The organism is Bacillus sp. EE-W1 (genome assembly GCF_009760835.1).
GTDB classification, from domain to species: Bacteria; Bacillota; Bacilli; order Bacillales; family Bacillaceae_G; genus Bacillus_A; species Bacillus_A wiedmannii.
In genome coordinates this window covers 405640-462738 of sequence record NZ_WIPE01000056.1, presented here as the reverse complement: position 1 = coordinate 462738, position 57099 = coordinate 405640, and the positions used below count along the sequence as shown (strand labels likewise).

Genomic DNA, 57099 nt, shown 5'->3' with positions numbered 1-57099 from the left:
TCGTTTTATATGACCGTTTATTAAACCCTTTCTTTCTTAGTTATACAAAAGAAACATGTGAACTTATTTATTGCGGAAAAATACCAAAGAATCATACTATGCGACAAGAAATGATTAACGCCCACCTCCTTCAATTTGCGAAAGAAGGAAAAATCGTTGTCCGCTTAAAGGGCGGAGATCCATCTATTTTCGGCCGTGTTGGTGAAGAAGCAGAAACTTTAGCAGCAGCGAACGTTCCATATGAAATCGTACCAGGTATTACATCTAGCATCGCCGCTAGTAGCTATGCAGGTATCCCCCTCACCCACCGTAACTACAGTAATAGCGTCACTTTACTAACTGGGCATGCGAAAGGCCCTTTAACCGATCATGGAAAATATAATTCATCCCACAATAGCGACACAATTGCCTACTACATGGGTATAAAAAACTTACCTACAATTTGTGAAAACTTACTACAAGCAGGAAAGAAAAAAGATACGCCAGTAGCCGTCATTGAATGGGGTACAACCGGAAAGCAGCGCGTTGTCACAGGAACACTTTCAACCATTGTTCCTATCGTCAAAAACGAGAATATTTCAAATCCATCCATGACAATTGTTGGTGATGTCGTTTCCTTACGTAATCAAATCGCTTGGAAAGAACGTAAACCATTACATGGTAAAAAAGTTTTATTTGCATCCGCAACGAATAAAACAAGTTCAATGAAGCAAAAGTTACAAGAAGCCGGTGCAGAAATATATCAAATTCCTACTTTCAAAAAAGCAGAATACACATTAAAACTTGAACAAATCAATGAAATTTTTAACGTTGATCGCCTTGTATTTTGTTCAGCTGAAAGTGTAGAAATATTGATGCGATCATGTAGTAAACACCAAAAAGATATTCGTTCTTTACAGGCGCAACTACAACATATGAACGTTGCCACTCAAGAAAAACTTATACAATATGGACTACTAAGTAAACAAGCAGAGTTCTCTTCCGATACAACTGTTTATTTAGGACGAAATATTAACCGAATTGCTTTTATTCAAGAGACAATTGGTGCTGGGTCATATATGATGACTCATGAATATACAATTGATCATCGCTTCGATGAAGTCCATTCTCGTATGCTTTCTGAATTCTCATGGGATAGTATTGTATTTGAAGGGCGTGCCTCAATTGATACATTTCTATCAGAAATAAAACGCCTTGGCTTTAGCGATATTCTTACTCTTCCCTTCTCATATACCGACGTTCCAACTTTACACTATGCGAATAAAGTCGGACTTCATCATGTAGATGAGCAATTACAAGACATGGTTATGAAGAAAGATTTGGTGGTACGATGAAAGGAATTGTATATGTTGGACACGGGAGTCGCCTGCAAGAAGGTAATGAGCAATTCATTCACTTTATTCAATCTGTTATGAAAGAACGTAACGAAAGAATTCAAAAAATGGCTTTTCTAGAACTAACAACACCTACCATTTCGGATGCAGTTACAGAAACGATACTAGAGGGCGCAACTGAAATAATGATTGTACCTGTTTTATTATTTGCAGCAGCTCACTATAAACTTGATATTCCTTTTGAAATAGAGCAACTACAAAAGAAATATCCACAAATAACATTTTCAGTTGTACCACCCTTTAGTACGCATCCACATATGGTGGAACTTGTAGTGAAAAGAATACGTGAAACTATGCCAATGCAAGATAGTAGTATTTTACTCGTAGGAAGAGGTAGCAGTGATCCACAGCCGATACATGAGTTACAACAAATCGGAGCAGCTGTCGAACGAAAACTCGGTATGCCAGTATCGTGCTCCTTTTTAACGAAAGGAGCACCCTCTTTTACTGCTGAGCTCAAGGCTATAACATCGACTGCCTCCCATGTATATGTCATGCCCTATCTTCTCTTTACCGGACTGTTGCTTCAAAAAATTAAGTTGCATACAAAAAAACATGCTCACATCACGACTTGTAACTGTCTTCAGTTTGATACATATATGAAATTGACATTATTAGAACGAATGGAGGAATGTGTGTATGTATAACATGTACCCTCTTATGCTTAATCTAAATAAAAAAGTAGTTGTTATAGTTGGTGGAGGTAAAATTGCATATCGAAAAGCGTCTGGATTAAAAGATACAGGCGCTTTTGTCACCATTATCAGCCCAGAAATTTGCGAGGAAATGAAGGAACTACCTTATATTACTTGGAAGCAAAAAACTTTTAGTAATGATGATATTAAAGATGCTCATCTTATTTATGCAGCTACAAATCAACATGCTGTAAATATGATGGTCAAACAGGCCGCCCATGATTTCCAGTGGGTTAATGTTGTAAGTGATGGTACAAAATCATCGTTTCACACACCTGGTGTCATCCGACATGATGAATATGTTGTCACTATTTCAACTTCAGGTAAAAATCCATCATATACAAAGCGTTTGAAGCAGGCACTAACATCTATATTTCCTAAACTTATAAAAAAGCTTTCTCGTACTCACAAATAATAATCTATTTCTTAGCTAAAATAGTAATTACCTTTGGACAAACGTTTTTTAGAAGCGTTTGTTCTTTTTGTTTTGGTTCCTTTTTTGAATTAAGCCGCTTGATTATTAGGCATGGTACAATTGTAAACGACACCTAATATATCAAAGACTGTTTTCTTCTCATATTGATGGGATTTCTGTCCATCATTTACCGCCTCAAATCTAATCGTTTTTGCATGTATATTCAAAACAAAATATATGACAAATAAATAACGACAGTTACTGTAATAATGCTGAAAAGTGTTGAAAATAGAACGATTTGCGCATGTAATTCAGGCTCTATTTGATACTCCATAGCAATCGTTGATGTATTTCTTGAAGTAGGAAAAGAACTTGCAATAAATAATGATTGTGCAACAATACCATCAATGTTTAGTAGGTAGATCATGGCAATGGTCCCATCAATAATCTTCCAATTAAAGCCCATGTTATGACTCGATGGAAAAAATTAAGCTTAATGTTGGATATTTGCGCTCCTAGCAATATGAGTGCTATTGCAACAAAACTATTCGCAAGCTGATTAAGAGGTAGAAAGATAGAATTAGGTATTTGAATTGTAAAAGATTGAAAGAGAACCCCTAATATGAGTGCATGAAATACAGGCAATCTTAGAAATGATTGAATAATACTTCCGATTGTTTTTGTTGCTGATAGTAAGTTATATATCCCATATGAATAAGTTAAAATATTCTGAAAAAATAACAATGAAAATCTGAATGGAAACCCCCACTGGATTGTGACTGAAAATCAATTGACTTACTGGTAATCCATAATTACCGGAATTCATTAACGAAATGCTATTTTTTAGAGCTGCACTTTCTCCTTTTTCTAACTTTAATGTTTTTGAAATGAAATGACTTACTATCATCACACTCAGACTGTAAAGCATTAAATAGTATATTATCTGGAGCAACAAACCTGTTTCTATACTAATATCATATATATTCACAAATACAGCCGCTGGCATCAAGCAATAATTAATAAGTGTTGATAGCTGCTTTAAGTTAAATTGGAACTTCCTTTGTAAGGTTGCACCAATTAGCATCAATATTAATATTGGTAATATTACGTCTAATATAATAAAAACAAACATTTAAAACCTCATTCTACATATATTTTAGTTTGATTAAACGCTTTACTAAATTTGGACACATTTAATTCAAATGTAGACCATGACGCTACCCAAAATACCATTTAAAAGCATTCGTATACAGGATGTTATCGGTAGCTTGTTCATCAAATAGCTGTTGAATCAATTTGATATCTCCATACTCAAAAGGTCTTTTTGCTCTTGTAGATGGTAAATCTGTTCCAAACATAAGTGCATATGGGTTAACTTCATAAATCGACTTTAAGGCATTCTCAACATCTAATTCGACACGACCAAAACCAGTAGCTTTCACATGTACCCCTTTATCAACTAGTTTTAATAAATGTGGTAAACCTTCTTCTGATAACCCTAAATGGTCAATTGATATAGCTGGTAATTTTTCTATAGTGGATGCAATTTCGGGCAACTCTTTTGCATCCATATAAAGCTCACTATGCCATCCTACTAAATCATGAACTCTTCTAGCAAAGTAATCCAGCTTCGATAAATCTTCTGAACCACCTCTTTTAATATTAAAGCGTAATGCTTTTACCCCATTTTCATTTAAATTTAGTATTTCTTCATCCGTCACTGTAAAAGGTAATTGTGTTACGCCACAAAATGTTGAACCCAACTGTTTTAGTGCCTTTAATAAATATTCTTGATCAAACCCTTGGAAAGAACCAGATACGATCGCTCCACCAATTACATTCAAATTAGGAGATTCATTCTGATAATCTTCTACAACAAAGTTGGGTGGAAAATACCCTTGGTTCTCAATAATCGGAAAATTAAAATCAATAATATGAAAATGTGCATCAAAAATTCTCATTTCATTTCCCTCCCCTCTCTTTTCTTTAACATATCAAATATGACTCATAAAGAAAATTATGGATTATTTATACAAATTCATAATTTTATCTTATCGACCTAAACTTTATTTTAAGTGTACTTTTTCATAATATCCATTAGCCTTACCAAAAAATCTGGCCCTAAAAAATATGAAGTTTTTTCTTGTTATAAATACCGTCATATATTTTTAAATTTTCGGGATATTCCTATACATTTATATTAATATATAGTTTTTAGAAAGGAGCGACTATTTATCGATTCGTTAGCGATCAATAGTCATCGTTTCATTCAAAAGTTATTATTTTCGTTCTCGATATATTCCGAATGTTTTATGAGGATTTTTCGTTTGTTCATTTCAGTCTTATAACAATCGTACTGTAGCTTTTACTTTGGAAACTTTCAATAGACAAAAAACAGCGTTCTCGATTGTAGAATTAGATTTAAGTTCATACATTTATCTCTTAATATCTTTATCTGTAGGCAAAACAATTGCAGCTATTATATAAAGTAACACTGTAAATCCGCTAGAAAAAAAAGCGGATAATGCAGTTACTATGCGAAGGATACTTACATCAATTCCATACTTATCACTTAAGCCACCTAGTACACCTGAAACTTGTTTATCTTGAGTAGACTTATATAATTTTTTCATCTAAACACCCCGATCCGATTAAATATTTGTATTCTAAAAATTAGCTCAATCTTTGGAATAGATTTAACATCCCTTTAACTAACTTGCCCTTTAATTGAATAACATCTGATATCTATATTTTAACATAAAATTCCATAAAACTTCTGTTTTTCATTTTTAAACCACATTATTTTAGAATACAAGTGTTTGTTAAGCTAGCAATAAAAAACATATCGAAGCCTATTACTAAAAGAACCATCCTAGATTACTTTAGGATGGTTCTTTTTCTTTATTAATGATTTTTTAACATCACTAACAGCTTTTCTTGACTATACATCCACACTGTAATGATTAAACAAGCAAGTGCGACTTCTGATAATGCCATAAATCCAATTGCATAATGGCCTGTTAGTTGGAATAGTAAAGTTAAAATTAGGGGCGGGAAGAACCCTCCTAGTCCGCCTAAAGCTGAAACGAGTCCATTTACAATACCAGCTTGTTCTGAGAAGTACATGGGAACAAGTTTGAAGATTGTACCATTACCAATCCCTGCACAAAATGCGACTAGTAGGCAACCAAATGTATACACGTTCATACTAGGCATAAATGATAAAATAATACCTGAAAGTGTTAAACCGATAAATACGAAGATTAATATTTTAAACGGGTTAAACTTATCACCAAGCCAACCACCAATCGGACGCATAATTGTTGCTAATACGATGAATCCAGCTGTCCGCATACCTGCATCCACTTTCTCTAATCCGAAGTGAGATACTAAGAAGTTTGGTAAGTATACGGTAAATGCAACAAACGATCCGAATGTTAAAAAATAAAAGATACATAGAAACCAAAGTTTTTCATTTTTATATACACCTTTTATTTGTTCCATTAGTGGCGTATTCACCTTTTTCTCCTTACGATCGCCTAATAAAAAGTTCATAAGTGCAAACGCTGCAAGTAAAACTAAATAACACTGTACTGTCGTTCGCCAGCCAACTGAAGTTGCAATGACAGGTGCTAAAAACGAAGTAATTGCTGTTCCGGCGTTACCGACACCGTAAATACCATTTACAAAACCGTGACTCTCTTTCGGAAAGTATTTCGGTAAAGAAGTTACGCCTACGGAGAATACAGCTCCACCGATCCCTACAAATAATCCACCAATAATTAAATCCATCATTGAATTGGCAACACTAATATAAAAGACAGGAAATAATAATAGAATAAAACTAATAAAGAATAATTTTCTTGCGCCGAAACGATTTGTCCAATAACCAATCGGAATGCGAAGAACAGAACCTAAAATAACCGGTACTGCCGTTACCATAGAAATTTGTCCCGCAGTTAATGGAATATCCGCTTTAATATAAGGCATTAATGATGATAAAATGACCCATACCATAAAACCGATAACTAGATTAGAAGTTTGTAAACTTAATTGAAAATTAGGACTTTTCATCCTGTTCCCTCCTATGTATGCATAGTTATATTCATTCCCTCCAGCCTAATCACGTCCTTACATGATTAGGCTGAAAAGAATCAACCACCACTTACTGGCGGAATTATCGCTATGACATCGCCAGTTTGAATGATGTCATCCTCATTTGCATACTCTTCATTTATAGCGACCATTATCTCATTTGAAATTGCTACGTTGTATTTCGTGATAAGGACTTCCTTTAGTTCAGCAACTGTAATATTTTCATAATCTATGTGTAATGCTGGCTTGCTTACTTCTTCTTGTAAATGTGCAAATAATAGTACTTCAATCATATTCTCATCCCCTTTCCAGGCTCATCATTCTCATATGCTACCTTTTCTAACTGATCACCTATCCATGATTCACCATCTTCCCAAAATTCTTTCTTCCAAATTGGAACGATTTGTTTTATACGCTCCATAATATATTCGTTCGCCTCATAGGCTGCTTTCCGGTGTGGTGTAGAAACAGAGACGACAACAGCAAGATCAGAAATTTGTAATGTACCAATGCGATGTGTAATGGCGACATTTGTCCCAGGCCACTTCTCTCCTACTTCGGTGCCAATTTTCTTAAGCTGTTTCTCCGCCATTGACTTATATGCTACATACTCTAAATATAGCGTACGACGGCCTTTCGTAAATTCTCTAACAGTACCAATGAAAGTTGCAACTGCGCCACATTCACGAAGAATTACTTTGTTTGTAACTTCTTCAATTGAAATAGGTGTATCAATTACTTCATAATACGTATGTGTCATCTCGCACCTCTTATCTTTGTATAAGTTAGCAATCTATTTTTCTATTATTTGTATGATCGAAGTGGTTCTTCCCACGGCCACTCACTTCCGGCGCTTGATTCTAATAACAGTACCGAAACAGTTATTCCTGCTTCAAATCCTCTCGTTCCTCCCGGCAGGACGATAAATGCGTTGGCCTCTGCAAGTGAAGAAATTGCACTAGATTTGTCTAAACCAACTGGTGTAGCTTGCAATGTTCCATCTACAATTTCCACTTTCCCTCGTACAAAACGAGTAAATGGGTTTGCTTTCAGAAAGTCTTTCTGTAATATTGCCTCTGCACGATATATGTGCGAATCTTTTCTATGCAAATATGTTCCAATGACTGGCCGAACATATAATTCACAACCGACATAACAAGCAGAAGGATTACCAGATAGACCAAATAATAGTTTCCCCTCTAGCTCAGCTACAGTTGTCACACTTCCTGGTCGCATCGCTATTTTGTTAAAAAGTACATTAGCTCGTAATCTCTCATAAATAGCAGGTAAATAGTCATAGTCTCCTACCGAAACACCACCAGTTGTAATTAAAATATTGACTTCTTTTATCGCTTTTTTCACAGTGTTATAACATGTCTCAAAATCGTCAGCAAATTGTCCATAATACTGTACAACTCCGCCCGCTCGTTCAACTTGAGCAGCTATCATATAGGAGTTACTATTTCGAATCTTCCCTGACTTTAATTGTTCATGTACTTCAAGCAGTTCACTTCCTGTCGTTACAATTCCAATAACCGGCTGTTTTACAACGTGAACGGTACTATAACCAAACGTTGAAAGAAGCACCACTACTCCAGGGTTAATAACAGTCCCTTTTTTCACAAGGATGGTATTTTGTTTTACATCTTCACCTTTAAAAGAAATGTTATCACCAGCGGCGAAGGAGCGTTTTAATTTCATATACGTCTTTTCTTTTTCTTCAAATCCTTCCGTTAGCTCTAACATAACAACCGCATTACACCCTTTCGGAATTGCGGCTCCTGTCATAATACGGACAGCTTGAAATGCTTTCACTTCTTCTGTAAAAACAAAACCGGCTCCAATTTCACCAATCACTTCAAACAGAATGGGATTACTGCTACTTGCTTCTTTTGTATCTTCTGCTCGAATCGCAAACCCGTCATATGGAGAGCGATCAAAATGAGGGACATCATGATCTGCAATAACAGCTTCTCCAAGCGTTCTACCGTAGCTTTCTATAAGAGAAACCTTTTCTATTTCACCTTGGTAGGCATATTCCATTACACGCGCAACTGCTTCTACCACTGGAATTGGTATACGTTTTTCTAACATTCTTTTTTCACCTCTTTCCAATAAGGTGCCACTCACTTTTCTGTTCACCCTATATATGTTGCGTATAATCGTTTTGCTATTTTCACATCATTTGTCCCATGAATAAATGCCCTACCGTCTGTAAATAAAACGAAACGATATTCATCAATTAGAAATGATAGTAAGTATGGCGTTTTTTTGACATGTACACTCTTTTGTAATCGTTTTTGAATTTCGTTTAAATTAAGATTTTTCTTTATTCCTGAACGGATTTGAACTGTATTCCGTCCGCATAACACTTCCGTTTTCATTTGCGTTTCAAATGTTAAACTTGGATACGTTCGTGATTTTCCGCAAGATGGACATGTACTTTTTTTCTGTCTATTTACTTTTAATGAGAGATATTGATTGTTCCAAATATCAAATGATAACATCGTCCCTCTTAACGACTCATAATCATCCACCAATATTTTCATCGCCTCTGTTACTTGGTGAGCAACAACCATTTGTACAGCTGGCTGAATGATTCCGGCTGTATCGCATGTTGCACCGCTCATAGGATGGTCCATTAGGCAGCGAAAACATGGTGTTTTCCCAGGAAGAATTGTATACGTTACACCGTAACTCCCGATGCATCCGCCGTATATCCAAGGTATATTCTCTTTTTGTGAAATGTCATTTATAAGTAAACGCGTATCGAAATTGTCAGTCGCATCTATGATAAGGTCCACATCTTTTGTTAACTCTTCTATTTCTTGCATTGTGACATCTGTTACAACTGGTACAATTTCCACTTCAGAATTAATCTTTCTTACATGTTCTGCCGCTGCAATTGCTTTCGGTTTACAATGCTTTGCATCTTCTTCTGTATATAACTGTTGCCGCTGTAAATTACTCCATTCGACGTAGTCACGATCGGCAATTGTCAATTTCCCAATTCCCATCCTAACGAGCGCTTCCGCATTTGCAGCTCCTAGTGCACCCGCACCGATTAGGAGCACTTGCTTTTCTCTTATTTTTCTTTGACCCATTTCACCAATTCCAGAAAACAATACTTGCCTTGAATATCGCTCTTGCATAGAGAATCCTCCTTTCGCTATCCGCCAATGTATGACATTTCAACTTTTGGACGTTTATTTGTACTTTCCACCGTTCTTTCATCTGAATATCGATCTGTTCTATATCTCCATGTATGTTGTAAAATTTTTAATAGTGAGGCATCCGAAATATTTTCTCGAAGAAGCGTTCGCAAATCCGTTCCTTTTTCTCCAAATAAGCACGTAAAAAACTTACCGTCTGCCGAAATACGAGCTCTCGTACAAGAAGAACAAAATGACTCTGATACTGAAGTAATAAACCCAACTTCTGCATTGCTCCCTACATATCGATACAATTTCGCAACTTCTCCAAAGTAACGAGGTGTAACAGGCTCAACTGGATATACGCGATTAATCTTCTCTATTAATTGTTCCTTCGTAATCACTTGTTCAAAGTTCCATCCGTTCGTACTGCCCACATCCATAAACTCAATAAAACGAAGCTGAATTTCTTGTTCTTTAAAATAACGAGCCATATGTAGGATTTGGCTATCATTCATTCCTTTTTTTACGACCATATTTACCTTTACTTCTAATCCTGCAGCCTTTGCTGCTTCAATTCCTTTTAATACAGGTTTTGTGCTTACATTTCGGCCATTTATATTTTTGAAGACGTGATCCTCTATCGCATCTAAACTAATATTTACACGTTTTAATCCCACGTCTTTTAACGCCTGAGCTTGTTTTGCTAAATGAATACCGTTTGTTGTGAGCCCAATATCTTTTAAGCCTTCTAGCTTTGCAAGTCTTTCAATTAATTTCGGTAAGTCTTTACGCAATAACGGTTCGCCACCAGTAAGCCTAATTTTTTCAACTCCCATACTTATAAATAACCTAGCTAGTCTCTCTATTTCATCAAAAGATAATAAAAACTCTTCCTGTAAAAAAGCGTAATGAGGTCCGAACACTTCAGCAGGCATACAATATGTGCACCTAAAATTACAACGATCAATAACTGAAATACGTAAATCTTGAAGTGGACGTTCTAAAGAATCTTTCATTTTCTCGTACATCTATATCCCTTCTTTTCTGCTGCAATCCTTAGTAAGTTTTCAATTTTTCATTTGCCTTTATTATAAAAAAGAAGCTACATATTCAATGTGACTTTTCTCACATCACTTTCCCCATTCAAAAATTCTTCACAAATCCGTTCGAATTTTGTTCACATCTTCAGTGCCTACTCCTTACGGTCATTGAAATTTCACTTATATTTTTAAAATAGCTCTTGCATTTCCAGCATACTTACACTCAAAATAGGAAATGGATTGCTTATAAGAAGAAAGGTGATTGCTGTGACAAACAGTATGAAATTATCTCAAGATTTAAAGGAATTACTTGCATCTGTTGAATATAAAATGCAGATAAAAAAAGGTAGTTTTATTTTTCAAGAAGGTATGGAGGCAACCGAACTCTATATTATCCACTCAGGAAAAGTACAAATTAGTAAACTTAGTGCTGACGGACAAGAATTAACACTTCGAATTTGTTCGGCATATGACATTATTGGAGAATTAACATTGTTCACGGACGATGCGAAGTATTTATTAAATTCAAAATGCCTTGAAGATGTTGAAGTAGGCGTTATCAAGCGTGAAGCGTTAGAAAGAGAATTACTCCAAAAGCCCGCACTTGTATTTGAATTTATGAAATGGATTAGTGAACATTTAAGAAGAATGCAAACGAAGTTCCGAGATTTAGTATTACACGGCAAAAAAGGTGCCCTTTATTCTACTCTCATTCGAATGACAAATAGTTACGGTGTATTAAAAGAAAATGGTATTCTCATCGATTTACCGTTAACGAATCAAGAACTCGCTAATTTCTGTGCAACTTCACGCGAAAGTGTAAATCGAATGTTAAATGAATTAAAAAAGCAAGGTACAATTTCTATTCATAAAGGAAAGATTACAATCCACGATTTACAATTTTTAAAACGTGAAATTGCTTGTGAAGATTGCTCTGCTTCTGTTTGTAGTATTGATTAGCGTCTTATTTAGATACTTATACCTATAAAGAAAGCCGAGGTCTCCAATTAGATCTCGGCTTTCTTTATAAGTTACTAAACATATAAAACAACATTATTTTTTCAATTCATTTGGAATACGTCTTCTGTAAATTACATAACTACGGCTTATATATTTAATTGGGGCACTAAATACATGTACTAGTCTTGTAAATGGCCATACTGCGAAAAGCCCCATTCCTGCAAGAATATGAATTTTAAACCATACAGGTACTTCCATCATATATTCAACTTTCGGTTGGAAAATGAAGAGGCTTCGGAACCACGGACCGATCGTTGTACGATAATCAAACCCTTTTGAGTCGATGTTTAAAAATGTTGAGGAAAGCCCTGCTAGCATTACGATAAGTAATAAAATAAGCGCAATATAATCTCCCTTTGTGCTCGTTGCAATGATACGTTTTACTGTTACGCGGCGGTACGTTAATATAATTAAACCGATGATAGAAGCAACACCTGCCGGAAGTCCGAAACTAATTGCTACTACATGATACATATGCTCCGAAATACCTATTGAACGGTATACAGCCTCTGGAATTAAAATCCCCATAACATGACCGCCAATTACGAACATGATCCCAAAGTGGAATAATAGACTTCCGATTCGGAGCATTTTCTTTTCTAATAGTTCACTAGATTTTGATGTCCATCCAAATTGATCATAGTTGTATCTGAAAATATGCCCACCAATAAAGATCGCAAAAATGATATAGGGAAACAATACCCATAGAAATTGATCCATCATTTTGACAACTCTCCTTTCTAATTTGTCTGTACACCCCATGTATCGATAGCGAGTAGAACAGCCGCAAGAATTGGTTCATACATACTATCTGCATCTTTTAACTGAACGTGTAATGCTTGTATGTTTTCTTTGTATTTACTCATAATTTCTTCACTGTCTTGCTCATTTGCATTGGCAAAAAACTCGAGTAATAACGGTAAATAATCAGGTAGTTCTTTATCTGTTACTTCAAAACCAGATTTTTTATAATGCTGTTTTAACTCTAATAACTCAATACCTCTTTCTCTTTGTTCACCTGTGTTCATATAAGTAAGATACATATTTGTCTTTTTACCAAAATCGAATGTATATACGTAAACATCAATTAATTGATCGTTCGTTTTATCTAGCGCTTGTTTTATAAATACTGTAAGTGCTACTTTAACGTCTTCCTGTTCAATCGCTTCAATCTCTTCTTGCAATTCAGCTAAAGCTTCTCTCCACCCTAGTTCCGGGTAGGAGAGAAGGAATGAAGAACATGAAAAAGCAGTTTGTAAACTTTGTTTCATATTTTTCCGCCCCCATTATTTAAGAAATTGTCGTGCAAGAGCCTGGGCCACCTGCGAAGGATAAACCACAGCTTCCTTGTTCGTTATATAAATCTGCAACTTGCTCGCGGTGAGTGGCCGGAACGACGAAGCGATCTTTATATTTCGCGATAGCAAGAAGACGATACATATCTTCTACATCCAGTTTCGTTAAGCCGAGTTCTTTTAATACCGATTCATTTGGTTCTTTATTAATTTGCAATGCTCTCATATGCGTTCGCATAACAGCCATTTTTTTCAACGTAAGACGAATATGTGATTCATCTCCTGCAGTGAGTAAATTCGCTAAATATTGAATTGGAATACGCATATTATCAATAGCAGGGAAAATCTCTTCTGCTTGCCAGTTACTACCTTTCCCCTCCACCATGTTCATAATTGGGCTAAGCGGTGGGATATACCAAACCATTGGCATTGTACGATACTCTGGATGAAGAGGTAGAGCGATTTTCCAATCGATAATCATTTTATAGATTGGCGACTGTTGTGCCGCTTTAATCCATTCTTCAGGAATCCCTTGTTTTTTCGCTTCAGCTGCTACTTCTGGATCATTTGGATCTAGGAAAACAGTAAGCTGAGATTCATATAAATCTTTTTCATCTTCAACAGACGCCGCTTCTTTTACTTTGTCAGCGTCATATAGCATTACCCCAATATATCGAATACGTCCTACACATGTTTCCGAACAAATCGTTGGCATACCCGCTTCAATACGCGGGAAGCACATTGTGCATTTTTCAGCTTTATTCGTTTGCCAGTTAAAATACACTTTTTTATACGGACAAGAAGATACGCAGAATCTCCAAGCACGACATGCATTTTGATCTACAAGGACAATCCCATCTTCTTCACGTTTATACATCGCACCCGATGGACACGAAGATACACAAGATGGATTCATACAGTGTTCGCATATGCGCGGTAAATACATCATAAAGACATTTTCAAAATCCGTTTTAATTTCTTCTTCCATTTTCTTTACGTTCGGGTCTTGCAATCCTGTTATATGTCCGCCTGCTAAATCATCTTCCCAGTTTGGACCCCATTCAATTTTGTCAATAAATTCACCCGTAATTGCTGATTTCGGACGAGCAACTGGTTGATGCTTACGCTGCGGACTATTTGTTAACGTTTCATAATCATAGTTCCAAGGTTCAAAGTAATCATCAATTGTTGGTTGATCTGGATTGTGGAAAATATTCATAAGGCGCTTCATTTTTGAACCGGATTTCAGCTGAATTTCACCATTTTTCAATTCCCAGCCACCTTTATATTTATCCTGATCTTCCCATTGCTTTGGATAACCAATACCAGGTTTCGTTTCTACGTTATTGAAATACATATATTCAGCACCTGGACGATTTGTCCAGGTGTTTTTGCACGTTACACTACAAGTATGGCAGCCGATGCATTTATCTAGATTCATTACCATTCCGACTTGTGCTTTAATCTTCAAGCCAATCTACCTCCTTCAGTTTACGAATTACTACGTTTAAGTCACGCTGGTTACCAGTCGGACCATAGTAGTTAAATCCATAGCTTAATTGACCATATCCGCCAATCATATGTGTTGGTTTGACATGAATACGGGTTGGACTATTATGCGTTCCCCCGCGGGTGCTTGTTAATTTCGTACCAGGCACGTTAATGTGACGATCTTGCGCATGATGCATAAATGCCATTCCTCTCGGTATACGGTGCGTTACAACAGCACGCGCTACAACAACTCCGTTACGGTTAAAGCACTCAATCCAATCATTATCTGCAACGCCAGCTTCTGCAGCGTCCTCTTTATTCATCCAAACAGTTGGACCACCTCTAAATAGCGTTAACATCGGTAATGAATCGAAATACATACTATGAATTGACCACTTATTATGTGGTGTTAAATAGTTTAAAGTAATTTCTTTCCCTTCTACTTCAGGCCGTGATTTACGGAACGGCTTATGTTGCAGAATTGGTTTAAATGTTGCCATCGTTTCACCAAATTCTTTCATCATGTCATGATCTAAATAGAAAGATTGTCGACCAGTGATTGTTCTCCAAGGAATGAGACGTTCTACATTTGTAGTAAATGGTGAATAACGGCGTCCACCTTTTTCTGAACCTGTAAATGCTGGAGAAGTAATTACTGTTTTCGGCTGCGCTGTAATTTGTTCGAATGTGAAGCATTCTTCTTCACGTTCTTCTGCTAAATCACGTAGTTTTAAATCCGTTTGTTTTTCAAGTGCTTCCCATGCTTTTACAGCCATATGACCGTTTGTTGTAGAAGAAAGTGTTAATACCGCTTCAGCAGCATTAATTGCTTCTTTTATGTCTGGGCAACCTTTCGCAATAGAATCCGTTCGAACGACTCCTAATCGGCTCTTTAATTGCTCATATTCTTTTTCCGCAGACCAAGAAATCCCTTTCGTACCAATTGGCTGTTTTCCGGTATTTGGTCCTAGCGCAGTCATTTTGTCATAAATCGTTTTATAATCCCTTTCGACAACATGAATTTGTGGCATCGTTTTACCTGGGATTGGTTCACACTCACCTTTGCTCCAATCTTTAATCTTGCCAAGTGGTTGCGCTAATTCTTGTGGTGTATCGTGAAGAAGTGGTGTTGCAACAACTTCTTTCATTGGTTCAAGATCGATTTTCTTCGCTAAATCTGACACAGCTTTAGAAAGAGAAGTGAAAATGTCCCAGTCAGAGCGCGCTTCCCACGGCGAACCGACTGCTGGATTAAATGGATGTACAAATGGATGCATATCTGTACTACTTAAATCATGCTTTTCATACCAAGTTGAAGCAGGTAAGACGATATCAGAATAAAGTGCTGTTCCAGCCATACGGAAATCTAAATTAATGAGTAAATCTAACTTCCCTTCTGGTGCTTCTTCATGCCACTTAATTTCTTCTGGTCGTAACGAATCACTATCGTCATTCATTAATCCGTTTGTCGTACCTAACAAATGTTTTAAGAAATATTCATGTCCTTTACCAGAACTTGAAATTAAGTTTGCACGCCATACGAATAAGTTGCGCGGGTAGTTTTTTTTATTATCTGGATCTTCAATCGCAAATTTCAGTTCTTTTTCTTTTAATTTTTGTGCAACGTATTTCCCGATTTCTTCTTGCGTTGTTGCACCAGCAGCAACAGCTTCTTTATATAATTCAATCCCATTTTTCTCGAATGTCGGATACGAAGGCAACCAGCCAAGTCGTGCCGCTAATACGTTGTAATCACCGTGATGTTGATAACGAGAGTTGCCTTCCACTGGTGATGCTAAATGTCCCACTGGTGTATCTTCATAGCGCCATTGATCTGTTACGAAATAGAAGAAAGATGTACCGTTTTGTAATTTTGGTGGCCCTTGCCAATCTTTTGCCATCGCGATTGTTTGCCATCCTTCCGCTGGTCGTAATTTTTCTTGACCAACGTAATGCGCCCAACCACCGCCGTTTACACCTTGCGCTCCGACGAGAAGTACAAGATTTAAAACTGCGCGATAAATCATATCAGAGTTAAACCAATGGTTAATACCAGCTCCGACAATAATCATTGAGCGACCGTTCGTATCAACAGCATTTTGTGCGAACTCACGAGCGATTTGAATAATAAGCTCACGTTTTACTCCTGTCATTTTCTCTTGCCATGCAGGTGTAAACGGTACGTCATCATTGAAGTCTTTCGGCTCTTGTCCGCCAAGTCCTCGGTTCACACCGTAATTTGCTAACGTTAAGTCGTATACAGTTGTAACGAACACTTCACCTTCTTCTGTCATAACCTTTTTCACTGGAATTGTTCGTTCTAATACTTTGTTTCCATCATCAGAGAAGTACGGAATTTGTACAGTTTGAACACTATCCTCCATTCCAAGTAAAGAAAGACGTGGATCAATCTTTTCACCTGTTTCTTCATCTTCTAAACGTAAGTTCCATTTCTTTTCATTATCCCAACGTGACCCCATTGTGCCGTGAGGTGTTGCAAAATCATTCGTATTCTCGTTCCAAAGTACAGGTTTCCATTCCCCTAACTTCGTTTCGCGTCCAATATCAGAAGCATTTAAGAAACGATCAGCAACGAATTGATCCCCTTTTTGTTTCAATGTGACGAAGAAAGGAAAATCAGTATATTGTTTCGCATACTTTGTGAAGTATTCCACTTGATTATCTACGTAAAATTCTTGTAAGATTACGTGCCCCATTGCCATCGCAAGCGCACCATCTGTACCTTGTTTCACACTAATCCAATCATCCGCAAACTTTGTAGATTCAGCGAAGTCAGGACTGACAGAAACGACTTTCGTTCCTTTATATCGAACCTCTGCTAAAAAGTGTGCATCTGGTGTTCTCGTCATCGGTACATTTGAACCCCATGTCATAATGTAACCAGAGTTATACCAGTCACTACTTTCTGGTACATCTGTTTGATCGCCCCAAATTTGGGGAGAAGCTGGTGGTAAATCTGCATACCAATCATAGAAGCTAAGCATCGGTCCACCCATAAGTTGCATAAAGCGACTACCAGCTGCATGACTTAACATCGACATAGCTGGAATTGGTGAAAAACCAACATTTCGGTCTGGACCGTATTTCATTACTGTGTATAGTAATGAAGCAGAAACGAGTTGTAACACTTCATCCCAATTCGCACGAATGAATCCCCCTTTACCACGCGCCTGCTTATACGTACGTGCCTTCTCAGCGTTTTCCACAATGCTTTTCCAAGCGTCTAGTGGTGACTCGTTATTTTGTAATTCTTCTTGCCACATATTCCAAAGAACACCACGTACATACGGATATTTCACACGAAGTGGACTGTAAATATACCAAGAAAAACTTGCTCCACGCGGACATCCTCGCGGTTCAAAATCAGGCATATCAGGACCTGTAGTCGGATAGTTAAGCTCCTGCCCTTCCCAAGTTACAATTCCATCTTTCACATAAATATTCCAACTACATGAGCCAGTACAGTTCACGCCGTGTGTAGAACGAATTACTTTATCATGCTGCCAACGCTTTCTGTACACATTCTCCCATTCACGATCTTCATATGTTTCTTGTGTATGATTATCGTTATAACGATCTATTGGTGAAAAATATTTTAAACGTCTCATTAGTGCTGAAGGTTTCTTCTTCATACTGTTCACTCCTTTAATACGTCTCTCTTCCATACCCTTACTATAAGAGAGGTTGTAAAATACAGATGTGACATTTCGCACAGTTCAAGAGATTGTCAAAAATTCCGGAGCAAATATAAAAAAGTGAAAATCTAATCGTTGTGGAGGGTTCACATCCTTCACTGACTGTTAAATTACTTCCTTGCTTCTAGCAAAGTTTAAGATGTAGTACAGATTAAAATGAGCGAGCAAAAAATTTCTTATATAATAGCGGAAGTAATTTGGGAATAGTTAAATTTGATTTGCCTAAATCGTAAGATAAGTTTATAAATGAAAATACAATACTTTCAATCCACCATACTAAGGGTAAATATCCTGAAAATAGTTGAACCAAAAACGCCAGGAAATCCATATGATTTGCCAGCAACTTGGATTGAATGAAGAGAAGAATACACCAGAATGGCAGGATATTAAGATAATAATAAAAGGAGTAGATTATGATATTAGAACCGCTTTATGCAGAAAACATTATAGTAGCCGTCATATATAAAAATGAGTTTAGGTGGTATGTAACAGATAAAGAACTATGGTTTTTAGATTATAATAAATTAGATAATGCATATAAAAATTTAGGTATAAGCATTGAAGATGATGATGAAACGGAAGAAAGAAATGGAATAAAAGTATTAGATCATGAAAATGTAGAAGTATTTTTAGTAAGGATTAATCAATATAAAACAACTAAAGAAGAATTAAATTATTTACTACTTGAAAATATTAAAAGGAAGAATGCAGGAGAAGATCTATTAGATTATAGTCCAGTCTTATTAATTAACTTTGATAATAAAATACTATATTCAATGTTTCCAGAACCGGCATCATACGAAAACTATGTACCAAAAGATTGGATAGGTACATATGAAGATTTCACTGAACTCATACCTACATCAGAGAGATATTGGATAAATAAGTTTAATAACAATCTACTTTTACTATAAATGTAAGTAAGACAAGAGTAATGATAGTATAAGAATTTATTACCTTAATAGAGAAGTAAATATAGTCACTAAAGCCAGAAATAAAGGAGTAAAATAGTCATGAAATATCCATATAGTTTTGAAGTACTTAACAGTAGTGATTTAGTTATGAGACTTCCTCAAAAAATAAAACTTGTTGAAACTTTTTTAGGAATTGAAGTTTCAGCTTTTGGAGATTGGATTTTAGAAGAAATACATAGTGTTTTAAACGGAGAAGAAAATTATGTAGTAGTAAATGGCAACATTTGCGGTTTAGAAATCTGGAACGACACAACTACTGTGTTAGACAATTTAGCCGAAGATGGTAAAGGAGAATATTGTGAGATTGAAACAATGGAATTGGTAGAATTGATTCATATTTGGTTAAATAAACGAAAAGAATATAAAAAAGATAAAAAATAAAGGAGTGTAATAATTTAAATAGATGGCCTCTTCATGTGAAGCCGACTTTATTTTATTCATATACATTTTAATCACAAGGCGTATTAATATATGTTCCAAACTTTACGCGTAGGGTTTCCTACGCTATTTATTTTGCTCATTGAGGTTAATCTTTCCTTTCCTTCCCCTCTTCTACTTTTACCGACGATACTATTCTATATCAAAACGTATTTCCTATAAAACTAGAAATCATTATTTACCATATTGCCCTTAGTTACGGAAACAATTATACTAGATGTAATCAGAATAAATAATCTGAATATTCTCAGAATTAAAGATGGAATCTTTATTGCCCGCAATTAGATGGATACATTCTAGTTTTCACTAAATAGATTAGACAACGATAATAACACATTAGGAGGATTATGATGCACCAGCTTGACTCATTACATCCCATTATAGAAAAAATAATTAACAATATTGAAAAGTTAATGGTCGGAAAGCGAAAAGAAACGATCTTAGCTTTGACAGCTCTCTTAGCTGAAGGTCATGTACTATTAGAAGATGTGCCTGGCGTTGGGAAAACAATGTTAGTACGTGCACTTTCTAAATCAATTGATGCTGATTACAAGCGCATTCAATTCACACCTGATTTACTGCCGTCAGATGTTACAGGTGTTTCTATTTATAATCCGAAAGAGCTCCAATTTGAGTTCAAGCCTGGACCAATCATGGGGAATTTTATACTTGCTGATGAAATTAATCGTACATCTCCAAAAACACAATCTGCCTTACTTGAAAGTATGGAAGAAGGCAATATTACAATAGATGGCATAACAAGACCGTTACCAAAACCGTTCTTTGTAATGGCTACGCAAAATCCGGTCGAATATGAGGGAACATATCCTTTACCAGAAGCACAGCTCGATCGTTTCTTATTGAAACTAAAAATGGGATATCCTACACAAGAAGAAGAATTTGAAATTTTAAACAGGATGGAAAAAACAAATCCCCTCTCCCATTTACAAGCTATTACAACAATAGAAGAATTACTTTATTTACAACAAAGCATACGGGAAGTAAGCATGGAAAAAGCAATCAAGCATTACATTGTAAAGCTTGTTAGTCAGACTCGTTCTTATAGTTCTATTCAACTAGGTGCAAGTCCACGTGGCTCGATTGCTTTAATGAAAGCTTCACAAGCTTATGCATTCATCCATGGTAGAAATTATGTTATTCCAGACGATGTTAAATTTTTAGCTCCCTACGTGTTAGCTCACAGACTCATTCTAAAAATGGAGGCAAAATTTGAAGGAATAACAGGAGAACAAATTATCGCAAAAATCGTTGCGCGAACTACCGTACCTACTCAAAGGAAGATGAACCTTTGATGAAACGGATACTACGAGCACTCTATCATTTTACTAAGTTATCACTCATTCCGTTATGCCTAGTCTTAACATTTGTATACGCTATGCTTCAAGGAGGATTTGTAAGTTGGTTTTTGTTTTACAGTGCGATTCCTATTGGCCTTTATTCACTATTGCTTCCCTTCTTTGCTTTACGGAACGCCGAGGTAAAACGAATAACAAATCAAGACGAATATGTAGCAGGAGAACCATTTTTAAGTACGATTACAATAAAAAGAAGTTTCCCTTTTCCCTTACTTTATTTAATTATAGAAGATGAACTGCCATCACAATTTACAAATTGTAAACAAACGAAGATGAATAAAGTAATACTCTTTCCAGGATTGAAACGAAATATTTCGTTTCAATATGCAATTGACACAATCCCTAGAGGAGAGCACTCTTTTTCAAGCGTACGTGTCAAAACTGGCGATCTATTCGGTATGATGGAGAAAGAAGTAACTTTTTCAGTTCCAGATACATTTTTAGTCTACCCTCAGTATGTAGATATAACATATCGACAAATGGAAAATCATTTCGAACAAGGAGCACTTTCAGCAAATATAAAATTAGTAAAAGACTCTACCATTTCTGTCGGTGTCAGGGAATATAAACCTGGTGATCGTTTTTCGTGGATTGATTGGAAAGCAACTGCACGAACAAACAACATTATGACGAAAGAGTTTGAACAACAGCGCAGCCATAATATTATGATATTCATGGACAGAACCCCATCCCCTCTATTCGAATCAGTCGTCACATTTACTGCCTCTATTGTCAGGTCTGTCTTGAAGCAAAATTCACCGGCGTCATTCGTATCTGTCGGAAAAGAACGAACTTTTTTCCCTTTAGACAATGGAGATAGTCAGTTACATCAAATCTTTTGTCATTTAGCGAAAGTACAAGCAGATAGTGTATTCCCGCTCTCCCGGAGTGTAGAAATGGAATTAAGAAAAATTTATGAGCCCGTCACGATTATACTCGTGATAAGCGATCTTTCTCCCGATATTCAAAAGGCGGCTGACTTTGCTGCTATAAAAAACAGAAAATTAATGGTGTTTGTCGTAAAAGAAAAAGCAAATCAACTCTCACACCGAGAACTCAGTATTCTAGAAACTCTACAAAAACGACAAATATTTGTAAATGTGGTTTATGGAAACCAGTATACAAACGTTTTTTTTGAGGTGAGCAAATGATAACATTACAGGCAAAAAAACAATGGGATATGACTAGATTTTTCATGCATGCATGCGCATTTCTACTTTTACTAGAATGGCTAAGGCCCCTCGTAGGTATTACAAACGTAGGTAGATTAGATGTTTTCGTAATATTTATAGGGATTTGCTTCACTCTCTCTTTTTTTCAAATAAAATGGCAGATTCCAATAAAGATCGTCACGATTTTATTCATCATTCATTTCTTATATTATAAAAACGCTTTTATAAATCCATCTTGGCTAATGAAATTTTTTACTGATATTTCTCGAAATGCCTCCTTGTTATTTCAGGGGAATTTGCTAGAGGTTTCTCCAGTTTTTCCAACACTTTTATTTTTTTTATCCTTTTGGTTTTTGAGTGCTTTCATCTCTTTTTGGATGATTCATAAAAAACGTGGGCTGTTATTTCTTATATTGACTATTATTTATATCACCGTTTTTCATAACTTACATTTATATCATGCAAACTACGCTATTATTCGTACTGTTGTCATCGGCTTTTTTATGCTTAGTCTTCTCCGCATAGAACGAATAAAAGAGATGGAACACTTACAAAATTATGCTAGAGAAATCTCAAAATTACTTAAACCTCTTACAATATTTATTGTATTGTCAGCAACTATCGCATACTTTGCTCCAAAATTTGGCCCTCAATGGCCAAACCCAATGGATTTTTTAAAATTCAACACATCCGAAGCAAGTAAAAAACAAGAAGTTTCTAAAATTGGGTATGGTTTAGATGATTCGCGATTAGGCGGTCCTTTTAAGGCGGATCCTACAATTGTTTTCACAGCACAAACGCAAAACAAACAATATTGGAGAGTCGAAACGAAAGATTTTTATACAGGAAAAGGCTGGGAAGTTTCTGAAAATCAAAAAAAGGTTTCTTTTAAAAATAAAAACGACGTCGTGAGCTGGTACGAACAAAATACAAAAACGGAGGCCACTGAGGCAACAATCACCATGAAAAAAAGTTATCCACACCTTACCTATCCAGCAGGATTAGTATCAGTTGAGGCTTCTTCAGATATATCATACAGCGTTGACCCCTTTTCAGAAAAAATCTATACGATGCACGGAGACTCCTCTACTACTTTAAATTCATATAAAGTAACGTATGAGATCCCGGAGTTTTCCATAGAAAAATTGAAAGCTGTAAACACGAATGAAGGCCAAGAAACAAATCCTTATTTCATGACAAAGTACACGCAACTTCCCGAATCATTACCGCAGCGAGTAAGAGACTTAGCTGTTAATCTAACAAATGATAAAGACAACCGATATGATAAAGTATTAGCTATTGAAAATTACTTCACCGACCATTCTTTCGTATATGAAACAATGAATGTGTTGTTCCCTGCCAAAAATCAAGATTATGTTGATCAATTCCTTTTTGATACAAAAAGCGGCTACTGTAATAATTTTTCGACATCTATGATTGTGTTACTTCGTTCTGCTGGGATTCCTGCTCGATGGGTAAAAGGTTATACAGAAGGAACTCTTGATAACACACTAGTTGGTGCAGAAGGTGAGGATGTATATAAAATCGCGAACGATAACGCACACTCTTGGGTCGAAGTATATTTCCCAGGATACGGATGGATTCCATTCGAACCAACAAAAGGATTTACCAATCCCTATAATTTCACAAATAATACTCCTGCTCCTACTTTACAAAATAGTGAAGAAACTAATGCTCAAAACGCGGAAATGTACAAAAAAAACAATGAAGCAAAGCTTAAAAGTTTAATAGAAGATACAGAAGAAACTCCTACTAAAAAGCTTACAAATTCTAAAAATAGATTTTCTTGGTGGTACGTATTCCTCTCTACGATACCAATTAGTATCATCGGATACATTCTCTTCGCTACTAGAATGAAATGGATTACATTTTTTATTATTCTTTTCTACAAATACCGAAAAGATGATGCTGTTTATAGCAAAGCTTACGGTGCACTTTTAAAACAATTTGGCAGAATTGGTATACCACGAGGGGACAGTCAAACATTCCGAGAATATGCTCTCCACATTGATACACTTTACAACTCGGCTCATATGCAACAACTTACTTTCAGTTATGAGAACGCTATGTATCAAAAGGGACAGGCCGTAGCAGAATGGAAGAAATCCGTACACTTATGGGAAATTCTTATGAAAAAAGCAGCCTCTCCGCCTAAATCAAATGACTTCCATTCAGCGATTTAATCTTGTTAATGTGAGTTCACAGAAAAAGCCTTAAAGAACTACCCTGTTCTTTGAGGCTTTTTTAATAAAGTGAAACTTCTAGTTATTCTCCTAGTACCTTCTCAATCTCAACCTCTAAATCAACCGGCTTCGTTTGCGGCGCAAAACGCCCTACTACTTTCCCGTCTTTTCCAATTAAAAACTTAGTAAAATTCCATTTCACTGCTTTCATACCGAGTAAACCTGGAGCTTGTTCTGTCATGTATGTATAAAGCGGATGTGCCTTATCACCTTTCACATCAACCTTTGCAAACATCGGAAAATTCACACCGTAGTTTAATTCACAAAAACTAGTAATATCTGCTTCTGTACCTGGTTCTTGTCCTCCAAATTGGTTACAAGGGAAACCGAGTACTTCTAGTCCTTGGTCTTTATATTTATCATATACTTCTTGTAATCCTTTATATTGTGGTGTAAAACCACATTTGCTAGCTACATTTACAATAAGAAGTGCTTTTCCTTCGTAATCTTTTAACGATTTATCTTCTCCTGTTATCGTTTTAGCTAAAAAATCATAAACTGTCATTTTCCTTACCCCTCTCTTCACTATCATTCTATGTTTATACTATACTACATTCATGAATATACAGCTCTTATTACGTACTTACACCCCAATATGATAGCGCTTTATTTCTGTTCAAAAATTCGACACAAACTACTAGACTTTTATGATGGAAAGTTTTACAATTAAATTGTGAACAAAATGTGACAGTTTATATTCCATTATAAAAGAAAAGGATGGTGTTCATTATGAAAACTGCACAACATGAAACGATTTCAAATCGCGAGTTTTATTTCGTACTATATATGATGTTATTGTATGTGATTGGCTGGGTAATCGATGTAAATGGTTTATTTTTAAGCTCCTACTTTAATTTAGCAGGAGAAATTATGCTTCCAATCGTTGGTGGCATAGTTGGACTGTTTCTTATGTCTATCAATAAAGGACAAACGAAATAATAACACTTTAAAAAGGCAGAAGACGAGCTTTCGTTTTCTGCCTTTTTTCTATTTTAGCGTATAATAGAAACATATAGTAAATAAGGAGTGGTAATGATGAAAAAAGTAGAGCAATTATCTTCTCACCTATATCTTATTGATGATTTTGATTTACAACATAATGAACGAACAGGTACGTACGTTTTAGTAGGTGACGATATTACTTTAATTGAAACTTGTGCAGCCCCTTCTATTCCGTATATTTTAGACGGCTTACAACAATTACATATTGATTTAAACGAAGTTAAAAACATTATCGTTACACATGTTCATTTAGATCACGCCGGTGCTGCTGGTTTAATGATGGAAAAATGCCCAAACGCTACTTTATATGTGCATTCTCGCGGTGCTCGTCATATGATTGATCCAACAAAACTCATTTTAGGCGCAAAAGCTGTATACAAAGAAGATTTCGATAAACTATTTGATCCAATTCTTCCTATAGAAGAAGAACGTGTTCGTATTGTACAAAATGGTGATACGTTAAAAATTGCCGAAGACCGTACACTTACATTTTACGATACACCGGGACATGCTAAACACCATATTAGCATTCACGATTCATTAACAAACGGCATTTTTACTGGCGATACAATTGGAATTTATTATAGAGAACTCGCAGACCTTGGTGTCGAACTATATTTACCATCAACGTCCCCTTCACAATTCCAACCAGATGCGATGATTGCTTCTAAAAATCACATTCAAAGTATGAATGTAGATACTATTTATTTCGGTCATTACGGTGCATCCTCTAATGTTACAGAAGTATATAACCAACTAGAACATTGGCTAACTATTTTCGTTCATACTGGAAAAGAGATCTTTAAACAGTACACGGATTTCGATGAAGCGACTAAAGCTTTACAAACTGTATTAATGGATAAGATCTCTTCTCATCTTACAAAGTTAAACGTTCCATCAGATCATTCTGTTTACAACATTTTACATCTAGATATAGAAATTAGTGCGATGGGCATTATAGATTATTTCACGAAGCAAGAAAAAGCAAACTCCACTATTAAATAACCGTAAAAGAAGAGATATACAACAGTAGTTATTGTATATCTCTTCTTTTTTTGAATATATTTTGAGTAAAGGATGGTGGAATGTAATGCAAAAAGTGATGCTATATCTCTGCTTCACCTTATTTATCGTCTTATTATTATTTGTCGGAGTGAAAATTCAATTTTATTTAGATACAGACGCACAGGTGAACTTTAACGTTTATCCAAGATTATTCTACTTTACACTCTTCCCTCTTATAGTTGGCATTTTATTACGATTCCTTCAATCCATTAATCGCGAAACGAGTAAACAAAACTGGCGCTTTCAACCGGATAAATTTATCGCTATTACTGTGCCTACGCTATTCATTTCCTTTTCTCCAGCTCTACTCTTTTCACCAGTTGGTGCATACCTGCCTTATTTAACTAATATTATTCTTATAAATACTACTTTTGTTACGATAATAAGTTTAATAGCTGGCTATTCTCTTTTAGATTGTTTTATACAAAAAGATACTGCAAATATGAAAAAATATAATTGATAACCATTTTTTAAGTGTTGCTAATTAGGTCAGTTTGTTTATAAATCTAATATTACTTGTAAAAGCCGATATAAACCAAAAGGGGAATTATGTTAAAATTAAATTGGTTGTATTTAGATCACAATGCATTTTATCCAGAGGAGACTTATTATGTATAAATTAGGGACTTTCTCGTTTCTAACGTTTATCGCAAGTATATGTTCTTTCTTTATTTTAAGAGGACCTAATGCAAATTTAACTCTAATTATTGCGATTCTAGTTATACTTTCATTACTCGGTATTATTTTTGCGATCGCATCAAAGAATTGGTTATTCGGAATAGGTGGTACAGCATTAAATGCAGTAATACTAGTATTTGTATATTTCTTATCGCTAGCAAAAGGAATAGGTGGTTAATAATTTTACGTTTCAATAAAAAAGCTCAGAGCTTAGGCTTTGAGCTTTTTACTTATCTAACCTTTTCATCTACATACTCCATAAACTGCTCTGCTTTCATAAATCTTTCTTTGTATGCCTCAGGTATATCTTCTGCTTTTATTCCACCAGTTGATTTAGTCTTCACTCGTACTATTTCATGTGTCATTAAAGCTTCCATATAGCGATCAAACTCTTCTTGCGTTAATATTTCTTTACTAGATTTATGACCATTTAATCTATCAAAGTATGGTTGAAGGCCCATACTTACCTTTTTCATTTCTTCTCTTTTTTCTGGTGATAATTGATCATAATCAATATTACCGTTCGAATCCCCGTACTCAAGCTTTGCATTTGTTAATTTCTTTAGTTCTTTTGTAAACTCTTCATATTCCTTCGCACCCATTTCGTCTTTCGCTTCTGATAACTTTGCATTAAAACGCATATACGCTTCTAATGTCATCGCTCCGGCATGTTTTTTTAAGTTCTCAAACGACCCGTATATACCATCCGCCATAATAGATTGGTAAGCAAAACCAGTCGTTGGGATTAAAAATGCTGTTGTAAGCACTCCTGCAATAAGGCGTCTCTTCATCTTACTCCCGCCGTGATTCATTTTTATTTGAACGATTACTTTTTCTTTTAACTCCGGCGGGGCAATAATCCCATTCGCTTCTTCTTGTATAGATTCTCTAACTCTACAATCTAAACTCATTTCACATTCCCTACCTCTCCTAAAAAGATTTCTTCTACTTGCTCTTTTTGACGTAGTTTTTTTAATGCCGCGTGAATTCTAGATTTCACAGTACCAATTGGAATATGTAATATTTGTGCTACTTCTTCTTGTGAATAATCGTGTAAATATCTTAAGATAATAACTTGTTTCAATTTATACGGTAATTTATGAATGAGTTCGATTAGTTTTTTGTTTGATATTTTACTTACAACATCGTTCGAAAAATCAATTTGTTCCGGTTTTCTTTGCTCTTCTGCTTTTTTTATAATTCGTAATCGCATCCACCTCTTTCTTCTATAAGAGTGAATTTGTTTAATCGCAAGTCCAATTAGCCAAGGTCTAAATGGCTTCTCGCTATCATACTTACGAAGCGATTCATATAACTGTATGTATATTTCTTGAACGACATCATCTACATCCATTTTATCTTCAATTAAAAAATGTGCTGTTTTATATACTTCTTGAATCGTTTTATCATACAACTTGCTATATGCTTCTTTATTGCCTGATAAAGTTAATTGGATCAAATCTGTATACACTGTTTCACCCTTCACATACCATCCCTCCTTTGTCTTACACTATATATTGGCAAGTAATTGACATTTCGTTCGATTTTTTCAAAAGTTTTTTTATATAGATTAATATAATGATTCAATATGTTCATAAGCTTCACTTATAATCACACATAACTATTATATAATTTTCCAATTTCTAATGAACATTTAAAATGATTTATATAGTCAAATTTAGGAGGATATATAATGAAAGCTATCATTGTAACGTCGTTCGGTGGTCCTGAAGTGATGAAATATACAGATGTGGATATGCCGGCTATTTCAGAAGATCAAGTTTTGATTCGCGTTGTTGCTACTAGTATAAATTTCGCCGATATTAAATCCCGTTATGGTAAAAAAGGAAATAAAGCACTACCTTTTATACCAGGGATAGATGCCGCTGGTGTTGTAGAACGAGTCGGTTCTCATGTGAAAAATATTTATCCTGGACAACGTGTCATTGCTTTTCCTCAAGATGGCTCTTACGCAGAATACGTTGTCGCAAACGAAAACCTTACTTTTGCTTTACCTGATGAAGTCGATTTTCAAACTGCAGCTGCTTGTCCGATTGTATCTTTTACAAGCTATAATTTACTCGCAAATGTAGCAAGGCTTCAACAAGGTGAGTCTGTACTCATTCATGCAGCGGCTGGTGGAATTGGTACGACAGCAATTCAACTTGCAAAACGATTAGGGGCTGGAACCGTTATTGGTACTGTTGGGAGTGAAGTAAAAAGAAAAATAGCTTTAGATGCTGGAGCTGATTATGTTATTTGTCATCAGGATGAGGATTTTGTAGAGAAAGTCAATGAGCTGACCAACGGTGAAGGGGTTGATGTAATTTTAGATTCTATTTCTGGAACGGTTTCGGAAAGAAGTTTAAAATGTCTTGCTTATTACGGTCGCCTCGTTCATTTCGGAAATGCAAGCGGTGAAATTGGTAACTTTCAAACGAAAGATTTACACGCAAGTTGCCGCTCTATACTCGGTTTTAGCTTTGGTACTACACGAAAAAAACGTCCTGAACTACTCCAAGAAACTGCAAATGAAGTTTTCCGTTATTTACGTGACGGAAGTTTGCAAATTAAGGCTACGAAATCTTTTCCACTTCAAGATGCAGGGAAAGCACATGAATGGGTCGAAAGTAGAAAAAGTACAGGGAAAGTCATACTAACTGTTCAGTCCTCTTCCTGAAATGAATACTTGAAACCGAGGTGTCGTTCATGGGATCACGAATTATGCATGCTATTATCGCTAACCGGATTGCCGAGAAATTATCGATTCAAGATAAAACTTCTTTTATACTTGGAGGTGTGGCCCCTGATGCTGTGCATTCAAAGATAGAAAAAGTCACCTCACATTTTTACGCCGGCTCAACAAAAGACTATACGAGACGAATTGATTATGGATCACTTATTCATAAATATAAAGATTATATGGAGTCCCCTTTTCTCCTAGGCTATTGCACCCACCTCATTGCCGATGATAATTGGCTAAGCGGCTTTTTTCTACCTTGGCTTAAAAACAGAATCGAAAATGACGAAACTATCGCGCCTATGTACTACAACGACTTTAAATTATTGAACGCAAAATTACTTTATCATTACGATAAAGAACAACGGCTCTTCTCTCTTCTCAATCAAGAGGCTCACATTATAGATATTGAAGAGGTTTCTAAAGAAAACGTTTTAGCTTTTCGAAAGTATCTTTTTGAAGATATGTTGTATCCAGAGCAACATTTACATGAAAACTTACAAGTATTTACGTTCGATCAAATCGTTGGTTATATTGAAACAGCTATTGAAAAAGGGGCATTTTTTATTAATCAACTCTCTAATGAAAAATCCACTTCAAACATGTAATCCCCCTCAATATATTTGAGGGGGATTTTCACATAGCAATATTATTATTTGTTCTTTTCCATAACCGCAAAATAATTCTCTTCACTATCAGCAAAGTTAAATACTTTACCAGAAGGCATTGTTACCATTTCACCAACAGTAACATTTTTATTTTTTAAATCTGTATATAATTGATCAAGATTTTCTGAGAAGAACATTAAAGATGGTGTACCAAGATTTAATTCTGGGCTCATCTTAGAAATCACTTCTTTATTATGTAATATAATGCTCGTTTCTGCACCGCTAGTCGGAGCAATCTCAACCCATCTCATTCCTTGCTTATTATCTTCCTCTGCAACTACATGAAACCCTACCTTTTCCGTCCAAAAATTTACTGCCTCTTCTTGATTGTTTACATATAACATAATTTGTCCAACTTTATGAATCATTTCATTTCCCCCTAATGGTTTTTATATTCTATGTAGGTTTCTACAGGTACTATTATTATTCCTCTTTCATTCAATTACAAACAAAAAAGACGTAACTACAAATAGTTACGTCTTTCTCTTTATTTATCTAGGCTTTTTCTTCCCAGTAAATGCTGGTTTCTTTTTCTTTGGTGCTTTCGGTTTCGTTTCTACAAATGATCCGTTGAACATTTCTTGCTTCGTAAATACGATGCCTAGTTTTTTTGCAAATTGAAGTAATTTACGCTCTTCTTGTTGTGTTACAAGAGAAACGACTGTTCCTTCTTTACCCATACGTCCTGTACGTCCTGAGCGGTGAATATATTGGTCTACTGTGTCTGGTAACTCCAAGTGGATTACATGTGTTAAATCATCGATATCAATACCGCGTGCTGCAATATCAGTAGCAAGTAGAATTTCTAATTTCCCGCCGCGGAAAGCACGCATCGTTGCTTCACGCTCTTGCTTACTTGCCTCTGCATGAAGAGCCGCTGCTTTCATTTTACGGAATTGCAATTTCTGAGTAATTTCATCTAAACGGAATGGGTCATTTAAGAAAGCAACTGCTTTTACATCGCCCATATGCATAATTCTTCTTACGTAATCATTTTTTTCGCGTCGCTCACAAATGATATACGTATGCTCAACTAAGCTTTTTGACTCTGCACGTGTTATACGTACTAATTGTGGTTCAACTGCTAAATCACGTGCAGCATCTTCTGCCGCTTTTGTAATTGTCGCCGAGAAGAATACTAATTGACGATCTCGCATTGTAGATTTAATTACATCTTGTACTGCGCCCATCATCTTTTGTTTTACAATTTGATCAAACTCATCAAATACAATCGTTTTTACTTCATGCATCTTTAGCTTTTTCATTCGAATTAATTCTAAAATACGTCCTGGTGAACCGACAATTACTCTCGGGTGTTTCTTTAATTTTTCAACTTGGCGCTTAATATCTGCACCACCAATTAAAGATGCCCCTGAAATTTCAGTCCCTGCTGTAAACTTTTGAACCTCTTCGTGAATTTGCATTACAAGCTCACGTGTTGGCGCTAAAACAACAACTTGTGGTTGTTTTACTTCAGGATTAATTTTATGTAAAAGGGGTAATAAGTACGCTAATGTTTTTCCTGTTCCAGTTGGAGATTCAGCTATAACGTCTTGTCCTTCTAAAATAGTTGGAATCGCTTGTTTTTGAATTTCAGTTAATTCTTTAAAACCAGCCTTCTCCCAAGCTTGTTGTAAAAATGGTTGCATATCTTTTATCATTTGTTTTTCTCCTTTATCTCTATTTTTGAAGAAAATGTTGTATTGTTCGCACCGTTTCTATCATGTGTGAAATAACAGCTATTAAATCATCAACATGGTCTTCTGTAATCGCTTTTTGAAATATAACCTCTACCTTATTATGATATGAAATCGCTTGCTTATTATATTCGTATGAAATTTTCTGCGTAATCATTCTTTCTTTTCCCCATATAGAATGCATGAAATTTTCAATTTCTTCACACACTACCTCTGGCTTTTCTATCGGGAATGAAAATGCTAACTTCATTTCACAACCTGGTGTAAATTGTGGTACTTCCAATATTTCACCAGACAAGTTCTTTGCATCTACAGATAGTGAAAATGTTGCTTTTACTACCGGTTCGAACGGTTCTGTTAATTGAAATGAAATATGGTATATACGACTTAATGAGGCAAGGTCCATCATATCTTTTCGATCTGTTACAAGAATATCTCCATGTAAATCAAAATCATAAACAGCACCTTCTACGATTACTTTTAAATTATCAAAAGCAGTTGGATCAAACATAATTTCCTCCAAAAAACAGGCGCCTTTCGATGGAAAGGCGCCACTTGATGTATATATAGTTTACAGATAAACGAGATGAATTACAACCTTTTAGAATAAACCTACTGCTTTTCCATCTTCATTTACATCCATTTGTAGTGCTGCTGGCTGTTTTGGAAGGCCTGGCATTGTTAACATTGTTCCTGTTAACGCAACGATAAACCCTGCACCAATAGATGGTTTTAGCTCACGAATTGTAACGATGAAGTCAGATGGACGACCTAATTTTGTTGCATCGTCAGAAAGAGAGTATTGTGTTTTCGCCATACAAATTGGTAGGTTACTCCAACCTTCTCCTTCATATTGAGCTAATTGCTTACGTGCTTTCGGAGCAAATTCAATATCTTTTGCACCATACACTTTTTGAGCAATTGTACGGATTTTTTCTTCTAATGGTAATTCTAATTCATAAAGTGGTGCGTAGTTGTTCTCACCTTTTTCAATTTCTTTTAATACTTTTTCAGCAAGGTCAACTCCGCCTTGGCCACCTTTCTCCCAAACTTCCGTTAAGGATACTGCATAGCCACGCTCATTGCACCAATCTTGTAAGTATGCAACTTCTGCATCTGTATCTGTAATAAATTTATTAATTGCAATTACGAAAGGCACACCGAAGCTTTGAATTGTTTCAACATGCTTCTGTAAGTTTTCCATACCTTTTGCTAATGCATCTACATTTTCTTCTTTTAATTGATCTTTTGCTACGCCGCCATGCATTTTAAGCGCACGAATAGTCGCAACAATAACAACTGCTTCTGGTTTAATGCCAGCTGCACGAGCTTTAATATCTAAAAACTTCTCTGCACCTAAATCAGCACCAAATCCAGCTTCTGTAATAACATAATCACCTAATTTTGCGGCCATTGTTGTAGCGATAACACTGTTACAACCGTGAGCGATATTCGCAAATGGTCCACCGTGAATGATAGCTGGTGTATTTTCTAACGTTTGCACTAAGTTTGGTTTTAATGCGTCTTTTAATAATAGTGTTAACGCACCTTCTACACCTAAATCTTTAACCGTTACAGGTTGATTTGCAAAGTTATAAGCAACTACGATGCGAGATAGACGAGCTTTTAAATCTTGAATATCTGTTGCAAGGCAGAATACGGCCATAATTTCAGATGCTACTGTAATATCAAAACCGTCTTCACGTGGTACACCTTGAACTGGTCCACCAAGACCAATTACTACGTTACGTAGGGCACGATCATTTAAGTCAACACAGCGTTTCCAAACGATTTTACGCGTATCAATTCCAAGTGTGTTCCCTTGTTGGATATGATTATCAATAAACGCCGCTAACGCGTTATTAGCAGTTGTGATCGCATGAATATCTCCAGTAAAGTGAAGGTTAATGTCTTCCATAGGTACAACCTGTGAAAAACCGCCACCTGCTGCCCCGCCTTTTAGTCCCATCGTTGGTCCAAGAGATGGTTCGCGAAGTGCAATTACTGTTTTCTTACCAATTTTATTAAAAGCTTGACCTAAACCAACTGTTACTGTTGATTTACCTTCTCCAGCTGGAGTTGGGTTAATCGCTGTTACTAAAACAACTTTACCGTCTTTCTCATCCTGTAAGCGCTTAAAAATATCAAGAGATAACTTACCTTTATAATGCCCGTATGGCTCTAATTCATCTTCTAAAATATTTAATTCAGCTGCAATTTCTTGAATCTTCCTCATACTCGCTTCTTGCGCGATTTCAATATCGGATTTAACTGTTGTAGTAGTTGTCATATACCCTAGTCCCCCTTTAATTGGTTCTGATGATATTGTATCAGTTTTTTGTATTTTCTGCACTTATTTACCTCCTAAAAATTCTTTCATTTCTTTATGCGTTTTTTAACATAAATACCCATAAGAATGTTAACGATTGTTGTAACTCGATAGGTAGTTGACCTAGCATCTTCTCATTTACTCCGCGCTTATATACACCGATGCCATCTACAACTTCAAAACCTTGTTCTTTCGCTAACTGTTCAAACTCCCAAGGCATCATCGTATTACAAACAACGTCTTTGCCATATAAACGAGGATAACTGTTCTCTCGAGGCTTTGCTGTCGGTCCTAAAATTGCAATACATGCATACCCATCTCTTTTTAAAACGCGCTTTATCTCATTTAATGCTCGTAATGGCTCCTCGGTCCATTCTAAAGAATTTATTGCCATAATTGATTCAAATTGCTCATTTTCAAATGGTAAGGAAGAAAGATCCCCTTTTATAAAAGATAAATTCGGTCCTTCTCCACGCTCCTTCCCTTTTTGAATCATCACTTCTGATAAATCTACTCCAACTGCTTTATAGCCCGCGCGACTTAATTTATATGTACCATATCCATCCCCACAACCAACATCGAGCACCTGAGCTTCTTTCTTCACATACTGTTCAAAAAACGGAATAATTGTACTCCTACTCCCGCTGTCCCACATCTCTTGACTATTTTGATTCCAAAATTCTGCACTACTATCCCATTTTTTCTCTGCTGATTCATGCCAATTAAATTTCGTCATACATTCCCCTGCCTTCACGTTTTATCATTCATTTCATTCTACATCATTTTCCAAAATTCCTGTTTATCTTCATTAGGAGATGTACAAGCTAATAACGGAATCTTTATTCTCCAATTTTTGCTTTACTTGGGTTTAACTCATACTCATGTTCTTCTCTTTGTGTAAGATACTATAGGTACACCCAATTGAAAGAGAGGGATGTACATGCGAAGAAAGAGAAATCATCATTTTAAAAGTGGTGAAAAACACGAAGAGTATGCAGCTGAAATATCACCAGCTGGCATACCAATTAGACATAAGCGTAAAGAAATTGCAAATGAAATAGAAGGTACAAACACCGGTGCAATGGTAGGCTATGTCGCTTTATTTCTTTCGCTTTTCTCAATTGCATTTTATCCAGTTACACTCGGCTCTCTTGCGATTTTAGTCGGCTTATTAGCTGTCAATTTCGGAGCAAGAACACTTGGATATACAGCAATTGGTTTTGGTAGTTTTTCTGTTTTATTTACTTTACTCTATCCGCTTTCTTTGTCAGCGTTTTAAAAAAACACACCAAGTTATACTTGGTGTGTTCATTCGTGATACAACATAATATGACCGCATCCACAGCAATGTTTCGCTGTAATTTCTTGAAACACTGGATAATTTTCTTCATCCCTATGTTCAATAAACACCTTTTCAAAACGGTACATGTTTGGCGCATATGCCCAATCTTGTTTCGTACGTGCATACAAAGTTGAGGAAAAAAACTCCTCACCACCGCAAACGATACATGTATTCTTCATTACTATCCCTCCTATGCTTGTCTTACTTCATCTATATGAACATAAGCATAAGAAAAAGACCTTCTATTACTAGAAAGTCTTCTCTGAAACAAAAAGAAATGTACCAAACATTCCTACTCCGCTATATTCTTTCGTAACACCAGCTTCTGTTTTAAATGTTTGCTTTGCAGTCATAAAGAATACACCATTTCGTGCATCTGTACTTTCAAATTGTAATTTTTCTTTTTTACCATCTACATTTTGTGTGCATTCAAAACTACTCTCATCACATTTCAATGCATACTTATCCTCTACATATACTTTAAAATCCGATTCTTTCGGACAAGTAATAAGTAAAATCGCTACGAGAATAATACTTACAATACCCACAATTGTATAATATTTCTTCATTTGTACTCCTTTCAAATGACAAGAAAACTTGACTTCATGCGCCAAGTTTTCTTAGTCCACAACCCATTGCCATTCTTGTTCTTTCTTATCAAAAATAAGCCAGCCTGTCTCTGTTGCTTCTTCTTTCAATTCATCGATATTATCTAGCACCTCATCCGTACTTTCATACGAACCAACTACATATACCGGAATTTCAAGACCTCTTCTTGACTCAATTTTCCCTGCTAGATCAATATAAAGACCATCCTCCATTAATGGAAGAAGCCCCATGATCACTTCTTTCGAAATTGCTGGGAAAATTTTTGATTTTTGGAACAAAGAAAAACGTTTCTTACCAAAAGCACCGAGTTTATAAGGAATGACTTTACTTAACATCCCTACAAAGTCAGCAATTCTACGATAATACACTTTGTTGTACCATCCGTCATCATGTGAAAAATAAACAAATCTATTTTTCAATAGCGGAAAGAATGTTCTTGCAAGTGGTTCTTTTTTGTGAGCCAAATATAAAAGCTCTGCAATTTCTTTTGGCTCTAATTCATCTAAATCGCTTGCATCATCAAAATCTACCCAACAAAATTCATCAAATTCATCAATCTCTGCTTGAATTAGCTTATGTATATTTTCTTCCTCAACATATTCAAATAAAGTATGATAATGAAAATCTGTCCATTCAAAGTTATGCTTCAAAAGCAACACTTGATGAAGCGGTGAAGGGATGTTACTTGCAAACTCTTTAAACGTAATTCCTGATGTAATAAAACAATGACCCCGACGATTACCATTAATATATATCATATTTTTTACTTGGTCAGATCCTCCAGACAAAGCACCTAGCCACCTTCGTTTTATATGTTTCAATTCTATAGCATATTTTAACATGAAAAATTTTAGAAACATAGAAAAAAATTCAAAAACTATTTACAATTTCATGTGTTTTATTACATAGTGATTACAAGAAAAAACACCTGCTCGTGAGCAGGTGTTTTTAAAGGATTTCATCTGGGTTTTGAGGATGATGATTTCCCTCTTTCTTTTCATCTTTTTGGAACATCGATTGAATTTTATCAATTGTTTGTGGAGCTAATTCAATCATTTTTTCTGCTAAATGTGTCGCATTTTGTAGATGCAGAATATTTACTCCATCTTTATTCACTACAAGAAATGCTACTGGTGTAATAGAAACACCACCCGCGCTACCGCCACCAAATGCAGGGTTACCGTTCGCTCTTTGGCCATCATTCGTTTGGAAATCAGAACCTCCTGCTCCAAAACCGAACGCCACTTTAGAAACCGTTAACACCACACCACCGTCAGCCGTTTGAACAGGCTCTCCAACAATCGTATTTACATCGACCATTTCTTTTAAATTTTCCATTGCCGCTTTCATTAACCCTTGAATTGGATGATCCACCGTTCATAACCTCCTTTGTCATATCTTTCCTAGTTTTTCCGAAAGTTGGTGAACTAAACATAAAATTTTATATTGATTTCAAAAAACTTAAGTTGTAATATTTAGAAAAGTAAAAAAAGAGGTCGATTCGTTATGATGCGAAAGTTAACAAAGAAAGATCATGAACAAGTATTCGATTACCTAAAAGAAGAAGCAGCCCTTAACTTGTTTATTATTGGGGATTTAGAAACTTTCGGTTATGAAACAGACTTTCAAGAATTATGGGGCGTATTTAAAGAGAATGGAACATTAAAATCGATTTTACTCCGCTTCTATGATGCATTTATACCCTATAGTAAAGAAGAATTTGTTACCATTGATTATGAGGCACTTATTTCCGCCTATAAGCCGCTTAAACTCTCTGGCAAGTCAAATATTGTTGAACGATTTGAAACCGTTTCAAGTATACAACTAGGTACTAAAAATGAAATGTATTTTTGTGAATGTCTAGATGCTGACAACTTACCTAGTACGCCTGCCCAAGAAACAATTAAACTTGCCACACTAGATGATGTAAAGCGAATAATGCAATTACGAAGTAACATCGTTGAATTTCCGACTGCTAATGAATCAGAGAAAATATTAAGACAAGCTCTCGAAACAAACACAGGACGTACATACTACATTGAAAAAGACGGTGCTATTATTGCATCTGCCTCTACATCTGCTGAAAATTCATTATCCGCTATGGTAGGACAGGCGAGTTAATTCACCCGAGGTAGGACAAACCTCACAAGGTAAGGCTGAATGGTTGTCTATGACAGAAACAATATTCTCACAAGAGACCACTTTCTAGGTTACTCACAAGTAGCCTATGGAGGTGGTCTTTTTGTGCGTACTCAAGGAGGAAACTAAATGGCACTACTTAGATTTATGATAAGGGATTACTTAGAGGATAAAGAACTCAGCGGGCTAGCTCCTAGGACAATACAGAGCTACAGGGATACACTCAATGAGTTTTCTCGTTGGCTCATTGCTGAGAAGGAGATTGTTAACATCGAGGATATTACTCCACAAGTTATAAAGAGCTACCTCCTCTACTGTTCCAAGGAGAGAGGAAACACAGTGGTCACTCGTAATGGTAAGCTCCAGCACTTAAAGACATTCTTTAGGTACCTAGAGGATGAGGACATTATAGAGATCCGTAGCAATCCCACTAGCAAAATTAAGCCTGCTAAGACGGACAAGAATATCAAGGTCTACTCCGATGAACAGATAAAGCAGATGCTTAGATACTACTGGAGGATGCGCTCTAGAGAAAACACGTTGTATAGCTACAGAGGTCATACCGTAATAATCGTTCTCACTGGTACAGGCATTAGACTGGGTGAGCTGGTATCCATGAGGTGGGACTCAGTAGATCTACTCAATAAGACTATCACTACCTTTGGGAAGAACCGCAAGAGCCTGTCTACTCCGTTAACGGATAAGGTGGCTCGGGAGTTGTACGAATGGAGATTATTCTGCGAGAAGTACTACATTAAATTGCCTCCTCATGTGTTTAATAACCACAGAGGTAGCCCACTAACAGTGAATGCTGTCAAGTTAATGTTCACTAGGTTGTCTGTGCGTATGGGATTCAAAACTACAGCTCACATGTTTAGACATACCTATGCGAGTAACTGTTTAAGAGCTGGCATGGATATATACACCTTGAGTAAGCTTATGTATCACTCCCAGATAAGAACTACTGAGATGTACCTACATGCTTTCGGTAACTCGTTAGCTGAATCAAACGATAAATATAATCCACTCAATAGGTTTGACTTTTAAGACAAATAAAAAGAGAACCCTGCTCTAGTTTGGCGACCTGACAGGGTTCTCTCTTGGAAGAAAACTCGAAGGAGCTTTCTTGTTTGCTATTGTATCATGCTTACTGGTACTAGCTCAAGAGGTGTTCCTTCTCATATAGGAGGAAAAGAATATGAAGAAATTAAGACAATATGAAAGCTTTCAGTCTGTTGCCGAGATGGACAAAACTATTGATTTTACCCTTAAGGAATATAACTTAAAAAATAGCGAGCGAGTAATACTTCTAAAGCTATCAAACTACTCATGTAAATTCGTGGGAGTTTCATATTTAAAAAATAACACTTTAGCTGATCTAACAGGATACTCTAAGCGTACTGTTCAGCGTGCCCTCAAACGTTTCAGCGAGCTAGGAATCCTTACTCGTATTGAACAATTTAAACCTGTTAAGGGTGGCTACTCAGCATTCATCTGTGTAATTAATCCTTTCGAGCGTCACCATGAGCTGGCATCTTGTAAGGAAGCTACCGAGCCTACTCCTGAGCAACTTGACGAGCCATCTCACGAGAACGAAGCCATTACAACTAAAACTAAAAGCTCTAAAGAATTAAAGATACGTAATAGCGCACCTGTTGAACTGGATGATTTAGATTCATCTTATTTGGTTAACTCATGTGTACCTATGGAATTTATCGATGCAGTATCCCCCTTCTTTGGTACAGCTAAGGAGATATATGCTATTTGGGGTAAAGTTAAATTGGCTGCAAGCAAGTATGCACCTGACTTAGTTGATACAACTGAGGTGGCAATCTCAGCGCTTAAACAATCTGTATTCGCTCTAAAGATGAACAAGATTAGAAAAGACTTCAAAGGTTATTTATTTGGCGTTCTCTCAAAGATGATGTCTGTTGAGCAAAGAAAACTGAAGAATAAACTTTTCAATTTCCTACAAGGTTAAACTGAGGAGCACACACTATTAGGGGATCACCAGCATTTTGGAAAAATCCAAGCTAAGAGCATGCAAGATTTTATACAGTTTTTCGGCTAATCCAGTAACAAACAAGAACCCTAAGACCACGCCAGGATAGGAATTTATAAAAAAATGCATAGATCCATAGAACAAAAAAAAGAAGGTTCCCTTGTAAGAGTAGGGTTCCCTCTTTTCCTTGCTACCGATAATAGGACGTTATGTTAACTTTACATGAATATGTTATACAATAGATAAAAAAGAGATGGGGAGAACAATGAGTATAAACTATCCATTTAAACCAAAATCAAATCGTTATTTAGTACCAGGACAATTTTGGACTATTCCTTTAGATAACAGTAAATTTGCATGTGGTAGAGTAATTGAAACAGATCCAAATAGTAGAAGGGGGTTTTTAGCAGGTTTGATGGACTGGATCGGAGATAGCCCACCTATGGCTGAAAATTTAAAAGGTTGTAAAACGTTAATACAAATGGATGTTCATATTAAAACCATTCATGAAACAGCATTGGATGGTTTTATAAGTGGCTATCGTTCATTAGAATTAGATGGAATCGAAACAGATTATTTCACTTCACAAATGCTTCATGATGAGAATTGTATGTTAATGAAAGGATATTCAGTACTTAGACAGGCGACCAAAGAAGAAGCAGATACGTATGATCAGTTCGGTTACGCAGGCTACATGATGATTAAATGTTACGCAGAAGATTTATTAGCAAATAAATAACTTCCAATAACGAGAATTATGTAAATGAGCTGTCCAAACGGATGGCTTATTTTATTTTTTGCTTAGCTTGATTTTTTCCAAAATGCTGGCGATCCCCCTATTATTACTGTTGAGTATTATCCTTAACAACTGTTTTTTTGCCCTCCTCAGTATTAACCTTTGAGTGGGTGCTATTAAGTGTATTCTTGATTACCCACTAAGGGTGGCAACTGATCAGGTTCCCGTCCGGACTTATACAACTTTCTAAACATCTTATACTCGTTGATGTGCCTACTGAGATGCCACCTTAGGGGAAACGACCTCTCAGATTCCTTTGTACGAATTTCTGGGTTGTAACCTCTAATGTTTGCACCTCAAAAAGCTAACCACTGTGTATGAACCTTTTGTAAGCCCTAGTGATATTTTGCACCTTTTGAGGAAATTTTTAAAACGATTCACAAAAGTTATTGATGGTTCAGGAACCGATAATGTAGTATGTAATTAAGCCACTGAGGAAACGAGGTGAGCAAATGGAAACAAAGCAGCAAAGATTCTATAGCAAGATAAAAGACTTCTACGGGTTGGATAATAGCGAGGATGCCAAAAGGCTATATAACGCATATAACCAACTCAAGAAAATTGAGACAGTTGGTAAAGCCAGTAAGATAGACGATATGCTAACTCGTTTATATGCTGGCAAGAAACTGACAGATTAAACATAAAAGGAGCACTACCCTTTGAAGTTTGGCGACCTCAGGTAGTACTCCTAAGCAATTCAGTCGAACCTATAAGGCTCTTTCCTCCCTATGGTATCACGAGCAGGAATAGCTGTAAAGGTTCGACTCCACAGGAGGCGAATAAGTTGAAACTTAAAGATTGGGTTAAATCAACCTTGGTAGCTGGCGGCAGTATTACCTTTCTTTACGCAGCCGGTTACATCGTTTCACTCATGATTGTACACCTGTAAGTATTACCTATCTCGTGTAAATAAACAAAACTAAAGGGAGAAATTATTATGACAACAAACACTATTCAGCCAACTAAATTCGATATGGTTATGGAGGAGATCGATACTCTAGTATCTAACTTCCAAGACTCACTAACTCGTATTACTAATAAAGTGTGCGAAGTAGATACATTCCAACTAGATGCTACGTATGTAGTTATCTTACGCGCTGGCAAAACCTCTGAAACTCTTAGTTTTAATCTAGATGAATTAACTGAGGAGGATTGTTAACTCTACAGGTTCAAGCTATATAGGTTAACATTCATAATGATAACAAGTAATAACTAGCGAGCTGACTCTAATAAGTCAGCTCTTTTGCTTTCCTCCTCAGGGTTGATCATTACGGTAATTGAAATTATATTTTATGCACTCGTTGAAGCCAATTAGATAGCTCATGAACTTGCTGTTTATCCAGCACAAACCTTCTAGCCACCCCTTTCGAGTCAACCTCCCCCGAAATAGCCACCTTTCAGAGGGGAAAACTCCATTAGATTCCCTCCTATCTTTCTTCAAAATAAATAAAGCAAGGATTTCTCCCTGCTCCTGCTAACTCTGTATTAATCTCTTCTTTTACATTTCTACTAATTTCTCACGTAGAACTAATTCACTCTCAGTCATATACCCTCTATGCATTTCTTCCACAATCTTATCGTGATTAAAGCATAATACTTTTTCCTCACCTAGATAGCCCACTGGATAAGGAACACCTATATAATCAAAATCACGATTATCTGCTGAAGTAACCATTCTTCCAATAATCATCACAAATTGCTCTATATCTTCTAGCTTCACAACTGTTCCAATCGGTAAAAGTTTCATCTATTTATTCTCCTTTTTTTTTATTGATTTTTTCCATAAGATTTTGAACAACTATATTCCATAATAAAGAAAGTGCAGTGACAAACAGTACTGCTAAAGAAAAATAGATTCTATCCTTCCACGTATCATGTACAATCATACCTAGTATAATCATTATTAATGCACCAATGCATATCATTATTTTCGAAAACTTTCGCATTCTATAATCACTCTTCTTTCTCGAATTTAAACGAAAAACCTCCACCATACCCCTGAGGTGTTGTTGCAGTAAATCCTGATTCTTCACCTGCACGAAATCTATAACCGTATCCTCCTATTACAATCTCCCCTTTAACACTTATATCGTAATCGCCTAATACTGGAATGTAATCAGGTATCTTAATTTTGGTCATTTCTGCCTCGTATGTTTGCAGCGCTATTAAGGTTTCACTTTTAATCCCAAACCCTTCAATTCCAAATCCATAAGATGCTGTTCCTTGCTTACTAGTTACAGTAAGGCTCTCCCCAAATCTCTGAGGAGCATCAACTTTAATAGTCTCTTCCGCTACTGCACCCTCAATTTTTATTCCTATCATATCTTTTTTCAAAAAGTCTTCTTTAATAGCATCCAAGCTATAAGGTAAATTAAACTCAGCTGAAGCACTTCCCGCTTTAAAGGTGAGACTTGATTTATCTGTAATCATATTTTTCGCTTCCATTATTGCTCCTTCAGCTTTTAATCCAAATCTATCTCCTTCTTTTTTTTCTATACTCCCTTTCAGATATTCTACATCTTTTTGAGATTTTGCTTTTGCTAACATATAATCCATTTGGTCTGCTTCACGGAATTTCTTAGCAGAATGTTTGAGTTCTTCTGAAATTTTATCCAATAGATTATTAACTTCAAAAATCTTTGGTTTAGCTTCATTAAACATTTGATAGAAATTTTGACTTGTTGCACCTGTCCACTGAGACGCTATGTATTCTGTTTGGTTATAAAGGTCTTTGTGCATATTGTCTAAAGTTTGTTTTATATCTTGCACCAACTTAGCAGATTGCTCCAAACGTTCTGGAGTAACTTTTATTAAATCCATAAGCCTTTCCCCTTTTTAATTTTCATATAGAATATTTTACCACAATAGAGTTTTCGCAACTATGAATATTTTATATAATCTTAAAAATCCGAAGTCTTTTTCTCCTCAGGGTTACCCTTATGGCACTTGAAATTATAAATTATGCATTTGTGCTAACTCTGTAATATCATTTAGTCCGATTATACGAAATTATTTCTACTATAAATATTTACTATCGGATACGTAGACCTACCCCCACCTTATCTTTCTAGATAAAACTAAAGAGGTGCTACCTCACGAGACACAACCATCCAGTGTGATTTGCTGGAGGAACCTCAATTCAGCATCTTCCTCAGCTCTACCTGCTTGGTACTCCAACTCAATTACCTCAGTAACATTAATCCCCTCGAGGTAGACTAATTTATCAAACACATTACTAAACATGTGTAACACATCATTTTTAACTTGCTCGATATCTTCCTCAGGTGTTACCTCTCTATAGTGTGCCTGTTTATACACTTCTCCCTCAGGTTTAAACTTATAAGTAACAGCTACTTTAATATATTTGTTCATATTAGTTTCCTCTCTTTCTATTCATCTCTTTTATTTTGTTGTGAGGCTTAAAAGCTTCTCTTTTGTATTCCAGTTCACTAATCTCCTTAACAATTACACCAAGTACTTTGCCCCCAGAGGTATGCTTATCAACCGTTTCCTGCATAGTATCTCTATAGAAGGGTTCCAAAACGGTTCTAGCCACCTCTAGGGATTCCTTAACAATCATAAAGTCAGTATAAACATGCTTCTCGTCCATCTCGTAGTAATACACTGTAGTTTCAACAATCACATAATTAACCATATAACTTCCTCCTTGTGTTTATAAAATATCAAGTACTACCATTACGCTATACAGGTTAATCTATACTAGGATTCTTATTGAATTCTGCTATTGATCCTGTAGGCTAAATTACACGGAAGCCCCCCTATCTCTAAGAGGGCAACCAATTAGTTTCTTCTGATTACTTGTTTGTCGAAACCAAAACCAGCTAATCCTGTGCTAGGCCCACCAATTACAACTTGTTGGATGGTATTCTGTAGTCCTTCTAATCCGGATCCATCTACTCTCACCTCACCAGACACTTCATGGCGAACTGTAATAGTTGTAGCTCCTCCAGTGAATGCTTCCAAGCCTGTACCTGCTAGAGCAACATCTGCCTCGTTAGCAACCCCTGAGAAGGCACTTCCGATAGCTTTCTGCATAGCGTTTGTCTTAGTTAATGCTGCCTCGTACCAAGTAGGGAAGAATGCTTCACCTGATTTGTCTAGGTCGCTTAGAGGCCCTTTCTTGGCAGGTGAGAATGGCAAGTACTGACGGATAGATTTCATACCTCTGTAGACTGCATCTATAGCTCCGTTAAACCCTGAGATAATACCGTTAGTAAAACTATTTAGTAATCCTTTACCGGAGTCCCTTGGAACCGCAAAGGTATTCATATGCTCGAAGAATGGATTCACTCGTCCTGTCTCGATAGCGTTATTCATGTAGGCAAACATGTTAGCAAAGGATTCTCCTGTAGCTTGGAATACTGGGAAGAGTGGCTTCATAACAAGCCTCAACCAATCTAACCCCTCAGCCATAACTCGGAGAGTCGTAGGAGTCATCTGATCCTCCATCGCTTTCCACTCATCTTTAAACTCCATGATAGCTGCTACGGCTTGTTTCTCTGCCTCAGTCATGTCTTGCCAGATAGCTTCTACTTTAGCCATTGCTTTGGCGTACCCCTTAGCATCGTTGTTAATCATGGCCGCGTTAACATCGAGCATTGCATCTTCGAGGTCGCCTGCTTTCTCCCAAGTTTTCATTATCGTGGTGGCGGCTAGTCCACCGAATCCTACGGCAGCAAGACCAGCAGTACCAAACAGGGAAGCAACAGCCCCTAGTCCAGCTAGTAAGGCTGGTGTCATAGCAGAAGCAGCGATAGTAACACCTCCGATGATAGCTGCCATCTTCTTAGCTTCACTCGAGGTGTGCCTAAACTGGGCTGACGCTCGATCATCGGCGTCAATTATGATTTCGATTAATGATGCCATTGTGTTCTCACCATCCTTATATGTGACCTATAAGAACGACAAATAAGCCTAGTTCCTTAGTAACTAGGTAGTTATCGTCCTCATAAGTTTCTTATTTAATTACTGCTACCCATATCAAATAAAGCGTTTAAGCTAACCTCATTAGGATTATCTGTATTGTCCCGACTCTTACGGTACTTACGGTTAAGCCCTAGAGTCTCAGCCTGACGTATTGCTTTTCCTTCAAAGTCTACTAGGCTAACCTTTAAGTTGGTTGCGTAGTTCATACCTACAGAGTCCACTCGCATAGCTTTAATTGAATTTATGAGAAAGCGATCTAGTGCTACCTCATCTAGCGGCTCCAAGTCATAGTTTTCCTTGTAATAACTCCAAGTATTATCGTAGAAGGCTTGTTCCTCCTCAGTCCACTCCTCAAGGAACTTCCTAGAGTAAATCCCATGAATTGTTCTCTCGTGTCCCTTCTTCAAGTTTGCATCTCTCATACGTTTTCCCTCCTCAGTTTTAGCTCCTGTGCTACGTCCTCCATGCACTTTACAACGGAGATTCTTTTCATTTGTTGGCGAGTGAGTACAAACTGTATTGTTACCTTTGATAGCGCCACAAATAGATACCTCTCCCTTCAGCTTGGCCTTAATGGTTGCCATCTCCTCAGAGTCTCTTGTGAGGTCGCCACTAATAAGCCTGTCTCTCACGTTGTTTATATACTCACGGAGACCGTTAGGTAATTCCTTAGGTTTACTCATGTTGTCTACCTCCTTAGTTAAAACTATCTAGATATTCTTGATACTCTCTGTCCTGCTCAGCTGTATACTTAGTGGTATTTCCCCCCCTTAAGTTAGCCAGATAGGATTGATACTCAACTTCCTCTCTAGCTTCTCTAAATGCTTGTACCTGTGCTTTCTCCTCAGCAAGCTTAATTTCTGCAGCTTTCACCTTCATTTGTAATTCACGGAACTTCATTTGGAGTTGGAATTCTCTAGCCTTCTCGTATAGTGCTTGCTTGCGGTCATTTAATTGAGGCTGCTCACTGAATAGCGTTGCAGTTTTTACTTGAGGGAAAGCTACGAGGGAGACCTCACGGAGTTTTATGGGGTTGCCTTCTTTGTCTGTGTAGAATGAAACGGATAACTTCTTAGCGGTCTTGTTGGCCACTTTCTCTTTGATAACCTCATCGACTACTCGAATCTTACCCATAAGCTTGTTACCTACTACACTTACCGCCTCGAGGAACCCTACTGTATCTCTGACACTCTCTGAATGATCTAGTTGCAAAGGAACATTCTCCTCAAGGTTAAACGATTGAGATAAAGTCTGCAGATCCTTTTCTGTGTAATTGCGTCCTCTGTGAACGCCTGTGGCGAAAAGCTCTGCATCTTTGATAAGGTCGCCCTCTGAGTTGGCTGAGAAGTTCTCCATTAGATGACCACTTTCTTTGAACTGCTTGAACATATTGTCTACCTCCTTCAATTAATCTATATGAGAAAGAAGACCTTAGCTGCGCTAAAGCCCCCTAGTCATACTCTTTGATTCCTTCAGTGGAGTAATTCACCTCAGAAGCAACCTCCATCCTAGTGACTTCAGCAGTTAGCTACTAAGCATGACCTACTCAGTTATACTGTGTTGTATGTTCTTTTAGTTACTTTCTCCGAAGTATTTATTCCAAGCTTTCATGAACTCTTCATATTCTTTATCAATCTGAATATCCATCTTATCTTGCGCTTCCTTTAGTGCATCTGAGTATATACCACTGATGTAATTTTCATGCTTACCCATATGACCTCTAGAGACAGCCAATCTCTTCAAGTTAGCTTGACTTCCGCCCGTGAACATAAAGTTATCAATATAGTCAGCCTTTGCTCTGATCATACTTTCTACTTTTCGACTTTTTATAGTTAACGCATTATTCTCTGTATCCTTCTCAGCTGCCTCCTTAAGTTCCGCCTGTAGTTCTTCATCTGTAATAGCTTGAATTTGTTGAGCCAGCTCACTTAGTTTATTTTGGTGGTTTGTAATCTCTGTAGAAAACTTCTCCTTGGCCGTCTCATACTTAGCTACAGCTTTCTTGTTAGTTGCGTTTTCGTCTAGCATTAAGTCTACTTTCGCTAACTCTAGGGCCTTATCAACTTGTCCAATCTTACCGCTTAATTCGTTAACTTTACTGTTTAGTTCTGTTACCTCATTGTTTAACTTACCTAGTTTAGTTTCGTTACCTTTTGTGAAAAATTTAGTGATAATACTCATAATCAATCACTCTCCATAGTTTAGTTTTAGTTTGGGTTTTACTTACCAGTTGGCTCGGGGTGGGTGAGCCTTTGATGAAGACATATTGTAGGGGTTACCGCTTGATTAAACCTAATAATTTAGCTATCTCCTTTGTTCCTCTTTGGCTAACTAGCATCTGTAACTTTCCACCTATCAGAGGCTTGTAGTTGATATGACCATCTTCTCTCAAGTATGCGTACTTAGCGGTATGCAACCAGCTGCCTTTTCTTGTTAGATGGATAATCTTTGCTTGCTTTAACATTTGGTTTAACTGCTGGGGTGATCGTAAGCCTAACTGCTTAGCAGTACTCTCAATAGTTGTATAACCCTCGATGTCTAACACTTTATCGTGATAAGCTACTGCTGGAGCTTGCTCTTCTAATTGCGCCTCCACTTGAGCTAGCTTCTTGTTCTTCCTAGCTATCGTCGCTTGAGCTACCACTAAGGCACGAGCTAGTAGATCATCATCGCTTTCTTCCTCGTTAGCAACCATATACCCACCATCTCTGCGGATGCTCGGTAGTACTTCTGAGGTTACCCACTTTTTGAATGCTTTGGCTTGAGGTTTGCGACTAGTTAAAATTAAACTGTAGAGACCTGCCTCATTGATAGCCCTCATATGTTGCATTCCTCCAAGGGTGTCCACTAATACTGCACCTGTCTCGTCTTCATCTAATCGAGCAAGCGCATCTCTGTATTTGCTAATCCCTAACACCTCACATACATCTTTAGCTACGAACCAGATAGCTCCATCCTCTTTAGTTGTTCTAACTTGTCCCAACTCTTCATGGTCAAATACTTGTAAATTATTCATCTCTCCATCTCCTCTTTCTATTTTTAATCCCCTTTCATCCTATGAGCGGGACTGAGTAGATTAATTTTTGACAGACTTACTTCTTAAAGTTTTCTTTAGAAAAGCCAGCTCCGTTAATTGCAGAAATGACTTCATCATAAGTAGGCTTAACAGCTTTTTTACAAGCTAAGTTTGGACTCATCGTAATAGCTGTCTTAGTCGCCTTTATCTCCACGATAGCCTGTACCCTTCTTAACTTAGGAATTGCACCTTTGATAAAATCAATTGATATCCCTAACTCGTTAGCAATATGTTTTCTAGACCAAATTTGTAACTTACTAGGATCTGTCTCGTGTGGATTATCCACTAAAATGTGATACTGAAAGTGAACATGATTTAAAAGCTGCATAAGTAGCCCTAACTCTGAGAGGGTAATTTTTTTAGCAATCTCTTTTAATTCCGTTTTGTAAACCTTTGTGAATAAATCCTTCTCCTCATACCCTCCACAGTTAAAGAAAGAATCTCCAAGGCTTACATATACGCTTCTCCCTTCTTTAGTTCTAACTATTAAACTCAACTTTTCTAATTCTGCTAAGATATCATTTGTTTGTCGCTTAGATTTACCTAGTAAATCAGCTGCATGGGTAGTTGTCATTCTCTCAAGTTTCTTCTTGTCAGCATGTTCCATAAACAGTTGTCCATCCTCGTTTAATTTAACAAACGCCATAAGGTACATGAGAACGCCACTTTGTTCTAGACTTAAATGTTTCTTCACCTCATTAAAGCCTTCCTTAACCATTACAAATTGTTCATTCCCTAGTTTATTCTCTTTGTATTTCTTACGAGCTTCCTTTTGACCTGGACTTGTTAGATCGTACCCTGCCTCGAGTAACATTTTCTTAGCTATTTGTAAGTTATTCACTTTTCTCCCTCCCCATTTACTCTTGAATTAATAATTTACTAATATCTGTCTCGCCCACTGCTTGAGCAATTTTCCCAAGGTTCTTTAAAGAGATGGAACGATTACGTTTTATTCTCGATAGATTTGGACGCTGAATACCTGTCTGTTCTGCTAATTCTGCTAAGCTGGTGTTATAGCTAATACAAATCCTTTCTAAATCAATTACTAACCTCAAAACTCTCTACCTCCTTTATTCATTGTCAAAATAGATACCCTTTGGTTAAAAAGGGAGCCGACTCAAAAGAACAAGTATGAGCCAGCCAAACTAGTATTAAACTAGGGAGATTTTGTAATGAAAGTATCCTTTTATTTATCCCTTCAATAAGATAATTAGAAAGTATGTGACTATCTCTTATTTTCCCTTTCAACAGGATATTTACCACCAGTGTGACTATCCCTTATTTATCCCTTCATAACTAATATGAACGGGCTGTGACCTCTACAGGGAAAAATCAGCCTCCAACAGGGTTACATCCCTTTCCAAGTCCACCTTTGAACTTTGAAAAAACATCCCTTCTCACGGTATACCGATTAGAATATACTCTTGAAAAAGATTCCTACATATATAACATACCAAGAACGTAACACCTAAAAGTTTCGCTCATATATAACATACTAGAGGTGTGACAACCTCTTATTTACCTCTTCCGAAATAAAAAAACTGTAATCCAACAGGCAACCTCTACAGGCTACTTGCGAATTACAGTTACTTTTTTACGTTATGTAGTTACACAAAGATTGACATTCCTCGTTAGTTGCCCTCAAATCAATTCAAAAAAAACGGTGTATGAAACCGCCAGCATTGAAACACCTTCAATCTCACTCTCCCAACAGTTTGACCCTGTTTCACTTTCGGGTTTCTCTGTATTCTGTATACAACATTTTAGACTATCTTACAGTAACCCCCTACAGTAAAACTAAAGAATTGCTGCCTCGTTAATTATTATCCAGAAGTTATTTCTAGGAGAATATTAATCATTCAATTCTATAGAGATCACTTAGTTAGCTACCTCTACTAGTTCTTAACTTCTCAAAAACATAAATACAAAAACCTGAGAAGGAGAATCTACAGAAGCATACTTCAAAGGCTCGCCCTACTCGTTTACAAGAAAATATACCCTTATGAACTCTGTAGTTTATCTTAATTGTGCCATCTCCTATAGCTCTTTAATGCCTTTAAATACCTTTAACCTAGAGAAGGAAATCTATTAGTATTACCTATGGAGTTATAACTGCTGGTTTACCAGCTAGTACTCTCTATTGTCTTCCTCAGTAGTTCTTTATTTTCTTTACTGAGCTAGATACCCTTAGTTAACTATCAAGTTTTATCTTAGGAGATAAGATGTAAAACAGACATACTCTGTGGCATTACCTGAGGAGAAAAACTAATGAAGAACACTGTACGAGCAATCTGTTAGAATTATTTTATAGGGAGATTTTTTAGCTTCACTGCTAGAGCTCGTACTCATAGGAACTTGTAGAATACGTTCAATAAGTGATATTGATAGGACAACCATGAGAGCGAATAGAATAAATCAAGGGGGGTGTTATATGATTAAACACTTTGGATTAGGAGCCTTATTTATAAGTATTGGCTTATTAGGTGCCTGCTCACAGGAAGAAGCTACCACTACGAAGGCACCATTTGAGGACTACAAGCCATCTCAAGGGTACATTAATGAGGGAGAATTTGAAGCTCTTGATTATGATATGACTCGTGAGGAGGTAGCTCAGTTGATTGGCGGTGTAGGTGAACTATACAAAGAAGAAGACTACATAGAAACCATAATTTACAAAGGTGAAGGCAATATAAAATTTGCTATGCTGAGATTCGAAAATGGCAAGTTGGATATGTGGAACAAACAGGATAAAGAATAATTGCTTTATAGATAGTTAGATATAAGGAGCTAGACTGAAGAGGTCTACTCCTTTATTACATTCTTACAGGTACCTCTCTTACCTACTCATGAGATACGCTATACAAATGTAACCTTAAGTGCAATAACTATATCCCTTTTCTGACCTGTTCTTGATTAGTAAATGGCTTCATTAGTAGTAAACTCAATGATAATCCACACAGTACTAATCCATTTACATATAATTGTACTGCGCTCTCCTCAGTATTCAATAGTTGAGCACGAATCTTTTTGGCAACTTCAGAGGCACCTCCTAATAGCATTCCTACTCGGAGGATAGCTCTCTTAGGAAATAATCTGGTCTCGCCGCTAGAGTATGTATACTTCTCTCCATTTCTCGATGTTACCGTATATGATCCTCTTCTTTTCATTTTTTGAAAGAAGGAACTTATTTTGTTTCCCTTCATAAGCGTGACCCCATCTGAAACAAGTTCATCCTTGTGAGATTCAAATAGATTAGTTATCTCTTTATTTGATACATCGTAAAAATCTGCGACCTGTTGAAGAGTAGCCATTTCCAACTCAGGTGGCAACAATAATTCTTTTACTTTGTTAACTACTTCCACCTTGTCAACTAAACTATCACGCTTATCTTTCGGGCTGATTACCTCATTAGTTAATTTTATGTCACTCATGAATATTCCCCCTTTGTTTATTTTTATTATATGTCATCTCATTCGATAAACCAATGGTATCCATATATTCTAAATATAGGTATTACCTAGGTGATACTGAGGAGATATGTTCTCGTATATCTAACACCCTAGCTTTCTTTACTTCCTCACTGCTTGGTAATCGGCTTACGAGATAGCATCAGTAACTCATGGATACCATCCTCAAATCTATTCAAAACGGTGTATGAGACCGCCAGCATTGAGCTAAAACGGTGTATGAAACCGCCAGTATTAAAACAGCATCAACCTTACTCTCCCAGGGGATTAAACCCATTTCATTTTCGGATTTCTCTGTATTCTGTATATAACTACATAAGTCCATCTCATAGGCAAGACTCTGAAAGAGTTCACCTAATAGATTCCAGCTCAGTAAAAAATAAATACAAATGACTACTGAGGAAGATTAATTAGTTATCCTATATAGGTTTACTACTTGATGAAACCAAGAGAAAGACTATATAACTATCCTCAAAGAGTTTACCCTTCTCTAGGTTTTAAGTATTTAAATGCATTTAAAACAAATAACTACCTGAGGTAGAACTAATTAGTTGAACTTAATAGTTTTAACTTACTTAGATTTAACTACAGAGTATCAAAGTAAGTACTTTTAGAAGGAGCTAACGAGGACGGGCAACGGAGATGTAACTATGAGGGCGAATGTTGGAAGAATAAATTTTATAAAATTGACTGAGGAGATAAAACTTAGGGGGTCGATTTTGTGTCTGTATAGTAACGCTGTATGGCACCATCCGATATGTGCACCCACCCCTATGTTTGTAATATGTGGGACTAAGGAGGTAGGGCCAAGGAGTATCCCCCACAACAGTCACAGAGAGGCAGCTAACGAGATCAACTGTCAGAGTCTAGCCATACAAGGCGACAGCACAAGTAGTACATATGAGCTTGCACTCCTCATGTAATCAACTACCGGTCTTCACCTCATACAACTATCAATGATAGATACCTTATGAGCCGGCACTCCTCAACCGTACATACAAGTATCAGCTTACGTATTCACTTATCAGATCCACAAGAAAATACTGTTAGGTGCATACCCAAGAGATGTATCTACAGGAGTCATACTCGTATACAAATAAAAAAGAAACCACGAGGTAGCAACTTAATGGTCACCTATCTCGTAGTTCCTTCTTGTAATTTTCTCTTATTGATCTCTTTATATAGCTTACCTTGAGATATCCCTACTTGACTAACAATGTCCTTAATAGAATATTCTCCTGAGTCATACATCTGCAGGGCTACTCTTATTTTGTCATTGTCTAGTTGAGGTCTACCTAGTTTAACTCCACGTTTCTTTGCGCTTACTAATCCTTCTTTTGTTCGCTCCGCTATTAAGTCCCTTTCTAGTTGGCTGATTACTGCCATCATAGAGAACATAGCTTTTCCAGTTGGCGTTGAAGTATCCATGTTTTCCTTTAGTGACACGAAAGTAACACCCATGGCATTTAACTCTTCGACAGTTGTAAGGATATCCAGAGTGTTTCTCCCTAGTCTGCTAATCGCTTCTACAATAACAGTATCACCTTCTCGTACTGTATCCATGAGCTGGGTTAATCCTGCTCGGTCTTTCTTAGTCCCGGTATACTTCTCTTGGATTAATCTATCATAGCCGTACTTGTTTAGTGCTTCTAGTTGTCTATCCAGTAACTGCTCATCAGTTGAAACCCTAGCATAAGCGATTCTCATTAGGTTTCTCCCCCTTACATTTATTGTACCTTTAATGTAACATGAGTTCATATTAAGTGTAAAGGTTTTGTGTAATCTTTTATGTAATAACTTTATGTAACACCAAAAAGGCTTAACAGCAAGGTTTGCTTCCCTAGTTAAATGATTACACTTATCTATCGTTTTATGTAATCTTAGCATATAACATAACATTATCAGATTGCTCCCAAAGGACATGGTCGTAGTAACAAGGTCTTTCGTATTCTCTTTTAGCTGAGCTAGTTGCTATGGAGTTAGGTTACGATCTCCTATAAAATAAACTTGTAAATTATTTACATAGAGTTATACCTCGAGTAATGTAGTATCTATAGGGGGAATGTAAGGTGATTAAAAAGTTATTTAAAAAACTTTCGAATGACTTTAAGAGTGACTGGGGTGCTATGAAGGAACATAAAGAGAGAATGGATCATTTACCTACTAAGGCTGTTCTTGTGTATAGCAGCAATAGGGAGTTTGTTTTTACAGGGGCAGACATGGTGCTGTTTCTAGGTAGTGGCCGCGATAAGAAGATGTACTTGAAGAATCAGCTAACTGGAAGAAACGTTAATTTCTATAAAGATAGTAGAGTGTCTTATGAGATGGTGGAGTACATAAAAGCTACTAAAGAGATACTGTGAGGTAGGGCTCTATAAAGGTTCTCTACCTCTTTTGTTTGTACCGATAGGGTTCCGAGGGAGTTTTGCTTTCTCAGGCGTAGCTAAGTTGGTATATTTTATACCTTTTATAGTTCCTATGTTGATGTTCTGGAAAGTGACCACATCGAGGTGGAGGTTTTTACCTCTTAGAGTAATCTCAGAGAGATTCTACTCAACCTTAACCCTCAGTTTCTGTTGAGTAATTACCTACAGAGTTCCACCTCGTGTGTTCCCAATCTAGAGTAATAACTTATAAAGTACTAACGTATATAACAAACAAATTTGCTAATCCAATGGTTATAATCAATAGTTATCTAACGAGGTAAAATACCTTACGAACAAGTTATTTTTTCATTAAAATAACCCTCAATTATTTCACATATCCGCTTCATATATTCAAGCAAACCTAAAGCAATCTCTAACAGTCTTTTAGATGGTGTATATTGAACAACTACTGAGACTGTACCATCTTCTGAGTCTTCGACTATTTGGGTGCGCTTCTCATAAGGTGGTTGATTGTGTATTATATCATTCCTCACTTTAGAAGCTTCTTGAAACTCTACAGAACTCCTAATTTTATCCAATTTATTATATAGCGCACTATCTACAATCTGGATTTGAAGCATTACACTATGAAAGCTTTTCTTAGTCTTTATTAATTTCCCTTTTCTTTTCCACTTAGTTTTCAAGCCTAAACAGGCGAACAGTAAATGAGCTAATAAATCTAAAGAGGTAAAAGCTTTTTGAAATAAACTATCAGCATTCTGATCGAAGTGTACCTTATTTGTCCATTCTTTATCAGTAAGGTTATTTAAATATGGATATTCCCCATCAGGGATACCACGACGCGAATAATATAAGAGATATGCATAACTCAAGTTCAACTGAAAGATTCTTTTGTTTAGCGAGCTCGCTATATTACGATTTAAATTTAAATAGTCTATTCTATCAAGCCCAGAAAGTTTTTGGTTTGTCCAATGAAATAATTTACTATCAATTACGTAGTTATAAAGCGGACTTTCTTTTAAAAGAGGTGCCATCTCTTCTTTAGTTGGAAATTCAAACATATCAATTTTAATAACCATCCTTCTCCTCCTTGTCCATTTTAAGTTTATAGCAATATCACAGGTATGTTAATACGATATTGTTATAAATCCCCTCTCAATTTCCTCCTTATAATCACTTACAATCGAGTTATTCTGTCTAACAACATAAATCTAGAGTCCTACCTCACCAGATTAATAACAGAGTGGTACCCCATCACCAAGATACAAACTCCATAAAAAAACACTGCTTAAATCCAAACAGTGTTTAGTTGATACCTATTTATTTTCTTCCCCCTGAGCTGGAGCCTTTGGAGAAATCCCATTAATCTTTAAAGCCAGCTCAACAAGTGCATCTTCTCTCTTATCCTCATTCTGAATCTTAGATAATAAGAAGTTACTAAAGTAGAAATGATGAGTGTTTACAAATCGATTATGAAACTCTGTTAGTGATTTGACAGTCTCAGAATGCATCTTTAAGTAAATTACAGCAATAAAGTTAGAGAGTATAGCTCCAATTGCACCTACTGAGGCTACAATTATCTTATTTTCAAGCTCGTTGGAACTGTTAGCAATTA

General features: G+C 36.5%; 64 protein-coding genes and 2 pseudogenes (2 of these 66 cut by a window edge). 25 read left to right on the top strand and 41 right to left on the bottom strand.

The window, feature by feature from the left end:
• The 3 genes in view from GFJ36_RS09995 to GFJ36_RS09985 are tightly spaced (each overlapping or abutting the next) and all read left to right on the top strand, a layout consistent with a single transcriptional unit that may run on beyond the window.
• Positions 1-1334, top strand: the 3' portion of a protein-coding gene (locus GFJ36_RS09995; protein ID WP_088063166.1) for a uroporphyrin-III C-methyltransferase. It extends 91 nt beyond the left edge of the window; the window shows 1334 of its 1425 coding nt (coding positions 92-1425); its start codon lies beyond the left edge, outside the window; its stop codon occupies positions 1332-1334.
• Positions 1331-2041: a sirohydrochlorin chelatase gene (locus tag GFJ36_RS09990; RefSeq protein WP_088063165.1), complete on the top strand. Its 711-nt coding sequence runs from the start codon at positions 1331-1333 to the stop codon at positions 2039-2041. The genes GFJ36_RS09995 and GFJ36_RS09990 overlap by 4 nt, the downstream gene beginning before the upstream one ends.
• Entirely contained in the window at positions 2034-2504 is a 471-nt protein-coding gene (locus GFJ36_RS09985; RefSeq protein ID WP_088063164.1) for a precorrin-2 dehydrogenase, read from the top strand. The genes GFJ36_RS09990 and GFJ36_RS09985 overlap by 8 nt, the downstream gene beginning before the upstream one ends.
• A gap of 223 nt (positions 2505-2727) precedes the next feature.
• Here the strand turns inward: GFJ36_RS09985 and GFJ36_RS09975 are convergent.
• The 9 genes and pseudogenes from GFJ36_RS09975 to moaA form a co-directional block, all read right to left on the bottom strand.
• Positions 2728-3636, bottom strand: a pseudogene (locus tag GFJ36_RS09975) (AEC family transporter).
• Between the two features lie 85 nt (positions 3637-3721).
• Positions 3722-4465, bottom strand: a complete 744-nt coding sequence (locus GFJ36_RS09970; protein ID WP_088063162.1) for an amidohydrolase family protein — start codon at positions 4463-4465, stop codon at positions 3722-3724.
• Positions 4466-4939: 474 nt separating this feature from the next.
• Positions 4940-5137 (bottom strand): PspC domain-containing protein, encoded by a 198-nt coding sequence (locus GFJ36_RS09965; protein ID WP_000737851.1) that lies wholly within the window; start codon positions 5135-5137, stop codon positions 4940-4942.
• A 271-nt stretch (positions 5138-5408) separates the two neighbouring features.
• Positions 5409-6578: a nitrate transporter NarK gene (gene narK, locus GFJ36_RS09960; RefSeq protein WP_000841864.1), complete on the bottom strand. Its 1170-nt coding sequence runs from the start codon at positions 6576-6578 to the stop codon at positions 5409-5411.
• An 80-nt stretch (positions 6579-6658) separates the two neighbouring features.
• Positions 6659-6892: a molybdopterin converting factor subunit 1 gene (gene moaD / locus GFJ36_RS09955; protein WP_046953625.1), complete on the bottom strand. Its 234-nt coding sequence runs from the start codon at positions 6890-6892 to the stop codon at positions 6659-6661.
• Positions 6889-7359 carry a molybdenum cofactor biosynthesis protein MoaE gene (locus GFJ36_RS09950; RefSeq protein WP_046953626.1) on the bottom strand — a complete coding sequence of 157 codons (471 nt, stop codon included), beginning with the start codon at positions 7357-7359 and terminating at the stop codon, positions 6889-6891. Before GFJ36_RS09950 ends, moaD begins: the two co-directional genes overlap by 4 nt.
• 44 nt (positions 7360-7403) lie before the next feature.
• Complete coding sequence (locus GFJ36_RS09945; RefSeq protein WP_098082492.1) at positions 7404-8693, bottom strand: molybdopterin molybdotransferase MoeA; 1290 nt, start codon at positions 8691-8693, stop codon at positions 7404-7406.
• Between the two features lie 44 nt (positions 8694-8737).
• Positions 8738-9751 (bottom strand): molybdopterin-synthase adenylyltransferase MoeB, encoded by a 1014-nt coding sequence (locus GFJ36_RS09940; RefSeq protein ID WP_088609034.1) that lies wholly within the window; start codon positions 9749-9751, stop codon positions 8738-8740.
• Between the two features lie 17 nt (positions 9752-9768).
• The gene (gene moaA, locus GFJ36_RS09935; protein WP_097889474.1) at positions 9769-10782 is read right to left on the bottom strand and encodes a GTP 3',8-cyclase MoaA; all 1014 of its coding nucleotides are present in this window, start codon (positions 10780-10782) and stop codon (positions 9769-9771) included.
• A gap of 279 nt (positions 10783-11061) precedes the next feature.
• Here moaA and GFJ36_RS09930 point away from each other — a divergent pair, with 279 nt between their 5' ends.
• A complete protein-coding gene (locus tag GFJ36_RS09930; RefSeq protein WP_000185186.1) occupies positions 11062-11754 on the top strand; it encodes a Crp/Fnr family transcriptional regulator in 693 nt (230 codons plus the stop codon).
• Between the two features lie 93 nt (positions 11755-11847).
• On the opposite strand, the gene narI is transcribed toward GFJ36_RS09930, so the two are convergent.
• Genes narI through GFJ36_RS09910 form a run of 4 tightly spaced genes read right to left on the bottom strand, consistent with a single transcriptional unit; the run spans position 11848 to position 18253 of the window.
• Complete coding sequence (gene narI / locus GFJ36_RS09925) at positions 11848-12537, bottom strand: respiratory nitrate reductase subunit gamma (RefSeq protein WP_000969212.1); 690 nt, start codon at positions 12535-12537, stop codon at positions 11848-11850.
• A 17-nt stretch (positions 12538-12554) separates the two neighbouring features.
• Entirely contained in the window at positions 12555-13085 is a 531-nt protein-coding gene (narJ, locus tag GFJ36_RS09920; RefSeq protein ID WP_097889472.1) for a nitrate reductase molybdenum cofactor assembly chaperone, read from the bottom strand.
• Between the two features lie 19 nt (positions 13086-13104).
• Positions 13105-14580, bottom strand: a complete 1476-nt coding sequence (gene narH / locus GFJ36_RS09915) for a nitrate reductase subunit beta (protein ID WP_097889471.1) — start codon at positions 14578-14580, stop codon at positions 13105-13107.
• A complete protein-coding gene (locus GFJ36_RS09910) occupies positions 14570-18253 on the bottom strand; it encodes a nitrate reductase subunit alpha (RefSeq protein WP_098230728.1) in 3684 nt (1227 codons plus the stop codon). The genes narH and GFJ36_RS09910 overlap by 11 nt, the downstream gene beginning before the upstream one ends.
• A gap of 476 nt (positions 18254-18729) precedes the next feature.
• Between GFJ36_RS09910 and GFJ36_RS09905 the strand changes: the two genes are divergently transcribed.
• The 5 genes from GFJ36_RS09905 to GFJ36_RS09885 all read left to right on the top strand — a co-directional run bounded on the left by GFJ36_RS09905 (position 18730) and on the right by GFJ36_RS09885 (position 24480).
• Positions 18730-19230 (top strand): hypothetical protein, encoded by a 501-nt coding sequence (locus tag GFJ36_RS09905; RefSeq protein WP_098082491.1) that lies wholly within the window; start codon positions 18730-18732, stop codon positions 19228-19230.
• 99 nt (positions 19231-19329) lie between these two features.
• On the top strand, positions 19330-19671 hold the full coding sequence (locus tag GFJ36_RS09900) for a hypothetical protein (RefSeq protein WP_097889468.1): 342 nt from the start codon (positions 19330-19332) through the stop codon (positions 19669-19671).
• A 407-nt stretch (positions 19672-20078) separates the two neighbouring features.
• A complete protein-coding gene (locus GFJ36_RS09895; RefSeq protein WP_098230727.1) occupies positions 20079-21041 on the top strand; it encodes an AAA family ATPase in 963 nt (320 codons plus the stop codon).
• Complete coding sequence (locus tag GFJ36_RS09890; RefSeq protein ID WP_098230726.1) at positions 21041-22255, top strand: DUF58 domain-containing protein; 1215 nt, start codon at positions 21041-21043, stop codon at positions 22253-22255. The genes GFJ36_RS09895 and GFJ36_RS09890 overlap by 1 nt, the downstream gene beginning before the upstream one ends.
• Complete coding sequence (locus tag GFJ36_RS09885; RefSeq protein ID WP_098082490.1) at positions 22252-24480, top strand: transglutaminase TgpA family protein; 2229 nt, start codon at positions 22252-22254, stop codon at positions 24478-24480. Before GFJ36_RS09890 ends, GFJ36_RS09885 begins: the two co-directional genes overlap by 4 nt.
• An 82-nt stretch (positions 24481-24562) precedes the next feature.
• Here the strand turns inward: GFJ36_RS09885 and bsaA are convergent, their stop codons facing one another.
• Positions 24563-25045 carry a glutathione peroxidase gene (gene bsaA, locus GFJ36_RS09880; RefSeq protein WP_097889464.1) on the bottom strand — a complete coding sequence of 161 codons (483 nt, stop codon included), beginning with the start codon at positions 25043-25045 and terminating at the stop codon, positions 24563-24565.
• A 224-nt stretch (positions 25046-25269) separates the two neighbouring features.
• On the opposite strand from bsaA, the gene GFJ36_RS09875 reads away from it, so the two are divergent.
• From GFJ36_RS09875 to GFJ36_RS09860, 4 genes are all read left to right on the top strand, one after another.
• A complete protein-coding gene (locus GFJ36_RS09875) occupies positions 25270-25479 on the top strand; it encodes a DUF3925 family protein (protein ID WP_097889463.1) in 210 nt (69 codons plus the stop codon).
• A 96-nt stretch (positions 25480-25575) separates the two neighbouring features.
• Positions 25576-26547, top strand: a complete 972-nt coding sequence (locus GFJ36_RS09870) for an MBL fold metallo-hydrolase (RefSeq protein ID WP_097889462.1) — start codon at positions 25576-25578, stop codon at positions 26545-26547.
• Between the two features lie 85 nt (positions 26548-26632).
• Positions 26633-27067 carry a hypothetical protein gene (locus GFJ36_RS09865; protein ID WP_064460240.1) on the top strand — a complete coding sequence of 145 codons (435 nt, stop codon included), beginning with the start codon at positions 26633-26635 and terminating at the stop codon, positions 27065-27067.
• Between the two features lie 150 nt (positions 27068-27217).
• Positions 27218-27463 (top strand): hypothetical protein, encoded by a 246-nt coding sequence (locus tag GFJ36_RS09860; protein ID WP_097889461.1) that lies wholly within the window; start codon positions 27218-27220, stop codon positions 27461-27463.
• A 52-nt stretch (positions 27464-27515) separates the two neighbouring features.
• Here the strand turns inward: GFJ36_RS09860 and GFJ36_RS09855 are convergent, their stop codons facing one another.
• Both GFJ36_RS09855 and GFJ36_RS09850 read right to left on the bottom strand, forming a co-directional pair.
• A complete protein-coding gene (locus GFJ36_RS09855; protein ID WP_097889460.1) occupies positions 27516-28196 on the bottom strand; it encodes a DUF3600 domain-containing protein in 681 nt (226 codons plus the stop codon).
• Positions 28193-28771, bottom strand: a complete 579-nt coding sequence (locus GFJ36_RS09850; protein ID WP_097889459.1) for a sigma-70 family RNA polymerase sigma factor — start codon at positions 28769-28771, stop codon at positions 28193-28195. The genes GFJ36_RS09855 and GFJ36_RS09850 overlap by 4 nt, the downstream gene beginning before the upstream one ends.
• A 207-nt stretch (positions 28772-28978) precedes the next feature.
• Here GFJ36_RS09850 and GFJ36_RS09845 point away from each other — a divergent pair, with 207 nt between their 5' ends.
• Both GFJ36_RS09845 and GFJ36_RS09840 read left to right on the top strand, forming a co-directional pair.
• Complete coding sequence (locus GFJ36_RS09845; protein WP_097889458.1) at positions 28979-29965, top strand: quinone oxidoreductase family protein; 987 nt, start codon at positions 28979-28981, stop codon at positions 29963-29965.
• Positions 29966-29994: 29 nt separating this feature from the next.
• The gene (locus GFJ36_RS09840) at positions 29995-30633 is read left to right on the top strand and encodes a zinc dependent phospholipase C family protein (protein ID WP_097889457.1); all 639 of its coding nucleotides are present in this window, start codon (positions 29995-29997) and stop codon (positions 30631-30633) included.
• Between the two features lie 44 nt (positions 30634-30677).
• On the opposite strand, the gene GFJ36_RS09835 is transcribed toward GFJ36_RS09840, so the two are convergent.
• From GFJ36_RS09835 to GFJ36_RS09815, 5 genes are all read right to left on the bottom strand, one after another.
• The gene (locus tag GFJ36_RS09835) at positions 30678-31061 is read right to left on the bottom strand and encodes a VOC family protein (RefSeq protein ID WP_088609021.1); all 384 of its coding nucleotides are present in this window, start codon (positions 31059-31061) and stop codon (positions 30678-30680) included.
• Positions 31062-31184: 123 nt separating this feature from the next.
• Complete coding sequence (locus GFJ36_RS09830; protein WP_000588608.1) at positions 31185-32354, bottom strand: DEAD/DEAH box helicase; 1170 nt, start codon at positions 32352-32354, stop codon at positions 31185-31187.
• Between the two features lie 19 nt (positions 32355-32373).
• Positions 32374-32901: a hypothetical protein gene (locus tag GFJ36_RS09825; protein ID WP_141499182.1), complete on the bottom strand. Its 528-nt coding sequence runs from the start codon at positions 32899-32901 to the stop codon at positions 32374-32376.
• Between the two features lie 90 nt (positions 32902-32991).
• Entirely contained in the window at positions 32992-34680 is a 1689-nt protein-coding gene (locus tag GFJ36_RS09820) for a formate--tetrahydrofolate ligase (RefSeq protein ID WP_087983223.1), read from the bottom strand.
• A 94-nt stretch (positions 34681-34774) separates the two neighbouring features.
• Positions 34775-35455: a class I SAM-dependent methyltransferase gene (locus tag GFJ36_RS09815; RefSeq protein ID WP_060488566.1), complete on the bottom strand. Its 681-nt coding sequence runs from the start codon at positions 35453-35455 to the stop codon at positions 34775-34777.
• 204 nt (positions 35456-35659) lie between these two features.
• Here GFJ36_RS09815 and GFJ36_RS09810 point away from each other — a divergent pair, with 204 nt between their 5' ends.
• The gene (locus GFJ36_RS09810; protein WP_060488565.1) at positions 35660-35998 is read left to right on the top strand and encodes a hypothetical protein; all 339 of its coding nucleotides are present in this window, start codon (positions 35660-35662) and stop codon (positions 35996-35998) included.
• Positions 35999-36027: 29 nt separating this feature from the next.
• On the opposite strand, the gene GFJ36_RS09805 is transcribed toward GFJ36_RS09810, so the two are convergent.
• The 4 genes from GFJ36_RS09805 to ytfJ form a co-directional block, all read right to left on the bottom strand.
• The gene (locus GFJ36_RS09805; protein WP_000798747.1) at positions 36028-36240 is read right to left on the bottom strand and encodes a hypothetical protein; all 213 of its coding nucleotides are present in this window, start codon (positions 36238-36240) and stop codon (positions 36028-36030) included.
• Between the two features lie 69 nt (positions 36241-36309).
• Positions 36310-36630 carry a hypothetical protein gene (locus GFJ36_RS09800; protein ID WP_048540982.1) on the bottom strand — a complete coding sequence of 107 codons (321 nt, stop codon included), beginning with the start codon at positions 36628-36630 and terminating at the stop codon, positions 36310-36312.
• A gap of 51 nt (positions 36631-36681) precedes the next feature.
• Positions 36682-37458 carry an oxalate:formate antiporter gene (locus tag GFJ36_RS09795; RefSeq protein ID WP_000014094.1) on the bottom strand — a complete coding sequence of 259 codons (777 nt, stop codon included), beginning with the start codon at positions 37456-37458 and terminating at the stop codon, positions 36682-36684.
• A 160-nt stretch (positions 37459-37618) separates the two neighbouring features.
• Positions 37619-38044, bottom strand: a complete 426-nt coding sequence (gene ytfJ, locus GFJ36_RS09790) for a GerW family sporulation protein (protein ID WP_000349987.1) — start codon at positions 38042-38044, stop codon at positions 37619-37621.
• Positions 38045-38176: 132 nt separating this feature from the next.
• Here ytfJ and GFJ36_RS09785 point away from each other — a divergent pair.
• The 6 genes and pseudogenes from GFJ36_RS09785 to GFJ36_RS09760 form a co-directional block, all read left to right on the top strand.
• Positions 38177-38776 (top strand): annotated as a pseudogene (locus GFJ36_RS09785) (GNAT family N-acetyltransferase); the annotation flags it as partial.
• A gap of 162 nt (positions 38777-38938) precedes the next feature.
• Entirely contained in the window at positions 38939-39856 is a 918-nt protein-coding gene (locus GFJ36_RS09780; RefSeq protein ID WP_098230723.1) for a tyrosine-type recombinase/integrase, read from the top strand.
• Between the two features lie 151 nt (positions 39857-40007).
• Positions 40008-40790: a helix-turn-helix domain-containing protein gene (locus GFJ36_RS09775; RefSeq protein ID WP_098230722.1), complete on the top strand. Its 783-nt coding sequence runs from the start codon at positions 40008-40010 to the stop codon at positions 40788-40790.
• Between the two features lie 286 nt (positions 40791-41076).
• Positions 41077-41550 (top strand): Imm26 family immunity protein, encoded by a 474-nt coding sequence (locus tag GFJ36_RS09770; RefSeq protein WP_179861730.1) that lies wholly within the window; start codon positions 41077-41079, stop codon positions 41548-41550.
• Between the two features lie 509 nt (positions 41551-42059).
• A complete protein-coding gene (locus tag GFJ36_RS09765; RefSeq protein WP_098088956.1) occupies positions 42060-42245 on the top strand; it encodes a hypothetical protein in 186 nt (61 codons plus the stop codon).
• Between the two features lie 299 nt (positions 42246-42544).
• A complete protein-coding gene (locus tag GFJ36_RS09760) occupies positions 42545-42766 on the top strand; it encodes a hypothetical protein (RefSeq protein ID WP_157349537.1) in 222 nt (73 codons plus the stop codon).
• Positions 42767-43105: 339 nt separating this feature from the next.
• Here GFJ36_RS09760 and GFJ36_RS09755 read toward each other — a convergent pair whose 3' ends face one another.
• The 6 genes from GFJ36_RS09755 to GFJ36_RS29475 all read right to left on the bottom strand — a co-directional run bounded on the left by GFJ36_RS09755 (position 43106) and on the right by GFJ36_RS29475 (position 46065).
• Positions 43106-43354 carry a DUF4176 domain-containing protein gene (locus GFJ36_RS09755; RefSeq protein WP_098230720.1) on the bottom strand — a complete coding sequence of 83 codons (249 nt, stop codon included), beginning with the start codon at positions 43352-43354 and terminating at the stop codon, positions 43106-43108.
• Positions 43355-43358: 4 nt separating this feature from the next.
• Entirely contained in the window at positions 43359-43508 is a 150-nt protein-coding gene (locus tag GFJ36_RS09750; protein ID WP_242015957.1) for a hypothetical protein, read from the bottom strand.
• Positions 43509-43560: 52 nt separating this feature from the next.
• Positions 43561-44427, bottom strand: a complete 867-nt coding sequence (locus tag GFJ36_RS09745) for a WXG100 family type VII secretion target (RefSeq protein ID WP_098230719.1) — start codon at positions 44425-44427, stop codon at positions 43561-43563.
• 273 nt (positions 44428-44700) lie between these two features.
• Positions 44701-44979, bottom strand: coding sequence for a hypothetical protein (locus GFJ36_RS09740; RefSeq protein WP_098230718.1), 279 nt, complete (start codon positions 44977-44979; stop codon positions 44701-44703).
• Position 44980: 1 nt separating this feature from the next.
• Positions 44981-45262 carry a hypothetical protein gene (locus tag GFJ36_RS09735; RefSeq protein ID WP_242015956.1) on the bottom strand — a complete coding sequence of 94 codons (282 nt, stop codon included), beginning with the start codon at positions 45260-45262 and terminating at the stop codon, positions 44981-44983.
• Between the two features lie 146 nt (positions 45263-45408).
• A complete protein-coding gene (locus tag GFJ36_RS29475; protein ID WP_242015955.1) occupies positions 45409-46065 on the bottom strand; it encodes a hypothetical protein in 657 nt (218 codons plus the stop codon).
• Positions 46066-46270: 205 nt separating this feature from the next.
• Between GFJ36_RS29475 and GFJ36_RS29470 the strand changes: the two genes are divergently transcribed.
• Positions 46271-46540, top strand: a complete 270-nt coding sequence (locus GFJ36_RS29470; RefSeq protein ID WP_242015954.1) for a hypothetical protein — start codon at positions 46271-46273, stop codon at positions 46538-46540.
• 49 nt (positions 46541-46589) lie between these two features.
• Here GFJ36_RS29470 and GFJ36_RS09725 read toward each other — a convergent pair whose 3' ends face one another.
• The 6 genes from GFJ36_RS09725 to GFJ36_RS09700 form a co-directional block, all read right to left on the bottom strand.
• The gene (locus tag GFJ36_RS09725) at positions 46590-47237 is read right to left on the bottom strand and encodes an HGGxSTG domain-containing protein (protein ID WP_098230716.1); all 648 of its coding nucleotides are present in this window, start codon (positions 47235-47237) and stop codon (positions 46590-46592) included.
• 13 nt (positions 47238-47250) lie between these two features.
• Positions 47251-47943 carry a hypothetical protein gene (locus GFJ36_RS09720; protein ID WP_098230715.1) on the bottom strand — a complete coding sequence of 231 codons (693 nt, stop codon included), beginning with the start codon at positions 47941-47943 and terminating at the stop codon, positions 47251-47253.
• Between the two features lie 183 nt (positions 47944-48126).
• Entirely contained in the window at positions 48127-48735 is a 609-nt protein-coding gene (locus GFJ36_RS09715) for a hypothetical protein (RefSeq protein WP_098230714.1), read from the bottom strand.
• Between the two features lie 94 nt (positions 48736-48829).
• Complete coding sequence (locus tag GFJ36_RS09710; RefSeq protein WP_098230713.1) at positions 48830-49570, bottom strand: BRO family protein; 741 nt, start codon at positions 49568-49570, stop codon at positions 48830-48832.
• Positions 49571-49646: 76 nt separating this feature from the next.
• Positions 49647-50471 (bottom strand): hypothetical protein, encoded by an 825-nt coding sequence (locus tag GFJ36_RS09705; RefSeq protein WP_157349536.1) that lies wholly within the window; start codon positions 50469-50471, stop codon positions 49647-49649.
• Between the two features lie 16 nt (positions 50472-50487).
• Positions 50488-50685, bottom strand: a complete 198-nt coding sequence (locus GFJ36_RS09700) for a helix-turn-helix domain-containing protein (RefSeq protein WP_098230712.1) — start codon at positions 50683-50685, stop codon at positions 50488-50490.
• A gap of 1376 nt (positions 50686-52061) precedes the next feature.
• Between GFJ36_RS09700 and GFJ36_RS09695 the strand changes: the two genes are divergently transcribed.
• Positions 52062-52388, top strand: coding sequence for a hypothetical protein (locus GFJ36_RS09695; RefSeq protein WP_000589756.1), 327 nt, complete (start codon positions 52062-52064; stop codon positions 52386-52388).
• A gap of 127 nt (positions 52389-52515) precedes the next feature.
• Here the strand turns inward: GFJ36_RS09695 and GFJ36_RS09690 are convergent, their stop codons facing one another.
• Both GFJ36_RS09690 and GFJ36_RS09685 read right to left on the bottom strand, forming a co-directional pair.
• A complete protein-coding gene (locus tag GFJ36_RS09690) occupies positions 52516-53061 on the bottom strand; it encodes a hypothetical protein (RefSeq protein ID WP_097889444.1) in 546 nt (181 codons plus the stop codon).
• Positions 53062-54231: 1170 nt separating this feature from the next.
• Entirely contained in the window at positions 54232-54804 is a 573-nt protein-coding gene (locus GFJ36_RS09685; RefSeq protein ID WP_087957864.1) for a recombinase family protein, read from the bottom strand.
• 362 nt (positions 54805-55166) lie between these two features.
• Between GFJ36_RS09685 and GFJ36_RS29465 the strand changes: the two genes are divergently transcribed.
• Entirely contained in the window at positions 55167-55460 is a 294-nt protein-coding gene (locus GFJ36_RS29465; RefSeq protein ID WP_242015953.1) for a hypothetical protein, read from the top strand.
• Positions 55461-55810: 350 nt separating this feature from the next.
• Here GFJ36_RS29465 and GFJ36_RS09675 read toward each other — a convergent pair whose 3' ends face one another.
• Positions 55811-56563, bottom strand: coding sequence for a Cthe_2314 family HEPN domain-containing protein (locus GFJ36_RS09675; RefSeq protein ID WP_098230711.1), 753 nt, complete (start codon positions 56561-56563; stop codon positions 55811-55813).
• Between the two features lie 237 nt (positions 56564-56800).
• Positions 56801-57099, bottom strand: partial view of a TRADD-N-associated membrane domain-containing protein gene (locus GFJ36_RS09670; RefSeq protein ID WP_242015952.1) — the 3' portion only. Its footprint extends 415 nt past the window's final position; the window shows 299 of its 714 coding nt (coding positions 416-714); the start codon falls outside the window, past its right edge — the gene reads right to left on this strand; it ends in the stop codon at positions 56801-56803.

Excerpts from the sequence above, each read along its gene's own strand:
- GFJ36_RS09990 (WP_088063165.1), top strand. The coding sequence starts at position 1,331 with ATGAAAGGAATTGTATATGTTGGACACGGGAGTCGCCTGCAAGAAGGT.
- GFJ36_RS09985 (WP_088063164.1), top strand. The coding sequence starts at position 2,034 with ATGTATAACATGTACCCTCTTATGCTTAATCTAAATAAAAAAGTAGTT.
- GFJ36_RS09970 (WP_088063162.1), bottom strand. The coding sequence starts at position 4,465 with ATGAGAATTTTTGATGCACATTTTCATATTATTGATTTTAATTTTCCG.
- GFJ36_RS09965 (WP_000737851.1), bottom strand. The coding sequence starts at position 5,137 with ATGAAAAAATTATATAAGTCTACTCAAGATAAACAAGTTTCAGGTGTA.
- narK (WP_000841864.1), bottom strand. The coding sequence starts at position 6,578 with ATGAAAAGTCCTAATTTTCAATTAAGTTTACAAACTTCTAATCTAGTT.
- moaD (WP_046953625.1), bottom strand. The coding sequence starts at position 6,892 with ATGATTGAAGTACTATTATTTGCACATTTACAAGAAGAAGTAAGCAAG.
- GFJ36_RS09950 (WP_046953626.1), bottom strand. The coding sequence starts at position 7,359 with ATGACACATACGTATTATGAAGTAATTGATACACCTATTTCAATTGAA.
- GFJ36_RS09945 (WP_098082492.1), bottom strand. The coding sequence starts at position 8,693 with ATGTTAGAAAAACGTATACCAATTCCAGTGGTAGAAGCAGTTGCGCGT.
- GFJ36_RS09940 (WP_088609034.1), bottom strand. The coding sequence starts at position 9,751 with ATGCAAGAGCGATATTCAAGGCAAGTATTGTTTTCTGGAATTGGTGAA.
- moaA (WP_097889474.1), bottom strand. The coding sequence starts at position 10,782 with ATGTACGAGAAAATGAAAGATTCTTTAGAACGTCCACTTCAAGATTTA.
- narI (WP_000969212.1), bottom strand. The coding sequence starts at position 12,537 with ATGATGGATCAATTTCTATGGGTATTGTTTCCCTATATCATTTTTGCG.
- narJ (WP_097889472.1), bottom strand. The coding sequence starts at position 13,085 with ATGAAACAAAGTTTACAAACTGCTTTTTCATGTTCTTCATTCCTTCTC.
- GFJ36_RS09910 (WP_098230728.1), bottom strand. The coding sequence starts at position 18,253 with ATGAAGAAGAAACCTTCAGCACTAATGAGACGTTTAAAATATTTTTCA.
- GFJ36_RS09905 (WP_098082491.1), top strand. The coding sequence starts at position 18,730 with ATGATATTAGAACCGCTTTATGCAGAAAACATTATAGTAGCCGTCATA.
- GFJ36_RS09900 (WP_097889468.1), top strand. The coding sequence starts at position 19,330 with ATGAAATATCCATATAGTTTTGAAGTACTTAACAGTAGTGATTTAGTT.
- GFJ36_RS09895 (WP_098230727.1), top strand. The coding sequence starts at position 20,079 with ATGCACCAGCTTGACTCATTACATCCCATTATAGAAAAAATAATTAAC.
- GFJ36_RS09890 (WP_098230726.1), top strand. The coding sequence starts at position 21,041 with ATGAAACGGATACTACGAGCACTCTATCATTTTACTAAGTTATCACTC.
- GFJ36_RS09885 (WP_098082490.1), top strand. The coding sequence starts at position 22,252 with ATGATAACATTACAGGCAAAAAAACAATGGGATATGACTAGATTTTTC.
- bsaA (WP_097889464.1), bottom strand. The coding sequence starts at position 25,045 with ATGACAGTTTATGATTTTTTAGCTAAAACGATAACAGGAGAAGATAAA.
- GFJ36_RS09875 (WP_097889463.1), top strand. The coding sequence starts at position 25,270 with ATGAAAACTGCACAACATGAAACGATTTCAAATCGCGAGTTTTATTTC.
- GFJ36_RS09870 (WP_097889462.1), top strand. The coding sequence starts at position 25,576 with ATGAAAAAAGTAGAGCAATTATCTTCTCACCTATATCTTATTGATGAT.
- GFJ36_RS09865 (WP_064460240.1), top strand. The coding sequence starts at position 26,633 with ATGCAAAAAGTGATGCTATATCTCTGCTTCACCTTATTTATCGTCTTA.
- GFJ36_RS09860 (WP_097889461.1), top strand. The coding sequence starts at position 27,218 with ATGTATAAATTAGGGACTTTCTCGTTTCTAACGTTTATCGCAAGTATA.
- GFJ36_RS09855 (WP_097889460.1), bottom strand. The coding sequence starts at position 28,196 with ATGAGTTTAGATTGTAGAGTTAGAGAATCTATACAAGAAGAAGCGAAT.
- GFJ36_RS09845 (WP_097889458.1), top strand. The coding sequence starts at position 28,979 with ATGAAAGCTATCATTGTAACGTCGTTCGGTGGTCCTGAAGTGATGAAA.
- GFJ36_RS09840 (WP_097889457.1), top strand. The coding sequence starts at position 29,995 with ATGGGATCACGAATTATGCATGCTATTATCGCTAACCGGATTGCCGAG.
- GFJ36_RS09835 (WP_088609021.1), bottom strand. The coding sequence starts at position 31,061 with ATGATTCATAAAGTTGGACAAATTATGTTATATGTAAACAATCAAGAA.
- GFJ36_RS09830 (WP_000588608.1), bottom strand. The coding sequence starts at position 32,354 with ATGATAAAAGATATGCAACCATTTTTACAACAAGCTTGGGAGAAGGCT.
- GFJ36_RS09825 (WP_141499182.1), bottom strand. The coding sequence starts at position 32,901 with ATGTTTGATCCAACTGCTTTTGATAATTTAAAAGTAATCGTAGAAGGT.
- GFJ36_RS09820 (WP_087983223.1), bottom strand. The coding sequence starts at position 34,680 with ATGACAACTACTACAACAGTTAAATCCGATATTGAAATCGCGCAAGAA.
- GFJ36_RS09815 (WP_060488566.1), bottom strand. The coding sequence starts at position 35,455 with ATGACGAAATTTAATTGGCATGAATCAGCAGAGAAAAAATGGGATAGT.
- GFJ36_RS09810 (WP_060488565.1), top strand. The coding sequence starts at position 35,660 with ATGCGAAGAAAGAGAAATCATCATTTTAAAAGTGGTGAAAAACACGAA.
- GFJ36_RS09805 (WP_000798747.1), bottom strand. The coding sequence starts at position 36,240 with ATGAAGAATACATGTATCGTTTGCGGTGGTGAGGAGTTTTTTTCCTCA.
- GFJ36_RS09800 (WP_048540982.1), bottom strand. The coding sequence starts at position 36,630 with ATGAAGAAATATTATACAATTGTGGGTATTGTAAGTATTATTCTCGTA.
- GFJ36_RS09780 (WP_098230723.1), top strand. The coding sequence starts at position 38,939 with ATGGCACTACTTAGATTTATGATAAGGGATTACTTAGAGGATAAAGAA.
- GFJ36_RS09775 (WP_098230722.1), top strand. The coding sequence starts at position 40,008 with ATGAAGAAATTAAGACAATATGAAAGCTTTCAGTCTGTTGCCGAGATG.
- GFJ36_RS09770 (WP_179861730.1), top strand. The coding sequence starts at position 41,077 with ATGAGTATAAACTATCCATTTAAACCAAAATCAAATCGTTATTTAGTA.
- GFJ36_RS09765 (WP_098088956.1), top strand. The coding sequence starts at position 42,060 with ATGGAAACAAAGCAGCAAAGATTCTATAGCAAGATAAAAGACTTCTAC.
- GFJ36_RS09760 (WP_157349537.1), top strand. The coding sequence starts at position 42,545 with ATGACAACAAACACTATTCAGCCAACTAAATTCGATATGGTTATGGAG.
- GFJ36_RS09755 (WP_098230720.1), bottom strand. The coding sequence starts at position 43,354 with ATGAAACTTTTACCGATTGGAACAGTTGTGAAGCTAGAAGATATAGAG.
- GFJ36_RS09750 (WP_242015957.1), bottom strand. The coding sequence starts at position 43,508 with ATGATTATACTAGGTATGATTGTACATGATACGTGGAAGGATAGAATC.
- GFJ36_RS09745 (WP_098230719.1), bottom strand. The coding sequence starts at position 44,427 with ATGGATTTAATAAAAGTTACTCCAGAACGTTTGGAGCAATCTGCTAAG.
- GFJ36_RS09740 (WP_098230718.1), bottom strand. The coding sequence starts at position 44,979 with ATGAACAAATATATTAAAGTAGCTGTTACTTATAAGTTTAAACCTGAG.
- GFJ36_RS09735 (WP_242015956.1), bottom strand. The coding sequence starts at position 45,262 with ATGGTTAATTATGTGATTGTTGAAACTACAGTGTATTACTACGAGATG.
- GFJ36_RS29475 (WP_242015955.1), bottom strand. The coding sequence starts at position 46,065 with ATGACTCCTACGACTCTCCGAGTTATGGCTGAGGGGTTAGATTGGTTG.
- GFJ36_RS09725 (WP_098230716.1), bottom strand. The coding sequence starts at position 47,237 with ATGAGTAAACCTAAGGAATTACCTAACGGTCTCCGTGAGTATATAAAC.
- GFJ36_RS09720 (WP_098230715.1), bottom strand. The coding sequence starts at position 47,943 with ATGTTCAAGCAGTTCAAAGAAAGTGGTCATCTAATGGAGAACTTCTCA.
- GFJ36_RS09715 (WP_098230714.1), bottom strand. The coding sequence starts at position 48,735 with ATGAGTATTATCACTAAATTTTTCACAAAAGGTAACGAAACTAAACTA.
- GFJ36_RS09710 (WP_098230713.1), bottom strand. The coding sequence starts at position 49,570 with ATGAATAATTTACAAGTATTTGACCATGAAGAGTTGGGACAAGTTAGA.
- GFJ36_RS09695 (WP_000589756.1), top strand. The coding sequence starts at position 52,062 with ATGATTAAACACTTTGGATTAGGAGCCTTATTTATAAGTATTGGCTTA.
- GFJ36_RS09690 (WP_097889444.1), bottom strand. The coding sequence starts at position 53,061 with ATGAGTGACATAAAATTAACTAATGAGGTAATCAGCCCGAAAGATAAG.
- GFJ36_RS09685 (WP_087957864.1), bottom strand. The coding sequence starts at position 54,804 with ATGAGAATCGCTTATGCTAGGGTTTCAACTGATGAGCAGTTACTGGAT.
- GFJ36_RS09675 (WP_098230711.1), bottom strand. The coding sequence starts at position 56,563 with ATGGTTATTAAAATTGATATGTTTGAATTTCCAACTAAAGAAGAGATG.